Annotated in this window: 36 protein-coding genes and 1 pseudogene (2 of these 37 cut by a window edge); 4 read left to right on the top strand and 33 right to left on the bottom strand. The window is 75.3% G+C overall.

The window, feature by feature from the left end; genetic code table 11:
* From ACFXPX_RS03615 to ACFXPX_RS03605, 3 genes and pseudogenes are all read right to left on the bottom strand, one after another.
* On the bottom strand, positions 1 to 861 hold the 5' portion of the coding sequence (locus ACFXPX_RS03615; protein ID WP_380639485.1) for an acyl-CoA dehydrogenase family protein. Its footprint begins 318 nt before the window's first position; the window shows 861 of its 1,179 coding nt (coding positions 1–861); the start codon lies at positions 859 to 861; its stop codon lies beyond the left edge, outside the window.
* Positions 858 to 5,399: an amino acid adenylation domain-containing protein gene (locus tag ACFXPX_RS03610; RefSeq protein ID WP_380639500.1), complete on the bottom strand. Its 4,542-nt coding sequence runs from the start codon at positions 5,397 to 5,399 to the stop codon at positions 858 to 860. Before ACFXPX_RS03610 ends, ACFXPX_RS03615 begins: the two co-directional genes overlap by 4 nt.
* Positions 5,400 to 5,765: 366 nt before the next feature.
* A pseudogene (locus ACFXPX_RS03605) lies at positions 5,766 to 17,047 on the bottom strand (type I polyketide synthase); the annotation flags it as partial.
* Positions 17,048 to 17,453: 406 nt separating this feature from the next.
* Here ACFXPX_RS03605 and ACFXPX_RS03600 point away from each other — a divergent pair.
* Positions 17,454 to 18,419 carry a LysR family transcriptional regulator gene (locus ACFXPX_RS03600; protein WP_380639483.1) on the top strand — a complete coding sequence of 322 codons (966 nt, stop codon included), beginning with the start codon at positions 17,454 to 17,456 and terminating at the stop codon, positions 18,417 to 18,419.
* Here the strand turns inward: ACFXPX_RS03600 and ACFXPX_RS03595 are convergent.
* The 11 genes from ACFXPX_RS03595 to ACFXPX_RS03545 all read right to left on the bottom strand — a co-directional run bounded on the left by ACFXPX_RS03595 (position 18,380) and on the right by ACFXPX_RS03545 (position 32,085).
* Positions 18,380 to 19,747 carry an MFS transporter gene (locus ACFXPX_RS03595; RefSeq protein WP_380639481.1) on the bottom strand — a complete coding sequence of 456 codons (1,368 nt, stop codon included), beginning with the start codon at positions 19,745 to 19,747 and terminating at the stop codon, positions 18,380 to 18,382. The two genes, ACFXPX_RS03600 and ACFXPX_RS03595, sit on opposite strands and share 40 nt — an antisense overlap.
* The gene (locus tag ACFXPX_RS03590; RefSeq protein ID WP_380639479.1) at positions 19,744 to 20,457 is read right to left on the bottom strand and encodes a TIGR03086 family metal-binding protein; all 714 of its coding nucleotides are present in this window, start codon (positions 20,455 to 20,457) and stop codon (positions 19,744 to 19,746) included. The genes ACFXPX_RS03595 and ACFXPX_RS03590 overlap by 4 nt, the downstream gene beginning before the upstream one ends.
* On the bottom strand, positions 20,454 to 20,924 hold the full coding sequence (gene paaI, locus ACFXPX_RS03585; RefSeq protein WP_380396569.1) for a hydroxyphenylacetyl-CoA thioesterase PaaI: 471 nt from the start codon (positions 20,922 to 20,924) through the stop codon (positions 20,454 to 20,456). Before paaI ends, ACFXPX_RS03590 begins: the two co-directional genes overlap by 4 nt.
* A 110-nt stretch (positions 20,925 to 21,034) precedes the next feature.
* Entirely contained in the window at positions 21,035 to 22,354 is a 1,320-nt protein-coding gene (locus ACFXPX_RS03580; RefSeq protein WP_375887242.1) for a flavin monoamine oxidase family protein, read from the bottom strand.
* Entirely contained in the window at positions 22,351 to 22,584 is a 234-nt protein-coding gene (locus ACFXPX_RS03575; RefSeq protein ID WP_360237721.1) for a phosphopantetheine-binding protein, read from the bottom strand. Before ACFXPX_RS03575 ends, ACFXPX_RS03580 begins: the two co-directional genes overlap by 4 nt.
* Before the next feature lie 16 nt (positions 22,585 to 22,600).
* On the bottom strand, positions 22,601 to 24,148 hold the full coding sequence (locus ACFXPX_RS03570; RefSeq protein WP_380639477.1) for an amino acid adenylation domain-containing protein: 1,548 nt from the start codon (positions 24,146 to 24,148) through the stop codon (positions 22,601 to 22,603).
* A 68-nt stretch (positions 24,149 to 24,216) separates the two neighbouring features.
* Positions 24,217 to 25,485, bottom strand: a complete 1,269-nt coding sequence (locus ACFXPX_RS03565; protein WP_380639475.1) for an MFS transporter — start codon at positions 25,483 to 25,485, stop codon at positions 24,217 to 24,219.
* Positions 25,486 to 25,495: 10 nt separating this feature from the next.
* Complete coding sequence (locus ACFXPX_RS03560) at positions 25,496 to 26,887, bottom strand: adenylosuccinate lyase family protein (protein ID WP_380586676.1); 1,392 nt, start codon at positions 26,885 to 26,887, stop codon at positions 25,496 to 25,498.
* Positions 26,888 to 27,053: 166 nt separating this feature from the next.
* The gene (locus tag ACFXPX_RS03555) at positions 27,054 to 28,928 is read right to left on the bottom strand and encodes an FAD/NAD(P)-binding protein (protein WP_380523198.1); all 1,875 of its coding nucleotides are present in this window, start codon (positions 28,926 to 28,928) and stop codon (positions 27,054 to 27,056) included.
* A gap of 108 nt (positions 28,929 to 29,036) precedes the next feature.
* Positions 29,037 to 30,752 carry a class I adenylate-forming enzyme family protein gene (locus ACFXPX_RS03550; RefSeq protein ID WP_380523200.1) on the bottom strand — a complete coding sequence of 572 codons (1,716 nt, stop codon included), beginning with the start codon at positions 30,750 to 30,752 and terminating at the stop codon, positions 29,037 to 29,039.
* Positions 30,745 to 32,085, bottom strand: coding sequence for a KamA family radical SAM protein (locus ACFXPX_RS03545; protein ID WP_375887229.1), 1,341 nt, complete (start codon positions 32,083 to 32,085; stop codon positions 30,745 to 30,747). Before ACFXPX_RS03545 ends, ACFXPX_RS03550 begins: the two co-directional genes overlap by 8 nt.
* 566 nt (positions 32,086 to 32,651) lie before the next feature.
* On the opposite strand from ACFXPX_RS03545, the gene ACFXPX_RS03540 reads away from it, so the two are divergent.
* From ACFXPX_RS03540 to ACFXPX_RS03530, 3 genes are all read left to right on the top strand, one after another.
* On the top strand, positions 32,652 to 34,235 hold the full coding sequence (locus tag ACFXPX_RS03540) for a class I adenylate-forming enzyme family protein (protein WP_380523201.1): 1,584 nt from the start codon (positions 32,652 to 32,654) through the stop codon (positions 34,233 to 34,235).
* Between the two features lie 86 nt (positions 34,236 to 34,321).
* The gene (gene hemA / locus ACFXPX_RS03535) at positions 34,322 to 35,569 is read left to right on the top strand and encodes a 5-aminolevulinate synthase (RefSeq protein ID WP_380523202.1); all 1,248 of its coding nucleotides are present in this window, start codon (positions 34,322 to 34,324) and stop codon (positions 35,567 to 35,569) included.
* Positions 35,566 to 37,122 carry a long-chain fatty acid--CoA ligase gene (locus tag ACFXPX_RS03530; protein ID WP_380639473.1) on the top strand — a complete coding sequence of 519 codons (1,557 nt, stop codon included), beginning with the start codon at positions 35,566 to 35,568 and terminating at the stop codon, positions 37,120 to 37,122. The genes hemA and ACFXPX_RS03530 overlap by 4 nt, the downstream gene beginning before the upstream one ends.
* Here the strand turns inward: ACFXPX_RS03530 and ACFXPX_RS03525 are convergent.
* The 19 genes from ACFXPX_RS03525 to ACFXPX_RS03435 form a co-directional block, all read right to left on the bottom strand.
* On the bottom strand, positions 37,076 to 37,735 hold the full coding sequence (locus ACFXPX_RS03525) for a LuxR C-terminal-related transcriptional regulator (RefSeq protein ID WP_380639471.1): 660 nt from the start codon (positions 37,733 to 37,735) through the stop codon (positions 37,076 to 37,078). The genes ACFXPX_RS03530 and ACFXPX_RS03525 overlap by 47 nt on opposite strands.
* 88 nt (positions 37,736 to 37,823) lie before the next feature.
* A complete protein-coding gene (locus ACFXPX_RS03520) occupies positions 37,824 to 39,212 on the bottom strand; it encodes an MFS transporter (RefSeq protein ID WP_380639498.1) in 1,389 nt (462 codons plus the stop codon).
* Positions 39,213 to 39,393: 181 nt separating this feature from the next.
* Positions 39,394 to 41,220, bottom strand: coding sequence for an AMP-dependent synthetase/ligase (locus ACFXPX_RS03515; RefSeq protein WP_380639469.1), 1,827 nt, complete (start codon positions 41,218 to 41,220; stop codon positions 39,394 to 39,396).
* Positions 41,221 to 41,255: 35 nt separating this feature from the next.
* Positions 41,256 to 42,608: a cytochrome P450 gene (locus ACFXPX_RS03510; protein WP_380523206.1), complete on the bottom strand. Its 1,353-nt coding sequence runs from the start codon at positions 42,606 to 42,608 to the stop codon at positions 41,256 to 41,258.
* A 45-nt stretch (positions 42,609 to 42,653) separates the two neighbouring features.
* Positions 42,654 to 43,508, bottom strand: coding sequence for a class I SAM-dependent methyltransferase (locus ACFXPX_RS03505; protein ID WP_375887209.1), 855 nt, complete (start codon positions 43,506 to 43,508; stop codon positions 42,654 to 42,656).
* Complete coding sequence (locus ACFXPX_RS03500) at positions 43,502 to 44,332, bottom strand: alpha/beta fold hydrolase (RefSeq protein WP_375887207.1); 831 nt, start codon at positions 44,330 to 44,332, stop codon at positions 43,502 to 43,504. Before ACFXPX_RS03500 ends, ACFXPX_RS03505 begins: the two co-directional genes overlap by 7 nt.
* Positions 44,329 to 44,985 carry a LysR substrate-binding domain-containing protein gene (locus ACFXPX_RS03495; RefSeq protein WP_380639467.1) on the bottom strand — a complete coding sequence of 219 codons (657 nt, stop codon included), beginning with the start codon at positions 44,983 to 44,985 and terminating at the stop codon, positions 44,329 to 44,331. The genes ACFXPX_RS03500 and ACFXPX_RS03495 overlap by 4 nt, the downstream gene beginning before the upstream one ends.
* Complete coding sequence (locus tag ACFXPX_RS03490) at positions 44,978 to 45,697, bottom strand: DUF6182 family protein (RefSeq protein ID WP_375887202.1); 720 nt, start codon at positions 45,695 to 45,697, stop codon at positions 44,978 to 44,980. Before ACFXPX_RS03490 ends, ACFXPX_RS03495 begins: the two co-directional genes overlap by 8 nt.
* Positions 45,698 to 45,729: 32 nt before the next feature.
* Positions 45,730 to 46,887, bottom strand: coding sequence for a hypothetical protein (locus tag ACFXPX_RS03485; RefSeq protein ID WP_375887200.1), 1,158 nt, complete (start codon positions 46,885 to 46,887; stop codon positions 45,730 to 45,732).
* On the bottom strand, positions 46,884 to 48,329 hold the full coding sequence (locus ACFXPX_RS03480; protein ID WP_380523208.1) for an FAD-dependent oxidoreductase: 1,446 nt from the start codon (positions 48,327 to 48,329) through the stop codon (positions 46,884 to 46,886). Before ACFXPX_RS03480 ends, ACFXPX_RS03485 begins: the two co-directional genes overlap by 4 nt.
* Position 48,330: 1 nt before the next feature.
* A complete protein-coding gene (locus tag ACFXPX_RS03475) occupies positions 48,331 to 49,188 on the bottom strand; it encodes a class I SAM-dependent methyltransferase (protein WP_380586661.1) in 858 nt (285 codons plus the stop codon).
* A 51-nt stretch (positions 49,189 to 49,239) separates the two neighbouring features.
* On the bottom strand, positions 49,240 to 50,943 hold the full coding sequence (locus tag ACFXPX_RS03470; RefSeq protein WP_380639465.1) for a GH3 auxin-responsive promoter family protein: 1,704 nt from the start codon (positions 50,941 to 50,943) through the stop codon (positions 49,240 to 49,242).
* A complete protein-coding gene (locus tag ACFXPX_RS03465) occupies positions 50,930 to 51,460 on the bottom strand; it encodes a hypothetical protein (RefSeq protein WP_380639463.1) in 531 nt (176 codons plus the stop codon). Before ACFXPX_RS03465 ends, ACFXPX_RS03470 begins: the two co-directional genes overlap by 14 nt.
* Before the next feature lie 131 nt (positions 51,461 to 51,591).
* Positions 51,592 to 52,824, bottom strand: a complete 1,233-nt coding sequence (locus ACFXPX_RS03460) for a 3-deoxy-7-phosphoheptulonate synthase (protein WP_380523211.1) — start codon at positions 52,822 to 52,824, stop codon at positions 51,592 to 51,594.
* A 46-nt stretch (positions 52,825 to 52,870) separates the two neighbouring features.
* Positions 52,871 to 53,386, bottom strand: coding sequence for a hypothetical protein (locus ACFXPX_RS03455; protein WP_380586659.1), 516 nt, complete (start codon positions 53,384 to 53,386; stop codon positions 52,871 to 52,873).
* A 152-nt stretch (positions 53,387 to 53,538) separates the two neighbouring features.
* Entirely contained in the window at positions 53,539 to 54,741 is a 1,203-nt protein-coding gene (locus tag ACFXPX_RS03450; protein ID WP_380586656.1) for an acyltransferase family protein, read from the bottom strand.
* 41 nt (positions 54,742 to 54,782) lie between these two features.
* A complete protein-coding gene (locus tag ACFXPX_RS03445) occupies positions 54,783 to 56,135 on the bottom strand; it encodes an aldehyde dehydrogenase family protein (protein ID WP_380586653.1) in 1,353 nt (450 codons plus the stop codon).
* Positions 56,136 to 57,233: a phenazine biosynthesis protein gene (locus tag ACFXPX_RS03440; protein ID WP_380523215.1), complete on the bottom strand. Its 1,098-nt coding sequence runs from the start codon at positions 57,231 to 57,233 to the stop codon at positions 56,136 to 56,138.
* A 28-nt stretch (positions 57,234 to 57,261) separates the two neighbouring features.
* A protein-coding gene (locus ACFXPX_RS03435) for an FAD-dependent monooxygenase (protein WP_375887173.1) crosses the window boundary here: on the bottom strand, positions 57,262 to 57,671 show its end. 736 nt of this gene lie beyond the right edge of the window; only the last 410 of its 1,146 coding nucleotides appear in the window; its start codon lies off the right edge, out of view; its stop codon occupies positions 57,262 to 57,264.

The following is a 57,671-nucleotide window of genomic DNA, read 5'->3' as shown; positions in this document are numbered from 1 at the left end:
CGCGTGGGCCAGGTCGGCCGGGGCGGAGGCCCTGGGCAGGGCGGGGCCGCGGGCGGTGAGCAGCTCCCGGGCGCAGGCCAGCGCGGAGCGGGCGATGCCGAGCGGGATGCCGGCCATCTTGAGGGCGAGGTTGTCGGCGCGCAGGTGGAGCGGCTGCGGGGCGCCGGCCGCCGGGGGCGCGAAGGTGTGCCGGTCCGGGACGAACAGGTCGGCGACCTCGACGTCGTGGGAGCCGGTGCCGCGCAGCCCGGTGGTGTGCCAGGTGTCGAGCACCCGGACGTCCGCGGTGCGGAGGACGGCGACCCGCGGGGTGCCGTCGGGGGTCAGGAACCCGGCCAGCAGCCGGTCGGCGTGGGTGATCCCGCTGGCGTACGTCCACCGGCCGGACAGCAGGTACCCGCCGTCGTGCCGGACGGCCCGGCCGAGCGGCGGCAGCACCGTGGCGGTGATCAGGTCCGGGTCCGGGAACAGCTCGGCGAACACCTCGGCGGGCAGCGAGACCACCGCGAGCGAGGCGTTGAGCGCGACGGCGGCGCACCAGGCGACCGAGGCGTCGCCCTCGGCCAACAGGTCGACGGCCCGGGTGAGTTGCGGCGCGGTCAGCTCGACCCCGCCCAGGGCGGGCGGCAGGGCGGCGCGCAGCAGCCCGGTGGCCCTGAGGCCGTCGAGCAGGTCGGCCGGGATCCGCCCCCGCCGCTCCACCTCCGGCGCGCGGGCCGGCAGGGTCGCGGCGAAGGCCCGGACCCGGTCCAGTACGTCACCGGCGGTGGGCCCCGATCCGGGGGCCCGGGGCGGCAGTTCGACGACGGTCATCCGCTCGTCCTCCAAGCTCGGCCGGTCCGGCCGGCGGGTGTCGGTCACAGGTCGCCCAGCACCTTGTCGAGCTCGGCCGCCAGGGCGGGGAGGTGCGGCGGGCGCATGACGGTGTAGTGGTCGCCGGGCAGGTCGACGGCCTCGGCCGCGTCGCCGAGCAGGTCCAGCCACCGGCGGGTGGTGCCGGTGGTGGCGCCGTCCATGGCGCGCAGCAGCCGGACCCGGCCCCGGTACGGGGTGGGCCGGTGCCCGGCCAGGGCGCGGCTGAGGTGCAGGAAGCGGCCGGCGAGCCGGTCCAGGGTGGCGGGGTCGACGTCGTCCGGGAGGACGGCGGCCCGCCGGGCCCGGGTGAGCAGTTCCTCGGTCGGGGTGCGTTCGCCGGTGGGTTCGAAGGCCTCCGGGCCGGGGTTCCAGTCGCGTCCGGCCAGCCCGGCGAGGTCGCGGGCGAACCGGGCGAGCAGGTCGGCGTCGGACTGCGACCCGGCCGGGCCGGGCGGCTCCAACAGGTCGACGGCCGCGACGAGTTCGACGGTGGCGCCGCGGGCGGTGAGCAGCGCGGCGGCCTCCAGGGCGAGCACGCCGCCCATGGACCAGCCGCCGAGCCGGTACGGGCCGTCGGGGAAGCGCTCGGTGATCGCGTCGGCGTAGTGGGCGGCCAGCTCGGCCACGGTCGGAGCGGGTTCGGGGTCGGGGTACTGGAGCGCGTGCACGGGCTGGTCCGGGTCCAGCAGGGCGGCGAGCCCCGCGTAGCAGAGCACGTCGCCGCCGACCGGGTGGATCAGGAACAGCGGCGGCCGGCTGCCGGTGGCCCGGATCGGGACGAGCGCCGCCCGGCCCTCGTCGGCGGGCCGTTCGCGCAGCGCCTCGGCGAGCGACTCGACGGTCGGGCGGGCGAGCAGGGTGGCGACGGGGAGCGAGCGGCCGGTGTCCCGGTGGATCCGGGCCATCATCCGCACCGCGAGCATCGAGTCGCCGCCGAGGTCGAAGAAGTTCTCGGTGACGCCGAGCTCCCGGGTGGCCGCGCTCGGGAAGAACTCGGCCCAGATTCGGGTGAGTTGACGTTCGACCGCGTCGCGCGGCGGGACGGTCGCGGCGGTGCGCGGGGCCGTCCGCTCGGGCGCGGGCAGCCGGCGGCGGTCCACCTTGCCGTTGTCGGTCAGCGGTAGTTCGTCCAGCCGGACGATCCGGGCGGGCACCATGTAGCCGGGCAGTTCCCGGCCGAGCGCCGCCCGCAGTTCCTCCTCCGGGAGCTCGGCCGACGCGGCGTCGCCCACCACGTACCCGAGCAGCCGCCGGGGCCCGCCCGGCTCGCCCTCGGCCACCGCGGCGGCCGCCCGGACGCCCGGTCGGCGCAGCAGCGCGGCCTCGACCTCGCCGAGCTCGATCCGGTGCCCCTGGACCTTCACCTGGAAGTCCGCGCGGCCCAGGAACTCGATCTCGCCGTCCGGCAGGTAGCGGCCGAGGTCGCCGGTGCGGTAGAGCCGCTCGCCGGTGACCGGGTGGTGCGGGAAGGCGGCGCGGGTCCTGGCCTCGTCGCCGAGGTAGCCGCGGGCCAGGCCGGTGCCGGCGATGTACAGGTCGCCGGGGACGAGGGCCGGGCGCGGGCGCAGCGCCTCGTCCAGCACGTGGAAGCGCTGGTTGCGCATCGGCCGGCCGTACGGGATGCTCGCCCGCTCCCGGTCCGTCCGCTCGACCGGGTGCTGGATCGACCAGACGGACGCCTCGGTCGCGCCGCCCAGGGCGTGGACGCGGGCGCCGGGCAGCAGCTCGGCGACGCTCTCGGGGAGGGTGACGGGGATCCAGTCACCGCTCAGCAGCACCAGGCGCAGCGGGGGCGTGCCGCCGACGGCCCGCAGGTGGTCGGTGAACATCTCCATCAGCGCGGGGACGCTGTTCCAGAGCGTCACCCGGTGCCGTTCGGCCAGCTCCAGCCAGGCGGCCGGTTCGCGCCGCGCGGCCTCGTCGGGCAGGACGAGGGCGCCGCCGGCCGCGAGCAGGCCGAAGACGTCGTAGACGGAGAGGTCGAAGTTGAGCGCGGACAGGGCGAGGACGCGGTCCTCGGCGCTCACGCCGTACCGGTCGTTGACGTCCCGGAGGGTGTTGACGGCGCCGGTGTGCTCGATCATCACGCCCTTGGGCACGCCGGTGGAGCCCGAGGTGAAGATGACGTACGCGAGGTCCTCGGGCCGGGCCGGGGAGGGCGGCAGCGGCTCGCCGGAGCCGTCCCCCTCCGGCTCGGTGTCGACGTTCAACAGCTGGGTGCCGTCCGGCAGTTCGAGGGTCTCCGCGAGCGCCGAGCGGGTCAGGACCAGCCCGATGCCGGCGGTCTCGACGATCATCCGCAGCCGGCGGGCCGGCATCGCGGCGTCCACCGGCACGTAGGCGGCGCCGGCCTTGAGGACGCCCAGCGCGGCGACCACCTGCTCCCAGCCCTTGTCCGTCACGATGCCGACCGGCACGCCCGGGCCCGCGCCGTGCGCGATCAGCCGGCGGGCGATCCGGTCGGAGCGGCGGTCCAGCTCGCCGTAGCTCAGCGTCCGGTCGGCGGTGATGACGGCGGGGGCGGTGGGCCGGGCCGCGGCCTGCCGCAGGAAGCCGTCGTGCAGCAGCTCGGCCGGGACGGGGGCGTCGGTGGCGTTGGCGGCCCGTCGCAGGGCCAGGTCGGCGGCGGGCACGGGCACGGCCGCCGGTCGGCGCCACGCCCCCTCGCCGCACAGCTCCCGGACCAGTTCCCGGTAGGCCTCCCACATGCCGTCGACCACGCCGTCGGGGAACACCTCCTCGACCACGTCCCAGTTCAGGACCAGTTCGCCGGCCTCCTCCAGGGCCTGGTGGTCGAGCCAGACCTGCGGGGTGCGGACCGAGCTGGAGGCCAGCCGGCCGGAGCGGCCGAGCCCGGTCAGCGCCGTCAGGGCGCCGCCGCCCTCGCCGGAGGCGTCCTGCGCCGAGAAGCCGATGGTGCTGGTGAACACCACGGGCATGCTCGCCAGGCCCGTCCCGGCCCGGGTGCGGTTGAGTTCGCGCAGCACCTCGACGCCGCTGACGTAGCCGTGGTCGAGGTCGGTCAGCAACTGGCGCTGGAGCCGCAGGGCGCCGGTGGCGAAGGACTCGGCGGGGGCGGCGTCGACCTCCAGCAGGGTGGTCGCGCTGAGGTTGCCGAGGACCCGGGCGACGTCCTCGTGCAGCGGCCGCCGGTGGAACGCCAGCAGGTTGAGCGTGAAGCGCGGCGACTCGCTCCAGGCGCCCAGCACCTGCGCGTACGCGGCGCACAGGGCCGCCGAGGGCGAGACGCCCGCCGCGTCGGCGTTCGCCCGGAAGCGCTGCCAGGCCGCCGACTCGATCCGGGCCGTGCGGTGGGTGAACACCGGCCGGCGCGGTGCCGCCCCGGGGCGCAGCGGCAGCCGGGGCGCGGACGGCAGGGTGGCGAGGCGGGCCTGCCAGTAGGCGAGCGACTCGGCGCGCCGCTCGGCGTCCGTGCGGGCGGCGGCGAGCACGTAGTCGCGGTAGCTGACGCCGGGGGCGGGCGTCGCGGGGGCGCCGTCGCGGTAGGCCTGCGCCCACTCCCGGAACAGCACGCCGGAGCTGCGGCCGTCGACGATCAGCGCGTCGAAGGTGAGGTGCAGCCGGGTGGTGCGCTCGTCCAGCAGGGTCGCCCGGACGTCGAACAGCGGCCAGGCCTCGGTGTCGAACACCCGGTCGCGCAGCTCCCGGTGGGTCGCGGCGAGGCGCTCCGCCCGCTCGGCCCCGTCGAGGGTCCGCAGGTCGGCGGTGGCGATCCGGTACGCGGGGACCTCGGCGAGCACCCGCTGGTACCCGTCCCGGGAGACCACCGCGCGGAGCATGTCGTGGCGGTCGATCAGCTGCCGCAGGGCGGCGGCGAGCCGGTCGAGGTCGGTGTCGGTCAGGTCGAGCTCGACCAGGAAGGAGGTGGCGACGTTGCCCAGCTCGAAGGCGTCCGTCCGGCCGACCAGGTAGGCCTGCTGGAGGTCGGTGAGCGGGAACGGCTCGTACCGGGCCGCCGGGTCGGCGACCAGCGCCGCACCGGGCCGCTCCGCCAGGGCGGTGGCGGTGGCGGCGGCGCCGTACGAGGCCCGGACGCGCTGCGCGAGTTCGGCGACGCTCCGGCCGTCCAGCAGTTCGGGCAGCGGGAGGTCGACGCCGAGCCGCCGGGCGAGGGTCTGCCGGATGTCCATCGCGATCAGCGAGTCGGCGCCCAGGCTGCGCAGCGGTCGGTGCAGGTCCTCGCCGGTGACGGCCGCGCCACGCGCCCGGCCGACGATGCCGACCACCAGCGCGGCGACGTCGACGCCCTGGTCCCCGGGTACGGCCTCCCCCGCTACGGCCCGCTCCGCTACGGCCTGCCCCGGTGCGGCCTCCCCCGCTACGGCCTGTTCCGGCCGCGCGGCGCTCGGCACCGCCTCCAGTCGTACGCCCTCGGCCAGGGCCACCGGCGCGCCGTCGGCGCCGACCAGCCGCACCTGGGCGACCAGCGGCCCGCCGCCGTGTGCCGGTGCCCCCTCCGGCCGGGGGGCGCCGTTCCACAGCCAGTAGCGCTCGCGCTGGAACGGGTAGCCGGGCAGCGGCACGGGCGGGCCGACGGGCTCGCCGTGCACCCGCGCCCAGTCGATCCGGGCACCCCGGACGTACAGCGCGCCCAGACCGTCCAGCAGGGTGCGGCGGGCGTCCTCCCCCGCGCGCAGCGACGGCAGGAACCCGGCGTCCCCGGCGTCCCCGGCGTCCGCCCGGGCCCGGTCGAGGAGCGGGGAGGCGGGGCCGAGCACCACGAAGGCGCGGTGCCCCTCGCGCAGCAGCGCGGCGAGGCCCTCGGCGAACCGCCGGTCCGCCTCGGCGGCGGTGGCGGCGGTGCCGGTGGCGGCCGGGCTCGCCGTGCCCGCGACGCGGGCGGCCACCGCCTCGCCCTCGGCGCCGTGCCCGAGGACGGCGGCGGGCTGCACGCCCCAGGACCGCCACAGCTCGGCCAGCGCGTACTGGACGGCGGACGCCGAGGGCCGGTCGCCGGGCTGCTCGGCGCACCGCTCCAGGGCGCTGCGGAAGACCGGCTCGGTCGCGGCCAACTCGGCCGCCGCGTCGGCGAACCGCCCCGCCGGGCCGCCGGTGAACAGGAACACCGGTCCGCGCCCGCCCTCCGGGGTGCGGGCCCCGCGGCGGACCCCGGCGGGCCGTTCCCCGTCCGGGCCGGTCCGGGCGAGCAGCCCGCGCAGCTCGGCGGTGGAGGAGGCGACGGCGGTGAGCCGGTGCGGGAAGTGCGCCCGCCCGAGGCCGGTGGTCCGGCAGATCTCCGCGAGCGACCGGTCGGCGAGCCCGGAGTCGAGCGACTCGGCGTAGCGGACGGCGAGTTCGGCGAGGGCGGCCGGTGTCTTCGCCGACAGGGTGAGCAGCTCCGGACGGTCCGGCGCCGCCTCCGCGCCGTCGCCGGGGGCGGCCGCCGGGGCCTCCTCGATGATCACGTGGGCGTTGGTGCCGGTGATGCCCTGCGAGGACACCCCGGCCCGCCGGGGCCCCGCGCTCGGCGGCCAGTCGCTCGCCTCCGCGACCAGCTCGACCGCGCCCGCCGACCAGTCGACGTGCGGGGTGGGCTCGGTGACGTGCAGGGTGGCGGGGAGCCGGCCGTACCGCATCGACAGCACGGTCTTGATCACCCCGGCGACGCCCGCCGCCGCCTGGGTGTGCCCGATGTTGGGCTTGAGCGAGCCGAGCCGCAGCGGCTGCCCGGGGTCGCGGTCGCGCCCGTAGGCGGCCAGCAGGGCGCGGGCCTCGATCGGGTCGCCGAGCGGGGTGCCGGTGCTGCTCGCCTCCACCACCTGGACGTCGCCGGGCGAGAGCCGGGCGTCGGCCAACGCCTGCCGGACGACCCGCTGTTGGGCCGAGCCGCTGGGCGCGGTGAAGCCGTTGCTGGCGCCGTCCTGGTTCACCGCGCTGCCGCGCACCACGGCCAGCACGGGGTGGCCAAGCCGCCGGGCGTCCGACAGCCGCTCCACCAGCAGCACGCCCACGCCCTCGGCGAGCCCGCTGCCCGCGGCCTGCGCGGAGAACGGGCGACATCGGCCGTCCGGTGACAGCCCCTGCATCCGGGTGAACTCGGTGAACAGCTGCGGGGTGGCCATCACCGTCGCGCCGCCCGCCAGCGCCATCGCGCACTCGCCGCGGCGCAGCGACTGCACGGCCAGGTGCAGCGCCACCAGGGAGGACGAACAGGCCGTCTCCACGGTCAGCGAGGGGCCGCGCAGGCCCAGCGTGTACGAGATCCGGCCGGCGGCGGCGCCGCCCACCGAGCCGGTGGTCAGGAAGCCCTCCGCCTCCTCGGGCACCTCGCCGCGCCCCTGCCCGTAGTCCAGGCAGGACAGCCCGGTGAACACCCCGGTCTCGCTGTCGCGCACCGACTCCGGGTCGATCCCGGCGTCCTCGAAGGCCCGCCAGGCGGTCTCCAGCAGCAGCCGCTGCTGCGGGTCCATGGCGAGCGCCTCGCGCGGGCTGATGCCGAAGAAGGCCGCGTCGAAGTCGGCCGCGTCGGGCAGGAAGCCGCCGGAGCCGGTCAGGCTCGGGCCCCCGCCGGCGGGGTCGTGCAGGCCCTCCGCCCAGCCGCGGTCGCGGGGGAACGCGCCGACGGTCTCCCCCTCGGAGGCCAGCAGCCGCCACAGGGCCTCGGGCGAGTCGATGCCGCCCGGGTAGCGGCAGGCCATGCCGACGATCGCGATCGGCTCCTGCGGCCCCTCCTCCAGTTCGCGCAGGCGCTCGCGGGCCTGGTGCAGGTCGACGGTGAGGCGCTTGAGGTAGCCGAGCAGCTTCTCGTCGGCTGCCGGTGTCACTGCTGCTGATGCCATGACGGATCGGTCCTTGCGGGGAGGGTGGGGGTGGCCGGTGGGGGGTGGGGGCGGTGTCAGGTCAGCTGGGCGTCGATGAAGGCGAACAGCTCCTCGGCGGTGGCGGCCTCGATCAGCGCCGCCACGTCCTCCGCCGGGTCGGCCGGCTCCGCCGCCACCTGCGGTTCCGCCGGCGCCGTCACGGGTTCCGGTTCGGCGGCCTCGGCCGGTGCGAGCGCGGCGTCCAGCACCGCGACCAGCTCCGGCAGCGTCGGCGCCTCGAACAGCAGGGTGACGGGCAGCTTGACCTCCGTCGCCGCGCCGAGCCGGTTGCGGAACTCGACCGAGGTGAGCGAGTCGAAGCCGAGCTCGCCGAACGGCCGGTCGGCCGGGACGGCCTCGGGCCGGCAGCCCAGGACGGCGGCCGTCTGGGTGCGGATCAACTCGGCGAGCAGCTCCGCGCGTTCCTCGGCGCCCAGCCCGGCCAGCTCCTCCCGCAGCGGCCGGTCGCGCCGCCCGGGGGCGTTCCCGGGCCGCTGCGGCCCGGCGGCGGCCAGGACGGAGCGCAGCACCGGCGGCAGGTCGCCGCCGAGCTCGCGCAGCGCCGCGCGGTCCAGCCGGGCGGGCAGCAGGGCGGCGTGCGGGGAGAGCAGGGCCGCGTCCAGCAGGGCGAGGCCGAGCTCGGGCGCCATCGCGACCAGTCCGGCCCGGGCGAAGCGGGCGCGGTCGGCGGCGCCGAGCCCGCCGAGCATGCCGTCCGGGTCGTCCCACAGGCCCCAGCCGAGGGCGAGCCCGGGCAGGCCCTGGGTGCGGCGGTGCCGGGCGAGCGCGTCCAGGAAGGCGTTGGCGGCGGTGTAGCCGCCCTGCCCGGCGCCGCCGAGCGTCGCCATCACGGAGGAGATCAGCACGAAGGCGGTGAGCGGGTGGCCGACGGTCAACTCGTGCAGGTGCCAGGCGCCGTCGGCCTTGGTCCGCATCACCCGGTCGATCCGGTCGGGGGTGAGCGAGGTGATCGGCGCGTCGTCCACCACGCCCGCGGCGTGGACCACGGCGGTCAGCGGGTGCCGCTCGGGGACGGCGGCGATCATCGCGGCCACCGCGGCCCGGTCGGCGACGTCGACCGCGGCGAACCGCACCTCGGCGCCCGACTCCGCCAGTTCGGCGGCGAGTTCGGCCGCGCCGGGCGCGTCCGCGCCGCGCCGTCCGGCCAGCAGCAGCCGTCGGGCACCGTGGGCGGTGACCAGGTGCCGGGCGAGGGCCCGGCCGATGGCGCCCGTGCCGCCGGTGATCAGGACGGTCCCGTCCGGGTCGAGGACCGGCGGCACGGTCAGCACGACCTTGCCGACGTGCCCGCCCCGGCTCAGCAGCCCGAAGGCCTCGGGTGCGCGCCGCACGTCCAGGTCGGTCACCGGCGCCCGGCCGAACGCGCCCTCGGCGAACAGCTCGACCACCCGGCGCAGCAGCCGGCCGAGGTGCTCGGGCGGCAGCTCCAGCAGGTTCATCGCCCGGTAGCGGGCCCCGGGGTGGGCGGCGGCCACCTCGGCGGGGTCGCGCCGGTCGGCCCGGCCGAGTTCGACCAGCAGGCCGCCGGGGCGCAGCGACCGCAGGGACTCGTCGACGGCCGCACCGGTCAGCGAGTTCAGGACGAACGCCATCCCCCGGGCGCCGGAGGGGAGTTCGGCGAAGCGGGCGCCGAAGCCGGGCTCACGGGAGGAGGCCAGGTGGGCGTCGTCCAGCCCGAGGGCGCGCAGGGCGGGCCACTTGGCGGGGGCGGCGGTCGCGAAGACCTCCGCGCCCAGGTGCCGGGCGAGTTGGACGGCGGCCGTGCCGACACCGCCCGCCCCGGCGTGGATCAGCACGGCGTCGCCCGCGCGCACCCCGCCCAGTTCGACCAGGGCGTGCAGGGCGGCCAGGTGGGCGACCGGCACGGCGGCGGCCCGGGTGAAGGACCAGCCCTCGGGGATCCGCACCAGGGTGCGGTGGTCGGCGTGGGCGACGGTGCCGAGGGCGGCGGGGAACAGGCCCATCACCCGGTCGCCGACGGTCAGCCCGGTGACCCCGGGGCCGGTCGCGGTGACCACGCCCGCGCCCTCCAGACCGAGCGGGCCCGGGTCCCCGGCGTGCAGGTCCAGCGCGCCCAGGACGTCGTGGAAGGTGAGCCCGGCGGCGCGGACCGCGATCCGGACCAGGCCGGGGCCCGGGGCGGCGGCGGCCTCGGGGCAGGGGCGCAGCTCCAGGGCGTCGAGGGTGCCGGGCCCGGAGAGGTCCAGCCGCCAGTCCACCGCGTCCTTCGGGACCGTCAACGCGCGCTCCCCCGCCGCGGATCGCAGCCGGGGCACCAGGACGTCTCCGTCCCGGACGGCCAGCTGGTGCTCCTCCGGCGTCAGCGCCTCGGCCGGGACCCCGGCCGTCTCCGGCCCGAGGTCGACCAGGACGAACCGGCCCGGGTGCTCGACCTGGGCCGTCCGCACCAGCCCCCAGGCCGCCGCCTGGGCGAGGTCCCGGACGGTCTCGCCGCCTCGGACGGCGACCGCCCCGCGGGTCACCAGCACCAGCCGGGCCCCGGCGAGCCGCTCCTCGGCCAGCCAGCGGCCGAGCAGGTCGCGCGTCCGACGGGTCACGGTACGGGCCGCCGTCGCCGGATCGGTCCCGTCCGCGCCCGCCGGACAGTCCACCAGGACGTGTGCGGGCGGCCCGGCCGCCGTGCACAGCGCCTCCAGGTCAAGGGCGCCCCACGGAACGATTGCCTGACGGTTCGTCAGATCACGTTCTGTAGATCCCAGTTGCTCCCAGTCGAGCGCGAACAGCGAGTCCCGCGCGGCGGCTTCGGGATCGACCGAGCCGCCGGTCTCCGCGACCGGGCACAGCTCGACCGACTCGACCAGCCCCACCGCCGCCCCCGAGGCGTCCCGCAGGGTCAGCCGGAGGCCTCCGCCCGCGGCGGGCACCGCGTGCACCCGCAGGGCCGTCGGTCCGGCGCCGCCGGTCAGCGACACGCCGCGCCAGCGCAGCGGCTGGGTGCGCCGCCCGTGCTGCCCCAGCGCGTCGGCGATCATCCCGTGCAGGGCTGCGTCGAGCAGGGCGGGGTGCAGGCGGTGGGCCCCGGCGGCCCCGGCGGCCGGCTCGGGCAGGACGGCCTCGGCGAACCGTTCGCCGTCGCGCCGCCAGGCGGCCCGCAGTCCCTGGAACACCGGCCCGTACGCGTGGCCGTGCAGGGCGAGGTCCTGGTACGCGCGCTCCGGCGGCACCGGCACGGCGCCGGTCGGCGGCCACTCCCCGGCCTCCCCGGCCTCCCCGAACGGTACGGCTCCAGCGGCCCCGAGGGTGCCGGTGGCGTGCTCGGTCCACTCCCCGCCGGTCGCCCGGCCGGAGATCCGGCAGGTCCGCAGCCCGGCGCCGTTCTCGCCGGTGATCCGGACCCGCAGGTCGACGGCGCCGTCCACGGGCAGCACCAGCGGTGCGGTGACGGTCAGTTCCTCGATCCGGGCCACCCCGGACCGGGCACCCGCGTGCAGGGCCAGGTCCAGGAAGGCGCTGCCGGGCAGCACGACCGCACCGGCGAGGGCGTGGTCGGCCAGCCATGGGTGGCTGCGGGTCGCCAGCCGTCCGGTGAACACCGTTTCGCCGTCGCCGAGTTCGACGGCCGCGCCGAGCAGCGGGTGGTCGGCCGGGGCCTGGCCGAGGCCGGCGGTGCCGGTCGGTCCGGCGGTGGCGGCGAGCCAGTAGCGGCGCCCCTGGAAGGGGTAGGTGGGCAGCTCGGAGCGGTCGGCGGCGGTGCCGGTACCGGTGCCGGTGAGCCGGTCCCAGGCGATCGGCAGGCCCCGGACGTGGGCCTCGGCGGCGGAGGTGAGGAAGCGGCGCAGTCCGCCGTCCTCGCGGCGCAGCGAGCCCGTCACCGTCCCCTCGACCCCGGCCTCCTCCAGGATCCGGCCGATGCTGGCGACCAGCACCGGGTGCGGGCCGACCTCGACGAAGGTGGTGTGGCCGGCGGCGATCAGCGCCTCGACGGCCTCCTGGAAGCGCACGGTGTGCCGCAGGTTGGCGTACCAGTAGGAGGCGTCGAGCCCGGCGCCGTCCTGCCAGTCGGCGGTGACCGAGGACATCAGCGCCGTGCCGCCACCGCGCGGGGTCAGCGGCGCCAGCCCGGCCAGGATCCGTTCCCGGATCGGTTCGACCGCCGGGCAGTGCGAGGCGAAGGCCGCCGGGATCACCCGGGCCTCGACGCCCTCGGCCCGGTAGCCGTCGACCAGTGCGGCGATCGCCGCCGGCGGCCCGGCCACGGCCGTACTGCCGGGGCCGTTGACCGCGGCGACGGCCAGCGGCTCGACGAGCCGTTCCCGCACCCGCGCGGCGGGCAGCGGGACGACGGCCATCGCGCCCTTGCCCATCAGCTCGATCGCCACGCTGCTGCGCAGCGCGATGGCGCGGGCGCCGTCCTCCAGCGAGAGCGCCCCGGCCACCACGGCGGCGGCGATCTCGCCCTGGGAGTGGCCGACCACGGCGTCCGGGACGACCCCGGCGGCGCGCCACAGTTCGGCCAGCGACACCATCACGGCCCACAGCGCGGGCTGCACGACGTCGATCCGGTCCAGCAGCGGCGCCCCGGCCAGGACGTCCGCCAACGACCAGTCCACGTACGGCGCGAGCGCCCGCTCGCACTCGGCCAGCCGGGCCGCGAAGACCGGGCTCTCGGCGGCGAGCGCCGCCGCCATCCCCTGCCACTGGCCGCCCTGGCCGGGGAAGACCAGGACGGTCCGCCCGGGCTCGCCGGCCCGGCCGGTGACGACGGCGCGGTTCTCCTCGCCGCGGGCCAGGGCGTCCAGCGCCCGGTCGGCCTCGGCGCGGTCGGCGGCGATCACCACGGCGCGCTCGTCGAAGGCCGTACGGGCGGTCAGGGCCGGTGCGGCCGCGGTCGGGTCGAGCGGGGCGGCGGCCAGCCGCCGGGCCTGCTCGCGCAGCGCCTCGGGGGTGCGGGCGGACAGCACCACCGGCACCACCGGCGGGCGCTGCGGCTGCTCCGCGGTTCCGGCGTCGGTCCCGGCCTCGGTCCCGGCCTCGGTCCCGGCCTCGGTTCCGGCCGCGACGACGGGCGGCTCGGTCAGGATGACGTGCGCGTTGGTGCCGCTGATCCCGAAGGAGGAGACGCCGCCGCGCCGGGGCCCGCCGGTCCGCGGCCAGGGCCGGGCCCGGTCGAGCAGGGCCACCGCTCCGGCCGTCCAGTCCACGTGCGGGGACGGCCGGTCGACGTGCAGGGTCGCGGGCAGGGTGGCGTGCCGGATCGCCTGCACCATCTTGATCACGCCGCCGACGCCGGCCGCCGCCTGGGCGTGCCCGATGTTGGACTTGAGCGAGCCCAGCCACAGCGGCCGCCGCCCGTCCCGGTCCTGCCCGTAGGTGGCGAGCAGGGCGTTCGCCTCGATCGGGTCGCCCAGCGCGGTGCCGGTGCCGTGCGCCTCGACGGCGTCGACCTGGCGCGGGGTGAGTCCGGCGTCGGCGAGGGCGTCCTCGATGACGCGCTGCTGGGCGAGGCCGTTCGGCGCGGACAGCCCGTTGGAGGCGCCGTCGGAGTTGACGGCGCTGCCCGCGACGACCGCCAGCACCGGGTGGCCGTGGCGGCGGGCGGCGGAGAGCCGCTCGACCACCACCATCCCGGCGCCCTCGCCCCAGCCGGTGCCGTCCGCCTGCGCGGAGAACGCCTTGCAGCGGCCGTCGGCGGCCAGCACCCGCTGGCGGGAGAGCTCGACGAACATGCCGGGGGTGGCCATCACGGTGACGCCGCCGGCCAGGGCGAGCGTGCACTCCCCGGAGCGCACCGAGCGCACCGCCTGGTGCAGCGCCACCAGCGAGGCCGAGCAGGCGGTGTCGACGGTCAGCGCGGGGCCGTTCAGGCCGAGCAGGTAGGCGATCCGGCCGGAGACCACGCTCACGCTGGTGCCGGTCAGCAGGTGCCCGGCGACGCCGGGGCCGGCCGTCTCCATGCCGGGCCCGTAGTCGGCGTGCATCGCACCGGCGAACACGCCGGTCCGGCTGCCCGCCAGCGCCGTCGGGTCGATCCCGGCGCGCTCCAGGGCCTCCCAGGCGACCTCCAGCAGGAGCCGCTGCTGCGGGTCCATGGCGAGGGCCTCGCGGGGGCTGATCCCGAAGAACTCCGCGTCGAAGTCCGGCGCCTCCCGGACGAAGCCGCCCCGGCGGACGTACGAGGTCCCGGTCCGGTCCTGGTCCGGGTGGAAGAGCGCGGCCAGGTCCCAGCCGCGGTCGTCCGGGAAGTCCCCGGTGGCGTCCGTCCCGGTGTCGACCAGGCGCCACAGGTCCTCCGGCGAGCGCACCCCGCCGGGGTAGCGGCAGGCCATGCCGACGATGACCACCGGGTCGTCCACGTCCGGCTCCGGCGCCGCGTCGGTCCCCGGCGCAGCGGTCACGTCCGGCGACGGGGGCTGCGCCACCGGCTCCGGGCCGGCCCGGAGCGCCCCGATCGCGCCGGCCAGGGCGGCCGGGCTGGGGTGGTCGTACAGGACGGTGCTCTCCAGTGCCAGGCCCGTCGCGGCCGACAGCCGGTCGCGCAGTTCGAGCGCCATGGCGGAGTCCAGGCCCAGTTCCCGGAAGGTCCGGCCGGGCCGGACCTCGGCGGCCGAACCGGCGTCCAGCACCACGGCGGTGTGGCTCCGGACCAGCTCCAGCAGCGCCCGCTGGTCCACGGCGGGGGCCTGCGGTGCGACGGGGTCCTCCGGCGTGACGGGCGCCTGCGCTACGGGCGCGTCCGCCGTGCCCCCGCTCTCCTCCGGCGTCGCCCCCGGCAGCCCCGCCGGCCAGCAGGAGCGCCGCTGGAACGGGTACGTCGGCAGGTCGACCAGCGGCGCCGTGCCGGGCAGCAGCGCCGCCCAGTCCACCGCGACGCCCCGGACGAAGGCCTCGGCCGCCGCCGTGAGGAAGCGGCGGCGGTCCCCGCGCCCGCGCCGGAGCGTGCCGAGCACCGCGCCCGCGCCGCCGCGCGCGTCGACCGCCTGCCGGAGGCCCAGCGCCAGCACCGGGTGCGGGCTGATCTCCAGGAAGGCGGTGTGGCCCGCGTCCAGCAGCCGCTCGACGGCCGGCCCGAAGCGCACCGGCTCGCGCAGGTTGCGGTACCAGTAGTGGGCGTCCAGCTCCGCGGTGTCCACGGGCGCCGCCGTGACGGTGGAGTGGAACGGCACGTCGACGGCGCGCGGGGCGACCCCGGCGAAGGCGGCGAGCAGCTCCTCCCGCAGGACCTCGACGGCCGCGCTGTGCGAGGCGTAGTCGATCGGCACCCGGCGGGTGCGCACCCGCGGCCCGTAGTGGGCGGCCAGCGCGTCGAGCGCGTCGGCCGGGCCGGCCACCACGGTGTGCGCGGGGCCGTTGACGGCCGCGACCGACAGCGCCGGGTGCACCGCCGCGAGGTCCGACCCGACCTCCCCGGAGGGCAGTTCGACGGACAGCAGGCCGCCCCGGCCGGCGATCCGGTTCAGCGCCCGGCTGCGCAGCGCGACGATCCGCGCGCCGTCCGCCAGCGACAGCGCGCCCACGGCGGTGGCGGCGGCGATCTCGCCCTGGGAGTGGGCCACCACGGCGGCGGGCTCCACCCCGGCCGAGCGCCACAGCGCGGCCAGCGACACCATCACCGCCCACAGTGCGGGCTGGATCACCTCGTCGCCCGCCAGGGCCGGCGCTCCCTCGGCGCCGCGCAGCACGTCCGTCAACGACCAGTCCACGTACGGGCGGAGGGCGTGCGCGCAGGCGTCGATCCGTTCGGCGAAGACCGGCGATCCGTCGAGCAGTTCCGCCGCCATGCCGGCCCACTGCGAGCCCTGGCCGGGGAAGACGAAGACCGGACGGACCGGCGGCCCGTCGTGCCGGCCCTCGACCACGGCCGCCGACGGCTGCCCGGCCGCCCGTGCCGCCAGGGCGGCGAGGAAGGCGTCCCGGTCGTCCGCGACGACGACGCAGCGCTGTTCGAAGGTGCTGCGGGTGAGGGCCAGCGAGCGGCCCACCGCGGCCGGTCCGAGCTCCGGACGCTCCGTCACCCGGGCCCGAAGCCGCTCCGCCTGGTCCCGCAGCGCGGGTTCGTCCCGCCCCGAGAGCACCCAGGGCAGCGCCCCGGCCGCGCCCCCGCCGCCCGCCGGCGCGGGCTCGCCCGCGCGCCAGTCGGCCAGCAGCACGTGGCAGTTGGTGCCGCCGATGCCGAAGGAGCTGACCCCGGCGAGCAGCGGCCGCTCGGGCGCCGGCCAGTCCCGGAGCCCGGTGTTGACCGCCAGGTTGAGGTCGTCCAGCGGGATCCGCCCGCCGGGCCCGGTGTGGTTCAGGCTGGGCACGAGTTCGCGCGCGCCGACGCACAGCACGGCCTTGATGAGCCCGGCGATCCCGGCCGCGCCCTCCAGGTGGCCGATGTTGGTCTTGACCGAGCCGACCAGCAGCGGGTCGCCCGCCGCCCGGGCGGTGCCCAGCGCCGCGCCGAGCGCGGCGGCCTCGACCGGGTCCCCGGCCCGGGTGCCCGAGCCGTGCAGTTCGACGTACTGGACCTCGCCCGGCTCGACGCCCGCGTCGGCGCAGGCCGCGAGCAGCACCCGCCGCTGCGAGGCCCGGCCGGGGGTGGGCAGCGTCTCGGTGGCCCCGTCGTTGTTCAGGGCGCTGCCGCGGATGACGGCGTGGATCCGGTCGCCGTCCCGGACGGCGGCCTCCAGCGGTTTGAGGACGACGATCCCGCCGCCCTCGCCGCGGACGTAGCCGTCGGCGCGGGCGTCGAAGGTGTGGCAGCGCCCGGCGGGCGAGAGCGTCCCGGCGCGCTCCAGGGCCAGGGTGCTCTGCGGCGCCAGGATCAGGCTCACCCCGCCGGCCAGCGCGAGTTCGGACTCACCGCTGCGCAGGCTGGCGCAGGCCAGGTGCACGGCGGTCAGCGAGGAGGACTGCCCGGTGTCGACCACCAGGCTCGGCCCGTGCAGGCCCAGCGCGTAGGAGATCCGGTTGGCGGTCACCCCGCGTTGCAGTCCGGTCAGGGTGTGCCCGGTGACCGCCTCGGGGCCGAGGCCGTGCAGCAGCGCGGCGTAGTCGTCGGCGATCACGCCGAGGAACACGCCGGTCCGGCTGCCGGCGAGCCCGGCCGGTCCGGTCCTGGCGTCCTCCAGGGCCTCCCAGGCCAGTTCGAGCGCCAACCGCTGCTGCGGGTCCATCGCGACGGCCTCCCGGCGGGAGATGCCGAAGAACTCCGGGTCGAAGCCGTCCACCCGGTCGAGGAAGCCGCCGCGGGCCGGCCCCCGGTCGCCGGGGCGCCCGGTGACCGCGTCCCCGCCGGCGCGCAGCAGCCGCCAGAACGCCTCCGGCCCGTCCGCCTGCGGGAAGCGGCAGCCGATCCCGACCACCGCGACCGCCCGGGGTGGGAGACCGTCCGCTTCGCGCCCAGCCATGCCCTGCATCGATGCACCCCCGTGAACCCCGGACAGTCGGACCGCAGGCGACCGGGCACGGCACAACGGACCACTCCCTCAAGTGGCCTGATGCACCGTCACCCGGACCAGCCCCGGCCCCCGCCGACCCGTTCCCCGTAGTCGGCATGCACCCCTGAGCTGTCTGCGTGATCGACAGAGTATCAGCGTCCTTAGTCGCGTCAACACCTCATCGAGTATCGGAACCGTCAGGAATGGACGCGCCCGGGCCGTCGGGTCGGGGGCCGCCGGGCCGGAAGTCGGCCGCCACCGCACGAATCCGGCCACTGCGTGAACCGACGCTTCCGGGTCCGGGAGACTGGGGATTACCCGAACAGGCGGCTGGTCATGCGGCATTGTAAGGACCGTGCGATCTGTTGAGGCAGACATGTCTATTCGGGAGGGGGCGGTTCCGGTGCTGGATCTGCGCGAGGTACGGACACTGTTGACACTCGGGGAGGAACTGCACTTCGGGCAGGCCGCCAAGAGACTGCGCGTGTCGCAGTCCAGGGTCAGCCAGACGCTGCGGGACGTGGAGCAGCGCATCGGCGGCCAGCTGTTCGAGCGGACCAGCCGTCAGGTCAGGCTGACCAAGCTGGGGGTGGGCCTGGTCGACCGGTTGAAGCCGCTCTACCAGGAGATGACCGCCGCGTACTCCGAGACGGTGGCCCAGGCCTGCGGCGTCGACGGACAGCTGCGGCTGGGCTTCACCGGCGCGGCCGGCGGATCGTACGCGGCGGGCCTGATACGCGCCGGGCAGGCGTACGCGCCGGAGTGCGACATCACCCTGCACGAGGTGGCCTGCAGCGACCTGCTCGGCCCGCTGCGCCGGGGCGAGGTGGACGCCCTGGTGGTGCGGCTGCCGATCGAGGAGCCGGACATCACGGTCGGGCCGGTGATCGGCCTGGAGTCGCGGATGCTGGCGGTCGCCCTGGACCACCCGGTCGCCGGGCGGCAGTCGATCTCGATCGAGGAGATCGCGCGCGAGACGGTGTTCGCCCTGGCGAACACCGCGCCCGACTACTGGCGGGACTTCCACCTGCCGGTGGCGACGCCCGCCGGGCACGTGCTGCGCCGGGGGCAGGAGGTGCAGACCTGCCAGGAGATCCTGTCCCTGGTGGCCGCCGGGAAGGGGGTCGCGCCGCTGGCGGAGTCGGTGGCCCGCTACTACGCCCAGCCGGACGTGGCGTTCGTCGCGATCCACGACCTGCCACCGGCGCCGGTGGCGCTGATCTGGCGCACCGCCGAGGAGAACGCCCGGATCCGGGCGATCGCGGACTGCGCGGCCCGACTGGCGGACGCCACCGTTCCCGGTCAGGTCCGCCGACGGGTCCCGGTCCCCGCGTCGGCCTGACCGGGCTGCGAGGGGCCGGGCCGCGCGGGGCCGGGCTGCGAGGAGCCGGGCTGCGAGGAGCCGGGCTGCGAGGAGCCGGGCCGCGACTCCCCCAGCGGCACCCGACCCGACCGGGGCCGCCCGGGCCGCGCCCACGCCGCGGGCAGCACCGCGGCCACCGCGACGGCCGACAGCAGGAAGGCCCCACCCACCCCGACCAGCCGGGAGGCGACACCGACCAGCAGGGAGCCGGCCCCGGTGCCCACGTCGTACGCCATGTTCCAAGCGGTGCTGGCCATGCCGCGACGGGCCGGTCCGGTCCGGGCGAACACCAGCACCAGGGTCTCGTTCTGCAACGCCCCGAACCCCGCCCCGCAGACCGCGGCCGCCAGGGCCGCCGGGACCGTCGCCGCAGCGGTGAGCAGCACCGCCGCGGCGATGCCGCCCGTGCCGAGGGCCGCGGCGATCACCGCCGGGACCAGCGTGCGGCCCTCACCGAACCGGTCGGCGAGCCCGCCCGCCGCCAGCCGGCCCAGGATCATCGCGGCGGACAGCGCGAACAGCACCACCGCCGCCGCTCCCGGGGCCGGCAGCGCGAAGGCCACGAACGAGGTGACGCCGCCCACCGCGGCCGCACTCGCGGCCAGCAGCGCCAACAGGCCGACCAGCGGGGCGAATCCGCCGGCCGGCGGGTGCGGTGGAGCCGTCGGCGCCGGCCCGGACGCCGCCACCGCGGCGGGCTCCACCCCGGACGGCTCCACCGGAGCAGGCCCATCGGCAGGCGCCGCGGCCGGCACCGCGGCCGGCACCACCAGCGCCCACGCGAGCGGTACCGCGAGCCCGCCCAGCACCGTCGCCCCCAGGAACACCACCGGAAAGCCGAAGGTCTGCGCGCACCACACCCCCAGCGGCAGGCAGACCACCTGCGGGAGCCCCGCGGCGGCCCCGTACCAGCCGACCACCGCGGCCCGCCGGCCCGGCGGGGCCAGTTCGGCGGCCAGCGCGCTGCCCGCCACGGCGGCCATGCCGAACCCCGCGCCCCGGACGGCCGAGACGGCCAGCACCCACCCCAGCGCGGGCGACAGCAGGTAGGCCGCCGTCGGCAGGCTGAGCAGCAGGGAGCCGGTCACCAGCAGCCGGCGCAGGCCGAGCGCCGGGACCAGCCGGCCCATGCACAGCTGCACCAGGATGCCCGCGCCCATGGTCACCCCGGTGGCCGCCCCGGCGCCGACGCCCGAGGAGCCCCCGGTCGCGGACCAGAGCGGCACCACCGAGAGCAGCGGCGCGTAGTCGGAGAAGACGGCGAAGGTCGCGGCCAGCAGCAGGGGGAGGTTGCGCGCGCGGGTCACGCCCCGGCGCCCGGCTCCCCCGGCCCCGCGGAGCCGGACAGCGGTGCGGCCGCATCGGCCGGTTCGCCCGCTTCGGCCGGCCAGCGGGGCGAGCGTCCGAGCATCGCCAGGATCCGGTCCAGCCGGTCGGTGCTGCCGGTGGCCAGCCCCGGCCGGAAGGAGGACCCGGGCTGGAGCCGGTTGCTCCCGTCCGGCACCTCCTCGACGTACGGGAGCACCGCGTCGAGCAGTTCCGCCTCGTACGCGGCGGGCACCCCGATCGCGGCGGCCACGTCCCAGCCGTGCACCACGTAGTCGACGAAGTGGAAGCCGATCGCCGTACGGGCCGGGAACATCTGTCCGCCGCGCACCTCGGGCAGCCAGAACTCGGTGTCCAGCACGCCCTCGCGGGCGAAGGCCCGGGCGACCCGGGCCGAGGAGTCCCGGAAGGCACCGGCCCAGTCGTCGCCGAACTCGCGGTCCGCCCAGTCGGCGCGCTCGGTCCGCACGCCTTCGGCGGCGGCGGCGAAGCCGTGGTTCTGGCCGATCATGTGGGCCAGCAGCTTGTGCAGCGTCCACTCCGAGCAGGGGGTCGGCCGGTCGAGGTCGGTGGCCTCGACCCGGTCGACGATCTCCTCGGTGATCCGGAGCGCCCGCCGGTCCCAGGGCCGGATGTCGGGTGCGGTGGTGTCGGCCGCGGTGGTGTCGGGTGCGGTGTCGATGGGGATCACCTGTCCTTCGACTGCGGGCCGGACGACGTGACGCGCTGCCCCGGCAGCGACTGGCTCTGGCCGCGGAACTCGGCGATCACCTTGCCGTCCGCCCGGCGCACCGTGACGTCGTAGATCCCGCTGCGGCCGAACCGGGAGCGCTCCACCGCCTCGGCGGCCAGCTCGTCCCCGGCCGAGGCCGGGCGCAGGAAGGTCACCTGGGCCGCCTGGGCCACGGTGGCGACGTCATGGGTGTTGCAGGCGTAGGCGAAGGCCGCGTCGGCGAGCAGGAACAGGTACCCGCCGTGCGCCGTGCCGTGGCCGTTCACCATGGTGTCGGCGAGCTTGAGGTGCGCGGTGGCGCGGCCGGGGCCGACCTGGTCGATGGTGATGCCGAGCGACTGGCAGGTCCGGTCGTCGGCGTACATGGCCTCCGCGCAGCGCCGGGCGGTGGCCTCCGCCTCCGACGCCGCCGAATCACTGGTCATGGGTGGGCTCCTGGGGCTGTCGGGTCCTGGGCGCGGGTGGGTGCCGGTACCGCGATCGGTACCGGCACCCACCACAGCGATGTGACGATATATCAGTCGCTCGGGGCCGGTCAGCCGGCCGGAGCGATCTCCTCCGCCGCCCGCAGGCCCGAGCGGATCGCGCCCTCCATCAGGCCGAAGAACTCGGTGCTGGTCTCCGTGCCGGCCCAGTGCACCCGGCCGAACGGCTCGGTCAGCTGCGGGCCCTGGGCGAGCCAGTCGCCCGGCCCGAACAGCGCGGCGTAGCAGCCGCGGCTGTACTCCTCGTTGACCCAGTCGGTGACGTGGTAGCCGATCGGCTCGGGCAGCTGCGGGAAGAGCCGCCGGGCCTGGGCCAGGACGGCGCTGCGCTGCTCCTCGGCGGGCAGGGCCGCGAAGGTCTTGGCCTCGCTGCCGGTGACGAAGCCGGTCAGGATGCCGACGCCCTCGCCGGGGGGCGAGTCGTCCACGGTGGACAGCAGCGGCCCGTCGGAGCTGACCGACCAGCCGGACAGCCCGTGGTCGCGCCAGAGCGGCTTGGGGTGGATCAGGTGGACCTTGACGGCGCAGCCCCGCGCGGTGACCTCGCTCGACCGCGGCGCGGGCAGCTCCGGCCGGAACTCGACGGTGTCGGCCAGCAGCGGCGGCAGCGCGATGACCACGCTGTCGCCCTCGTGCACGCCCTGGTCGGTGTGCACCCGGACCCGGTCGCCGATCTGCTCGACCAGGCGCACCGGCCGGGAGAGCAGCACCCGGTCGCCGAGCTTGTCGGCCAGCAGCTCGCTCAGCCGGTGCGCGCCGCCGTCGACCCGCTCCTCCTGGGCGCCGCCCTGGAAGGCGTTGAGGTAGCGGATGCCGCCACCGGAGTTCAGGTAGAAGGCCATGTGCAGCACCGACACGTCGGCCGGGTCGGCGGCCATCATCTCGCCGAGGAACAGCGGGAAGAACAGCCGGGCGTCGGGGTGCTGGACGTTCTGCTCGATCCACTCGGCCACGGTGAGCCGGTCCAGCCGCTCCGCGTCCGGGGTGAGGTGCGGGGCGTCCGCGCGGACCGCCTTGGTGACCTCGTCCAGCAGGTCGAACATCTCGCCGAGGGCGATCGGGCTGAGCGGCGGGAAGCGGCCGTCGGTGCTCTCCGGGTCGCCGCCCAGGGAGAAGCGGCTCCGGCCGAGCATGGTGGTGGGCGCGGTGGCCAGGCCGAGGCGCTCGATCAGCGCCTTGAGCTCGGTGTGGCGCTCGCCGAGGTAGGCGGCGCCCGCGTCGGCCCACTGGCCGGGGGCGACCTCGAGGCCGTGGGTGCGGCCGCCGACCCGGTCGCGGGCCTCCAGGACGGTCACCTCGACGCCTCTGGCGGCCAGTTCGGTGGCGGCGGTGAGTCCGGCCAGGCCGGCTCCGACAACGATGACGCTCATCGGGCCGCACCTTCGATCAGCTTGGCCAGGGCGGCCGGGGTCGGGGCGTCGATGAACTCGGCGATGCCGAACTCCGCGCCGAACTCGCGGGCGACCCCGCTGAGCACCCGGGTGGCGAGCAGGGAGTCCCCGCCCAGGTCGAAGAAGTCCGAGTCGGCGGTCACCTGGTCGGATTCCAGGACCCGGCCGAAGATGCCGATCACGCTGTCGACGGTACCAACGGTGGACACGGTCATTCTCCTTGCGTCAGTTGCTGGTTGTGTACATCTGGTGGGTCCGGCGCCGGTCGACCTTGCCGCTCGCGGTGAGGACGAGTTCGGGCACGACGGTGATCCGGGACGGTACGAGGTGGCTCGGTCCCGACGTGCGCAGGTACCGGGCGAGCCCGGCCGCGAGGGTGTCGGCGTCGGCGTGCGGACGGGGTGTCACATAGGCGACCAGGACGGTGTGGTCGCCCAGCGCGGCGCCGGTGGCCGCGGCGGCCGCCACGTCCGGGTGGGCGCAGATCCGGGCCTCGACCTCGCCCGGGCTGACCCGGATGCCGCGGACCTTGAGCTCGTCGTCCAGGCGGCCCTGGTGGACGAGGACGCCGTCCGGCTCCCGGCGGACCCGGTCGCCGGTGCGGAAGTAGCGCCCCGGCGCGCCGGGCAGGTCGAGTTCGGCGAACCGCTCGGCGGTGACCTCCGGCAGGCCCCGGTAGCCGAGCGCCAGCCCGTCCCCGCCGATCAGCAGCTCGCCGTCCTCGCCGATCTGCTCCCGGACGTGCGGCAGCGCCCGGCCGATCGGGACGACCCGGGCGGCCCCCGCGGCCACGGCCGGGCCGGCGAGCGGTCCGTGCAGGTCGATCGCATGGGTGACCAGGGTGGTCTCGGTACAGCCGTAGGTGTTGACCAGGCGGACGGCGTCGGCGCCGGGCAGCGCGCACCAGTCGTCGATCCGGGCCGGCCGGGCCGCCTCGCCGCCGATGACGACGGTGCGCAGGCTCTCCGGCAGGGCGGCCCGCTCCTCGGTCAGGTGGTTGACGAACTCGTGCCAGAACGCCGTGGGCAGGTCCAGCAGGGTGATCCGGTGCCGGTCGACCATCCGCAGGAAGCGCGGGAAGGAGGCCGAGTAGGCGTCCGCGTCGAAGACCAGGGTCGCGCCGACGGTGAGCGCGGGCAGGATCTCCTCGAAGCAGGTGTCCCAGTTGAGCGAGGCGAACTGGAGCACCCGGTCGCCGGGGGCGACCGCGAACAGGGTGGCCAGCGAGGCCACCGAGGCGCCGATCGCCCGCCGCGGGGTGACCACCGGCTTGGGCTGCCCGGTGGAGCCCGAGGTGAACAGCAGGTAGGCGGGGGCGGCCGGGTCGGGCTCGGGCAGCCGGCCTTCCGGGAAGCCCTCGGGCTCCTCGCTGCCCGCGGCGTCGGACGGGTCCAGCACCGGCACCCCGGCGGGCAGCCGCCCGGGGTCCGCGGCGATCGCGACGCGGACCTCGGCGGCCGCCAGCAGCGCGGCCGTGCGCTCCGGCGGGAACGCCGGGTCGATCGGGCAGTAGGTGCCGCCGGCCGCGAGCACGCCGAGCAGCGCCGCCACGGTGTCCGCGGAGCGGGAGGTCAGCACGGCCACCGTGCCGCGCTCCGCGCCGAGCCGGGCGGCGATCCGCCGTACCCGGCGCTCCAGTTCGCCGTACGTCACGGTCGACGTGTCGTCGACGACGGCGACGGCGTCCGGGTCGCGCCGGGCGGTGAGCAGGAACCGGCGGAGGACGTCCACCTCGGCCGGGTCGTAGCCGGCCGGCCGGTTGTCGTCAGTCATGGGAAGCACCTCGGGTAGACGTGAACCTGGACGTGAACCTGGACGTGAGCGGGGGCGTGGACGGTCGGTCAACGGCGCGCCGACCCGGAGACGGGCACCGGCTCGCTCCCGTCGGGCTGCCGGCGCCGCTCCTTGCGCTGCTGCACCTGGAGACCGGCGGTGGCGGCCACCGCGAGCACCATCACGGCGATGCCGTACACCGTCGCGGTGGACTTCAACCCGATGTGGCCCACGGCCACCCCGGCGGCGACGGCCGGCAGGCTGAACCCCAGGTAGCAGACGACGTACATGCTGGCGATCAGTTCGGCGCGGACCTCCGGTCCGGCGAGCGGCCCGACGGTCTGGAAGGCGCTCAGGAAGCCCGTCCCGAAGCCGTACCCGGCGATCACCGTGCCGACGAAGAACAACGGGGTGGAGGCCGTGGCCAGGGCACCCAGGGTGGCGCCGACCCCGACGAAGAAGGCCACGAAGCCGAGGGTCATGGTCTGCCGCGGCGGGTGGTTGCGGCGCAGCAGCGAGCCGACCGCCCCCGTCCCGGTCAGCGCGAAGATGACCAGGCCGCCGATGACGTGGTTGGAGATGTGCAGGATGCCGGCCGCGATCGACGGGCCGAGCGACATGTAGAGGCCGCCCAGCGCCCAGACCGCGAACAGGCAGGGCACCACCACCAGGAACATCGGCCTGGCCTCGCGCGGGATGCCCGTCCGCGGCATCAGCGAGGCCACCGCGCCCGGCCGGCGCGGCGAGGTCTCGGCGAGTGCGGGGACGCCCAGCGCGCAGAGCACGAAGGCCGCGAGCAGCAGGGCGTACACCAGGGTCTGCGGGTGCGGCGCGTACTGGACCAGCAGGCCCGCGCCGAGCGCGCCCAGCGCCAGGCCGACGATCGGCGCGGCGCTGTTGACCAGCGGGCCGAGCCGGGGCCGGTGCTGCGGGGCGAGGTCCAGCATCGCGGCGCTGGTCGCCCCGGTCGCGGCGCCGGTGGCCAGGCCCTGCGCGATCCGGGCGGCCATCAGCCAGGCGACGCCGTCGGCGCGGATGAACAGCGCCATGCTGGCCACCTCGACGACGAGCGCGCCGAGCAGCACCGGCTTGCGGCCGATGTAGTCGGACAGTCCGCCGACCACGAGCAGCGCGACCAGCAGCGCGATCGCGTAGGCCGCGAACACCTCGGTCAGGGTGATCGAGGAGAAGCCCCACTTCGCCTGGTAGACCACGTAGAGCGGGGACGGCGCGCTGGAGGCGAACAGCAGCAGGCACTGGGTGGTGGCGATCAGCCAGAACGCCACCGGGCCGTGCAGCCCGCGGGGGCGCACCGCCGGGGAGAGGTGGTCACTCATGCTGGCTCCTTCACGCGTGGTTCTCCTGGTGGCGCCGCAGCACGCGGTCCACCAGCTGTTCGGCGGCACCCAGGTAGCCCTCGGGGGCCAGCAGGTCCTGGACGGTGACGCCGGCCGGCAGCTTGGCCACCAGGTCCGAACGGGCCTCCATCACCTCGGTGAACGAGGCGGTGCCGGAGGCGGACCGGCGGGCGCACTCGGCCAGCAGCTTCTTCGCCTCGGCCTTGCCCAGCAGTGGGGCGAGGGCGACGTTCAGCCGCTCGGAGACGATCGAGCCGCCGGTGAGCGCCAGGTTCTCCCGCATCCGCTCCGGGAAGACCTCCAGGCCCTCGGCGAGCTCCACGGCCGTGTACGCCGCGCCCGAGGCCAGCCGCAGCGCCTCGCGCAGCGGCTGCCACTCGGCGTGCCAGGCGCCGGGCGCCCGCTCGTCCTCGGCCACCATGCTCTGGGCCAGGATCAGCGCGTGGGCGGGCAGTTGACGCGCGGCCGCCATGATGAGGGTGGCCAGCACCGGGTTGCGCTTCTGGGGCATCGCCGAGGAGACGCCGCGGCCCGCGGCGGCCGGTTCGGCGACCTCGCCGACCTCGGTGCGGGACATCCCCTGGACGTCCAGGGCGAACTTCCCCAGCGTCCCGGTGACGGAACTGAGCACCCAGCCGAGGTCGTTCAGCGGGACGCGCAGGCTGTGCCAGGGGGCGGAGGGCTCGCGCAGGCCGAGTTCGGCGGCGAAGCGCGCCGCGAGCTCGATCCCGTGGCCGGGCCGGTCGGCCGGGGTGGCCCTGGCGTACTCCTGGTAGGCCGCCATCGTGCCGGCCGCGCCGCCCAGTTGGGCCGGCAGCAGGGCGGCGGTGCGGTCGACCCGCTCAAGGGTGTCCAGCACCGAGTCCAGCCAGCCGGCCGCCTTCAACCCGAAGGTGGTGGGCACGGCGTGCTGGGCCAGGGTGCGGGCGGCCATCGGGGTGGTGCGGTGCTCGTCGGCGAGCTTCGCCAGCGCCGCGGCCACCCGGGAGAGGTTCTGCCGGATGTCCGCCAGCACTCTCGCGCCGAGCAGCATCGCGGCCGAGTCCAGGATGTCCTGGCTGGTGCTGCCGAGGTGCACGTACCCGGCGGCGGCGGGGTCGACGGCGGCGACCGCCGCCGTCAGCTCCCGGACCAGGACGACGACCGGGTTGGCGGCGCCGCGGGCCTCGGCGGCCAGCTCGGCGACGTCGATCCGGGCTCTCGCGGCGCCCTCGGCGATCGCTCCCGCCGTGTCGGCGGGTATCACGCCGAGGGACGCCTGGGCACGGGCCAGCGCGACCTCGGTCTCCAGCATCGCGGCGACCCATGCCTCGTCGCCCAGGGTTCGGAGCGCGTCGGTGCCCGCCCAGACCGGTGAGAGCAGTCCGGCGTCGACGCTCACCGGTGCGCGGTCACTGCCGCTCGGTCGGCGTACGGTCGAATCGGACGCGGCCTGTTCGGGCACTGCGCGGTCCTCCTTCTGGATGGTTCAACTCAGGACTTTCTCAAGGGACTCGTCGGTACGACCGGCGGCCGGGGCCACCGGGTGGTGCGGTGGAGCCCGGCGCTCAGAGGGTGACCCGCACCCGCGCCGCCGACGGCGAGCGCTGGCCCGGTTCGGCCGACAGGCAGGCCCGGGCGATCGCGTCGGCGTCGCCGAGGATCACCGAGTCGACCCCGGGCCGGATCCCGGCCGCGGTCGCCCAGTGCACCGTCTCGGTCGGCACCCCGAAGGCGTAGCGGTACGGGTGCACCCGGCCCGCCGCGTCGACCAGCCGGTACGGGCGCTCGGTGACCGTCAGCCCGCCGGTCTCGACGTGCCCGTCGGTGCCGGTGGGGATCAGGTACGGCCGGCAGGCCCGGCGGTCCACCAGGTTGCGGACCAGCGGGTCCTCGGTGGTCCGGATGTCCACCTCGGGCAGCCGCGCCTCGATCAGCGCGGTCACCTCGACCTCCCCGCCCGGGACGGACGTGGAGTCGACGGTGAACCCGGCCCCCGCCGGTGCGGGCGTGACCCGCATGCCGGGGGCGAGCATGGTCACCACGCCCGCCTCGACCAGGGCGATCAGCTCCTCGATCCGTCTGGGCGGCGGACCGATCGAGACGTAGGCGTTGAGCGGGGTGTACCAGGACTGCAGCTCGTCGCGGTAGGACTCGCCGGTGATCCCGGCGTGGTCGACCAGCAGGCGGACCTCGTTGCGCAGGTCGCGCATGACGTCCAGGGCCGCTTTCAGCGCCCCGCCGACGTTGCCGCGCCGGGCCTCCACCAGGTCCTGCCGCAGGTGGCCGAGCAGCCAGTCCTGGAACTCGACCCGGCCGAGGAACTTGCGCTCCCCGTACGGCCGGGCGATCGCGTCCCAGTCCCAGCGGTCGGCCGGCCCGAGGCCGAACCGGCCGAGCAGCTCCTCGTCGTCCGCGCCCGGCGGCCGGTCGCCGTACTCCCGCAGGAAGGCGTCGGCCTGCTCGCCGCCGCGCCGCTCGGAGATCAGCGCGTGGTAGTAGACCCCGGTGACCTCGCGGTCGACCAGCGGCCAGATGTGCCGGGTGAACTCGACCTCCGCGCCCAGCCGGCGCTGCTCGCGCAGCACGTTGATCCGTTCCATGGTGCGGGAGCCCGGCCAGTGGCGGCCGAAGGCGCCCTTCTGGTTCTCGCCGCGCGCGTGGTACGGGATGCCGCGCCGGGAGCCGGCGTACATCAACGGCTCCCGGCCGGACGGGCGGTAGCGCAGCCGCTCGCCCTCCCGGACGAAGGTGCCGCCGCGGCCGGCGGTCAGCAGCGTCAGGTAGTCGAAGAAGTTGAGCCCCAGTCCCCGCAGCGCGACCGGCTGGCCGGGGGCGACGAAGTCCAGGTCCGCCTCGGCCGGGTTGGTCGGCGGCAGGTAGCCGAGGCCCTGGGCCCGGGCGTAGCCCTCCAGGCCCAGTTCGCCGGCGCTCGGCGGCATGTCCAGGTGCCCCTGGGCCAGGACGACGCTGTCCAGCAGCAGTCCGCTGCCGTCGTCCAGGGTGACGATCTGCGAACCGTCCTCGGCCTCGGTCAGGCTGACCGCGGTGTTGCGGTGCAGCCGGATCGAGACGTGGTCGGGGGCCGTGCTGATCAGGCGGTCGAGCACCCAGACCAGGTAGTGGCCGTAGAAGGCCCGGGAGGGGTAGGAGTCCGGGCCGAGCTCCGCGGCCTCCTCGCTCACCCACCCCGGGTACTCGAGGGGCGCCAGCTCGATGTCCAGCTTCGCCCACTCGTACAGGCTCGGTCCCGGACGTATCGGGCCTTCGCAGGTGACGCTCGGGTCGGTGAACATGGTGACCTGCGACGCCACCGTGTTCATCAGCAGTTCGGTCGGCTGCGTGATGTCCCAGACCCGACCGCCGCTGCCGACGAACGGATCCACCACGTGGATCACGACCGGGTGGCCGCCCTCCGTCGCGTTGACGGTTAACCGTTCCACGACGGAGAGCCCCCGGGGACCGGCACCGATGACGCCGATCACACGTGTCTGCTTCTCTCCTGACATAGCTCTTCCTGGTAGCCGTGAAGGAGTGGAGGTGGAGCCGGACTACTGCTGGGCGGCATCGGCCGTCAGCGCGGTGGCGTAGCGGGTGCGCAGCTCGCGCTTGAGCACCTTGCCGGTGGGGCCGGTCGGGAAGTCGCCCTCCTGCTCGGCCACGAAGACCGCGGCCAGTTCGGCCAGTCCGGCCGCCGCCATGGCCTTGTTCGCCGCGTCGAGGATCCTGGCCGGGTCGGTGCCGAGCGCGCCCTGCTGGAGCCGGACCACGGCGATCGGCTGCTGGCCGTCACCGAGCGCGCCGGGCACGCCGATGACCGAACAGTCCATCACCAGGTCCTCGCAGTCGGCGATCAGCACCTCCTCCAGCGGGAGGCTGTAGACCGGGCCCGCGGCGGTGTTGATCACGTCGACCGTGCGGTCCAGGTGGTAGAACCGGCCGTCCTCGGTGCGGCGGGCGATGTCGCCGGTCAGCCAGTAGCCGGCCAGCTCGAAGCTGCTGGTCAGCTCCGGGTCGTTCCAGTAACCGGGGGTGCGGGACGGGGTCTTGACCGCGAGGTAGCCGACCGTGCCGTCCGGCACCTCGTTGCCGTCGTCGTCCAGGACGGCGGCGTGCTCGACCACCTCGACCGGCAGGCCGACGCAGCGGTCGTCGCGGGGCGTCTCCGGGGTGGTGACCTGGCCGAACAGCGCCATGCCCATCTCGGAGGAGCCCAGGCCGTCGACGAACCGGGAGCCGGGCAGCACCGCCTGGCCGGCGGCGCCCTCGGGGAGCAGCCAGGGCTGGATCAGGCCGGAGGGCCGCTCACCGAGCCGCACCAGCCGGCGGATGTGGCCGAAGTGCGCCGAGTCGCCGGTGTTGAACCAGGTGTGCACCTTGGCGGCGGCCTCCACCGGGGCCTCGCCGGTGGCAAGTTCGACGAAGGTGCGGGCGAACGAGGCGACCATGGTGGGCTGGAAGGCCTTCATCACCGGCTCCACCGCGGTGCGCCGCCAGTCGCCCATGGTCAGGGTGGGCAGGCCCAGCAGGATCGTGGTGAGCAGGTAGCTGAGACCGCCGGCGTGGGTGTGCGGCATCAGCGACAGCAGCCGGTCGTACGGCTCGGCCGGGAAGCGCACCATGCGCGTCTCCTTGCCGACCCAGAACTGGCGGTGGGCCACCATGGTGGACTTGGGGGTGCCGGTGGTGCCGGAGGAGTGGATCAGCCCCACCACGTCCTCGGCGGCGTGCCGGAACGGGTAGACGTCCGGGAGCGTGCCCGACTCGGGGTCGTGCGCGCGGATCTCCGCGGACGGCACGATGAACCGGGGCCGCGGCTGCCCGGGCTTGTAGGCCGCCGAGATCAGCCGCGGGTCGTCCGCGACCAGGCCGACCACGCCGACGTGGTCCAGGTAGCGCTTGGCCGTCGCGATCGGCATCGCGTCGTTGACCAGCGCCGGGACGGCGCCGAGCGCGGTGAGCGCCAGGAAGTGCAGGATCGGCTGGAGGCCCTCGGCGATGTAGAGCGCGACCGGCTCGCCGGGCCGCACGCCGTTCGCCCAGTACCAGCGGGCGTACTGGTCGCGGATGGCCGCCAGCTCGTTCAGGCTGTACCCGCGCAGCGCGACCTGCCCGCGCTCGTCCGTCCGGTGGCTGTAGACCAGCGGCACGTCGGTGTTCGGGTTGTACTTGAGGGCGTACTCCAGGAAGTTGCCGGCCCCCAGGTCGGGATCGACCAGGAACTTCTGCCGCACCGGGAGCGGCGCGATGGGGCTGAGGTCACTCATGGGAGCTCCTGGTGCTCGGGACGGTTTCCGACACTGCGACGTGGGAGCGCCACCACTCGCGCCCCGCCTCGCCGAGGGTCTGGATCGGGTCGTAGTACTCGTACGACTTGGCGAGCGCGTACGGGTCGTCCTGTTCCAGTGAGGTCACGTAGTTCTTGGACCAGTACGAGATGCCGCGCTCACGGTCGTAGTGCTCGGTCTGGTGCACCCAGCGCTTGCCGACGAACGGCACGTCGCAGACCAGCCGGGGCGTGGCGAAGCCCGGCAGGTACCCCATGACCGCCTGCTGCAACGCCTGGGTCTCCCACAGGGCGAGGCGCCAGTGCTCGGCGTTCGGGATCATGTCGCAGAGGTAGAAGTAGTACGGCATCACCCCGGCGCCGTCGAGCAGCGCGAAGCACAGGTCGAGCAGCGACTCGGGGGTGTCGTTGACCCCGCGCAGCATGACGCCCTGGTTGCGCACGTCGCGCACGCCGAGGTCGAGCATGCTCCGGGCGGCCCGCGCGTTCAGCGGGGTCACCTGCTGCGCGGAGTTGGTGTGGGTGTGCACGGCCAGGCTGACGCCGCGCTCGCGCGCGGTGGCGGCCAGCCGGCCCATGGTGCGCTGGGCGTCGTCGCTGAGCCAGTGCTGCGGCAGGTCCATCAGCGCCTTGGAGGCCAGCCGGATGTCCCGGATGTGGTCCAGCTCCAGCAGCGCCGAGACGAAGGACTCCAGCCGGGGCCACGGCACGTTGGCCACGTCGCCGCCGGAGACCACCACGTCGCGGACGGACGGCGTCCGGCGCAGGTAGTCCAGCATGGCGTCGTGGCGGTCGGCCTGCTTGACCGTGAACTTCAACTTGAGGATCTGCGGCGTCGAGTTGCCGACCAGGTCCATCCGGGTGCAGTGCCCGCAGTACTGGGGGCAGGTGGAGACCAACTCGGCCAGCACCTTGGTCGGGTAACGGTGGGTCAGTCCCTCGACCACCCACATCTCCGCCTCGTGCAGCGAGTCCCGCGAGGCGTAGGGGTGCGAGGGCCACTCCGGGTCCCGGTCGGAGAACACCGGCAGCATGTGCCGGCGCACCGGGTCCGCGTACATGCTCTCGGCGTCCGGTTCGGCGTGCGGCACCATCATGCTGAGCACGTACGGCGGCAGCAGCAGCGACATGGTCGCCCGCTCCGCCTGGTCGCGCTCCACGTCGAGGTAGAACTCCTCGGACAGCAGGTCGCCGTAGGCCGCCCGGAGCTGGCGGACGTTCTTCACGCAGTGCACACGCTGCCACTGCGGATCGTGCCACTCCTGCTCGGTCACCTCGCGCCAACCGGGGATCCTCCGCCAGTCGGGCTCCACCAGGGCTCTGTACCGATATGAGTAAGGCTGTTGCAACACACTTCCCCCGCAACATCGGTGTAGTGGGAAAACCGGCGCGGTCGTGACATGGGAAGGAGCGGCCCGAAGCCGCCCGTCGGAAATCCCGTCAGGAAAGTGAGTGAAAGTCGCTCGGAGCCGAGGAGATACGGCTCGCTCAATCCCCCGTGTCACGGCACAGCTCGGTGCCTTGCCGGGATTGATCCTGCGCCGTCCGGGAGCGGCGATCAAGCACGATTCCCGAATCGATCCATCAGCCCACCAGATCGTTGCAGGTCAGCGGTTCTGCGCCGCTCCCCCCTCCGTGAGCGACAGCACATACTGTTCACATTCGCCCACTCCCGCCCTCCCGGGGAGCTCCTGACGGACAGTGCGGCCGCCGCCACCGGGTGGCCTACCCGTTCGGGTACCCCCGTAGTACAGCCCGCCCGGGCGCACCACCGACCTGCCCGAACACGCCTGTTCCGCGCCGTCGGCGACCAGAAGACTCCAGGTGTCAGGTCAACGGCTGGCCGCCGGGTTCGGCGGGGCGGTGAGGAGAGGGCGGCATGGTGACTGCGGGCGGGGCCTGGTGGTCGGACGCGGGCGGCTACGTGCCCGAGGTGCTGGAGGCGCTGGCGGCGCACCCCGACAAGGTGGTGCTGCGCTACCCGGGTACGGAACTGACCGCGGCGGACTACCTGCGGGCCGTCACCGGCACCTACCGCACCCTGCGGGCGAACGGCGTCGGGCGCGGCACCGTGGTCGCCGTGCTCACCGCGCCCAACAGCCCGGACATGCTCGGCGTGCGGCACGCCGCCCACCTGGCCGGCGCCGCGGTCTGCTACCTGCGCTCCACCAACCCGGGCACCAGCACGGCCATGCTGCCGCTCGCCGACCAGCTCGGCATCGTGCGGGACACGGGGGCGAGCGTGCTGTACGCCGACCGGACCAGCGCGGCGCGGGCCGCCGAACTGGCCGAGCGCTCCGGCGCGGTCCTGGTCGGCCCCGGACAGGACGGGTCCGCCGGGACGGCGCCCACCGACGACCCCGGGGCCGTCGCCCCGGCGTGCGGGGAGCCCGACGACCTGGCGGTCATCATGTTCACCAGCGGCAGCACCGGTCGCCCCAAGGGGATCCGCAAGTCGCTGCGGTCCTGGGAGGGCACCGTGCGGATCGCGGTCGACACCCCCGCGGAGGCCCCCGAGATCACGGCGCTGTTCAGCACCCCGCTGAGCCACAGCGCCGGGCTCCTGGTCGACGGCGCCCTGGCGGTGGGCGGCAGCGTCGTGCTGCTGCCGGAGTTCGACGCGCGGCAGGTGGTGCGCGCCGTCGTCGAGCACCGCGTCACCCGCACCTTCATGGCCACCACCCAGCTGTACCGGCTGCTCGACCACATCGACGACCTGGGCCACCGCGACGCCTGGTCGGCCGGACTGGCCGGCCTGCGGAGCCTGAGCTACAGCGGGACGTCGGCGGCGCCCAGCCGCCTCGCCGCCGCGCACGAGGTGTTCGGCCCGATCCTGCTGCAGCTCTACGGCACCACGGAGAGCGGCCGGATCAGCTACCTCGACCCGGCCGGGCACGCCGACGCCGGCCTGGCCGCCACGGTCGGCCGGGTCTTCCCCGAGGTCGAGCTGGAGGTGTGGGACCCGGACACCGGGGTGCGGCTGGCCGACGGCCAGGTCGGCGAGATCCGGATGCGCTCCCCGCAGCTCATGGACGGCTACCTCGACCCGGCCCTGGACGCCGGCGTGCTGCGCGACGGCTGGTACCGCACCGGCGACATCGGCTACCGCGACGACCGCGGCCACCTCCACCTGCTCGACCGGGTCTCCGACGTGGTCAAGGTCGACGGGGTGAAGATCTACCCGGCCGTGGTCGAACGCGAGTTGCTGACCGTCCCCGGCGTCGCCCTCGCGGCCGTCTACGGAGTGCGCGACGCCGACGGCACCGAGCACCTCCACGCCGCCCTGACCTGCCGCCCCGGCACGCCCGTCGACCCCGAGACGGTGCGCAAGCACATCAGCGCCGACCTCTCGCCGGCCCTGGCCCCCGAGCTGGTCCTGGTGCTCGACGAACTCCCCATGAACCCGACCGGCAAGCCCGACAAGGCGCGGCTGCGCGAGTACAGCGCCGCCGCCACCGCCTGAGGCACCGCGCCGGCCCGACTCCCGTACCGGTCAACCCCCGTACTGATCAAGCCACTTTCACGTCGTGTCGAACGAGAGGAACTCCCATGCCCCGGCACCTCGACTACTTCACCCAGCAGCTCACCGAGGAGCAGCGCCGCACCCGCACCTTCTTGGAGATCGGCCGCCGCGCCGGCAACTTCCCCAGCGCGATCGCCCGCACCGCGGACGAGGAGAACGAGATCACCGTCTGGTGCAGCAACGACTACCTCGGGATGGGACAGCACCCCTCCGTCCTGGCCGCCGTCCACGACGCCGTGGCCCGGTTCGGCGCCGGCTCCGGCGGCTCCCGCAACATCGGCGGCACCAACCACCGCCACGTGGAGCTGGAGCGCGAACTCGCGGACTGGCACCGCAAGGACGCGGCACTGCTCTTCGCCTCCGGCTACACCGCCAACGACGGCGCGCTCGCGGTGATCGCGGGCAACCCCAAGGGCACCGTCGTCTTCTCCGACGAGCTGAACCACGCGTCGATGATCGACGGCCTGCGGCGCAGCGGCGCCCAGAAGCGCATCTTCCGCCACAACGACGTCGCGCACCTGGCCGAACTCCTCGCGGAGACCGACCCGGAGGCGCCCAAGCTGATCGTGCTGGAGTCGGTGTACTCCATGTCCGGTGACGTGGCGCCGCTCGCCGAGATCGCCGACCTGGCCGAGCAGTACGGCGCGACCACCTTCCTCGACGAGGTGCACGCCATCGGCATGTACGGCCCCGAGGGCGCGGGCATCGCCGCCCGTGAGGGCATCGCCCACCGGTTCGACGTCATCATGGGCACCCTCGCCAAGGGCCTCGGCACCGCCGGCGGCTACATCGCCGGGCCGCAGGACCTGGTCGACGCGGTGCGCACGATGTCGCGGGCGTTCGTCTTCACCACCTCGCTGCCGCCCGCGACCGCGGCAGGCGCCCTGGCCGCGGTGCGCCACCTGCGCGGCTCCGACGCCGAGCGGGAGAGCCTGGCCCGCAACGCCCAGCTGCTGCACCGGCTGCTCCAGGAGGCCGACGTGCCGTTCCTGTCGCCCGACTCGCACATCGTCTCGGCGCTGGTCGGCGACGACGCCCTGTGCAAGGAGGCCTCGGCGCTCCTCCTGGACCGGCACAAGCTGTACGTCCAGGCCATCAACGCCCCCAGCGTCCGGGCGGGCGAGGAGCTCCTGCGGATCGCCCCGTCGGCGACCCACACGGAGGCCGACGTGGAGAAGTTCGCCGAGGCCCTGGCGGGCATCTGGCAGGAGCTGGGGATCGCCACCGCCTCCGACCGCGCGGCCGGGCACACCACCGCGAAGGAGCTTGTGTGACCCGCTCCCTGGCCGCCGTGCTCGCCGATACGGCGGCACGGCGGCCGGACCGTCCGGCCCTGGTCCAGGACGACACCGTCGTCACCTACGGGCAGCTGTGGGACCGGGCCCGCCAGTACGCCGCGGTGCTGCGCCACCACGGCGTCGGCCCCGGCGACCGGGTGGTCCTGCTCCTGCCCAACTCCCCCCGCTTCCCGGCCGCGTACTACGGGGTCCTGGCCCTGGGCGCGGTCGTGGTGCCGATGAACGCGCAGTCCCGCACCGCCGAGGTGGAGTTCGTCCTCAAGGACTGCGACGCGCGCGCCCTGGTCTGCGAGGGCACCGTCGTCGGGCAGGGCGGGCCGGCCGCCTCGGCCGCCGGGATCGCGCTGTTCACCGTGGCGGACGACCGCTCCGGCGGGATCGACCTGGACGCCCCCCACCCGGGGCAGCCGGTCGACGGGCACGTGGCGGTCGCCCCGGACGACCTGGCGGCGATCCTCTACACCTCGGGCACCACGGGCCGCCCCAAGGGCGCGATGCTCACCCACCGCAACGTCGTCACCAACATCGAGGTGACCGCCGTCTCCCCGTTCGGGGTCCAGGACGACGACGTGCTCTACGGGTGCCTGCCGCTGTCGCACACCTTCGGGCAGGTCTGCGTCATGGGCACCTGCTTCCTGGCCGGCGCCACCCTCGTCCTGGCGCCCCGGTTCGCCGCCGAGCAGGCCCTCCAGGAGATGGCACGCCACGGCTGCACCGTCTTCATGGGCGTGCCGACCATGTACCACGCGCTGCTGGAGGCGGTGGCCGCGGGCGCGCCCGCGCACCGGCTGCGGCGCGCCTACAGCGGCGGATCCGCCCTGGCCGTGCCCGTCCTCAACCAGGTGCGGACCGTCCTCGGCTGCGATGTGTACGAGGGGTACGGCCTGACCGAGACCTCGCCCTGCGTCTCGTACAACCACCCGGGGACGCCGCCGCGGCCCGGCACCGTCGGGCTGCCGGTCACCGGTGTGGAGGTGGCCGTCGCCCGCGCCGACCTGGAGGGCCGCGTCGAACTGCTGCCCGTGGGCGAGGTGGGCGAGGTCGTCGTCCGGGGCCACAACGTGATGGCCGGCTACCTCGGCCTGCCGAAGGCCACCGCCGAGGTGCTGGTGGACGGCTGGTTCCGGTCCGGGGACCTCGGGCGCCTGGCACCGGACGGCTACCTCACGCTGGTGGACCGGAAGAAGGACGTGATCATCCAGGGCGGCTACAACGTCTACCCGCGCGAGGTCGAGGACGTGCTGCTGCGCCACCCGGGCGTCGAGCAGATCGCGGTGGTGGGTGTCCCCGATCCGGCCCGCGGCGAGCAGGTCTGCGCCGTCGTGGTGCGCCGGGACGGCTTCGGCACCGACCCCGAACTCGTGGACGGGCTCGACGAGTTGGCCCGCCGGGAGTTGACCGGCTACAAGCGGCCGCGCCGGGTGGAGTTCGTCGAGCGGCTGCCGCTCGGCCCCAGCGGCAAGGTCCTCAAGCGCGAGCTGGTCACGCTGCTGCTGGCTTCGCCAGCAGGCCGAGTTCCATCGCCCTGACCACGGCGAGGGTGCGGTTGGGGCTGTTGAGCTTGGCGAGGATGTTCCCCATCAACCGCTTGACACCGTTCTCCGAGATGCCCAGTGCGCGGGCGGCCTGCTTGTTGCTCAGGCCGCCCGCGACCAGTTCCAGGACCTGGGTCTCCCGCGCCGTCAGCGCGACCGCGGGGCCGGGGTCGGCGGGCACCAGCAGGCGCCGCGCCAGGCTCGCCGACACGTGGAAGCGCCCGGCGGACACGTCGGCGACCGCCTCCCGCAGCAGGCTGAGGTGGAGGGCCGACCGGTCCACGAAGCCGTGCACGTGCGGGGCCCAGGCCGGGGTCATCCGCTCCTCGGGGCCGACCAGGACCACCAGCCGCACGTCGTGGTCGCGCAGCCGCCGGGCCGGCGCCGCGTCCGGGGCCTCCGCCAGCTCGGCCGCGGAGGTGAGCAGGAGGTCCGGCGACAGCTTCGGCGCCGCCTCCGCGGCGTCGGCGACGGTCGGGTAGCTGAAGATGCTCGCGATCGACTCCAGGGAGTGCAGCATCCCTTCGAGCCCGTAGCGGTGGATGTCCTTGCGGAGCGCCAGGGCCACGGTGAGGCCCGGCGAGGACGGAAGCGTCGGAAGGTGCATGATCTCCTTCTCCTGTGCGTACGAGGGTGGGGCCTCGGGTCGTGCGAGGGTGGCCGCCCCGGACGGGGCGGCCACCCCTCCTTGCTTGTCAGGACCGGTCGGTCAGGACCGGCTCGCCCTCGGGCCGGGGAGCGGCCGTCGGGACGCTCTGCGGGACGACGGCCGCGGGGGCCTGCTGCCGCACCAGCCAGAGGCCGGTGAACACGGCGCTCACCAGGGTGACGACCCCGGCGGTGAGGAACGCGGTGTTCAGACCGCTGCTGTAGGAGGCGCCGTGCTCCTGGCGCGTGCGCACGATGGCGCCGAGCACCGCGACCCCGAAGACCGCGCCGATCTGCCGCGTGGTGCTGCTGATCCCCGAGGCGAGCCCGCCCTCCTGGACACTGACCGAGGAGATGGCCGCCCCGGTCAGCGGGGACATGGTGAGGCCGAAGCCGACACCGGTGACCGCCAGGCGCCACCACACGTTCAGGTACGGCGTGTCCGTGTGCACGGCGGCCATCGTCACCAGCCCGGCCCCGGCCAGGACCAGGCCCACGGTGACGACGCTGCGGAAGCCGAACCGCGCGGCGATCCGGGCGGCGTACGGGCTGCACACCACCATCGCGAGCGTGCACGGCAGCGTCTCCATCGCCGAGCGCAGCACCGAGTGGCCCTGCACGGTGGCGAAGAACTGGGTGAAGAAGAAGCCCGAGCCCATCAGACCGAAGCCGACCACGATCATCGCCGCGTTGGAGACGGTGAACAGCCGCAGCCGGAACAGGCGCAGCGGCAGCATCGGCCTGGCCGAGCGGGCCTCGACGACCAGGAACAGCACCAGCAGGACGACCGACGCGGCGAAGCAGGACAGGATCAGCGGCGCCGTCCAGCCCTTGCCACCGGCCTCGGTGAGTCCGAAGGCCAGCGTGCCGACGACCAGGAGCGCCAGCACCTGGCCGGGCACGTCGAGCGGGGGCGCTTCGGGGTTGCGCCGGTCCGGAAGGATGCGCGCGCCCACGATCAGCGTCACCACGCCGATGGGGATGTTGATCAGGAAGATGGCACGCCAGTCGAAGGCCTGCACCAGCAGGCCGCCGGCCGCGGGCCCGACCGCGAGGCCGATCCCGCTGAACGTGGCCCACTGGCCGATCGCCTTCACCCGGTCCCCCGGTGCGGGGTAGCCGGAGGCGAGCAGCGCGAGGCTGGCGGGGCTGAGCGCCGCGGCCCCGATGCCCTGGAGGATGCGGGCGGCCAGCAGCCAGCCGACCGAGGCGGACAGGCAGCACGCCAGCGAGGCGAGCGTGAACACCGCCATGCCGCCCAGGAAGATGCGCTTGCCGCCGAAGCGGTCCGCGAAGACGCCGCCGGCCAGCAGCAGCATCGCCACCGCGAGCACGTAGGCGTTCACGATCCACTGCAGCCCGGTCAGGGTCGTGTCCAGGCGCTTCTGCATGTCCGGCAGCGCCGCGCTGGTGATGGTGTTGTTGAGGAGGACCATGAACTGCCCGATGCAGGTCACGGCGAGTAGGGCGACCCTGTTGTGGGGACGGATCCCGTCGGACACAGGGGTGGCTCCTTATCGAGAGTCGGGGTTCTGGGACGCGGGGAAGGAAGGGTCGGGGTCGGACGGGTGGTCAGGTGCTCGGGTGCTCGGCCGGTCGGGCGGGGGCGGAGCCGGGTCAGTCCGCGCCGTACATCGACTCGATGGCGTCCGCGTGCAGCTCGGCTATCGCCGTCCGGCGCAGGCTGAGCTTCGGCGTCAGCTCACCGCTCTCCGGCGTCCACGGGCCGGGCAGCAGGCGGTACTTCTTGATCTGTTCGACCCGGGCGAGGACGGCGTTGGCCTCGGCGACGGCCTGGTCGAGGGCGGCCCGGACGGCCGGGTGGCGGGCCGGGTCGGCCAGCTCCGCCGCGTCGACCCCGTTGGCCCGCGCCCAGGTGGGCAGGGCGTCCTCGTCCAGGACGAGCAGCGCGGTGACGTACCGTCGGCGGTCGCCGATGGCGGCGGCCTGGCCGATCAACGGGTGGGCGCGCAGCAGGGATTCCAGTCTGGTCGGGGCGATGTTCTTGCCCCCTGCGGTGATGATCAGCTCCTTCTTGCGGTCGGTGATGGTGACCAGGCCGCGGTCGTCCACGGCGCCGACGTCGCCCGTGGGCAGCCAGCCGTCGGCGTCGGTGGCGGGGTCGAGGCCGCCGTCGGCGCGCAGGTAGCCCGCGCACACCACGGGGCCGCGCAGGAACAGCTCGCCGTCGGCACCGGTCCGGATCTCGATACCGGGCCCCGGACGGCCGACCGCGCCGAGCGCGAAGACCTCCGGCGTACTGACGGTGGCGGCCCCAGTGGTTTCGCTGAGCCCCCACACCTCGTAGACGGAGAGCCCGAGCCCGGCCAGGAACTCGAGCACGGCGGTGGGAATGGGCGCCGCGCCGCTGAGGGCGCGGTGACAGTCGTCGAGCCCGATGGCGGCTCGCAGCGGCTGCAGCACGACATCGTCCAACTTTTCATACTGGGAAGCAAGTTCGTTCGGGACCGACCGCCCGGCCGACCGCAGCCGGTACACCTCGACGGCGGTCTCCCGCGCCTCGTCGACGGCCGCGGCCTCCGCGGGCGGCAGCGCCGCGAGCCGGGCGCGCGCCGCGACCGCCAGCTTCTCCCACACCCGCGGCACGCCGAAGAGCGCGTGCGGGCGCACCGCCCGCAGGGCGGAGGCCAGTTGGGCCGGGTCGTCGCAGATGGTGACGTGGCCCGCGTTACAGATCGGCATGTAGATGCCCAGCACCCGCTCGGCGATGTGCGCCAGCGGCAGGTGGGCGATCGTGCGCGGGTGCGCGGGCACGGGGACGAGGCGGTCCTGCATCATCGACTCGTGGATGACGTTGCGGTGCGAGAGCACCACGCCCTTGGGGTCGCCGGTGGTGCCCGAGGTGTAGACGACGGTCAGGGGCGTGTCGGGCGTCGCGGTGTCGGTCAGCTCGTCGAAGGCGCGCTCGTCGGGCAGTTCGCGGGTCAGCTCGGCGTACATGACGTACCGCGGGTCACCCGCGGGGACGGCCGCCGGCTCCACCAGCACGACCGCGCGCAGCCCCTGCATCTCCGTCAGCACCGGCTGCCAGCGCCGCAGTTGCTCGGCACCCTCCAGGACCACGACGGTGGCCGCGCTGTGCCGGGCCACGAAGCGCAGCTGTTCGGTGCTCAGCGTGTCGTAGGGGGTGCAGGCCAGCGCGCCGAGGTGGACGGCGGCCAGGTCGGTGATCCAGTGCTCGGGCCGCTTGGACATCGCGATCAGCACCCGCTCGCCGCGGGACAGGCCGAGCCCGGCCAGGCCGTGGGCGAGCGCGGCGGTCTCGGCGCGCAGCTGCGACCAGGTCCGGGTGGTGGCGTCGGGGCCGGTGCCGCCGGTGAGCGCGGGACGGCCGGGGAAGGCGCGGGCGTTGCGGCGCAGCAGCCGGGTGATCGTCAGGTTCCCGGTGTCGACGGACGGTCGGGGCGGTGTCGCCGATGCCACGGCGGGCTCCTTCGGTTGCGGGGGTCGTTCCTGGGTCACTCGGCACCGTCGCGGCCGCGCGGGCGCACCACCAGGGGGAGGCTGCGCGGGTACGGCAGGGAGCTCGTCGCCATCCGGATCCGGGCGCCGGGCGCGATGCGCAGCTGCCAGCGGGCGGCGAGGGTGGCCAGGGCGACGGTCATCGTGGTCGCGGCGAGGTGCTCCCCGATGCAGCGGTGCGCTCCGACGCCCCAGGGGACGTAGGCGCCGGGCGGCGGGGCCTGCTCGGGGTCGGCCGCGGCGCGCTCCGGGTCGAAGCGGTGCGGGTCCGGGTAGACGGCCGGGTTGCGGTGCACGGCGCGCGGGCTGTAGCCGACCTCCGCGCCGGCCGGGACGAGGGTTCCGGCGAGGACGACGTCGTGCCGGGCGCGCCGGGTGGAGAGCATCGGCGCGTGCAGCCGCAGCGTCTCGTCCACGACCTTGCGGGTGTACGAGAGCTCCCTGACCCGGTCGTAGCCGAGCGGCCGACCGTCCAGGACGCGGGCGGCCTCGTCGTGCAGCCGCTGCTGGACCTCGGGCCGGACGGCCGTCTCGAAGACCGCCCAGGTCAGCGTGGTGCTGGTGGTCTCCAGGCCGGCGAAGACCAGGATCAGGGCCTCGCCGCGGATCTCGTGGTCGGTGAAGGGGCGTCCGGTGTCCGGGTGGGTCGCCTTCAGCAGGATGTCGAGCACGTCGGGCACCGGGCCGGGGTTGGCCCGCCGGTCCCGGATCAGCGCGTCGATGACGGCGTGGAAGCGGCCCATGGCGGCCTGGAAGCGCCGGTTGGCTGGGGTCGGCAGGGTCGTCAGGGCCTCGGGGAAGACGGTCCCGGCGAGCAGCTTGCCCGAGATCAGGCTGAGGGTGTGCCGGATGTCGCGCACCACGGCCGGGGCGAGGTCCGCGCCGAACAGGGAGCGCAGCACCACGGCGGCGACGAAGTCGGAGACCTCCTCGTCCGCCCGGACCGGCGTGCCGGGCCGCCAGGCGCCGAAGCGCCGCTGCGCCTCCTCGACGATGGCCCCGGTGTGGTCGCGCACGCTGGTGCGGCTGAACGCGGGCTGGAGGGTGCGCCGCTGGTGCCGGTGGCCCGCGCCGTCGGAGGCGATCGGCGGGTTCCCGAAGTGCCCGGCCAGGACGTCGAAGAAGCGGCCGCGTTCGAAGGCCGCGGTGTCGACCTGGATGCGGTGCACCAGGGCCGGGTCGTTGGCCAGGTACAGGCCGACGGGCCCGAACCCGACCCGCACCAGCGGGTCCCCGGTCCTGGTGGACTCGAAGAAGGACAGCGGCCGGCGCAGCAGTGCGGGCACGTGGCCCAGGACGGGTACCCGGCCGGGGGCCGGCGGGCAGGGGGCGGTGGTGGTCGCTGGCATGGTGCTACGGGCTCCTCGTCGTTGCCTGGGCGGCGGGTTCCGCGGTCAGTGGGAAGCGCCGGGCACGGTGCCGACGGCGAGCACGTTGCCCTCGCTGACGTAGCCGTCGGGGTCGTCCAGCGGGTGGGCGGGGTCGGCCGGGTCGGCGAACCGCCGCCACCCGTCGTCGAGGCCGAGGGCCAGGGCCTGCCCGGCCAGTTGCGCGCACGCGGCCTTGTAGAAGTCCTGGGCGGCGGGGGCCAGGGGGGCGTGGTGCTCGATCAGGACGGTCCGCCCGCGCACCCCGGTGAGCCCGGCGCTCCTGAGGTGCCGCTGGAGCTCGCGGGTGCGCAGGAGTTGCCGGGCGTAGCCGGGGCGCGCGCCCGCGGCGCGGAAGAAGTCGGTGAACAGGTAGGGGTCGGCGGGCCGGGCGGTGATCAGGTGGGCGTCCAGGTCCTTGACCGCGACGGTGCCGCCGGGGCGGACGACCCGGATCAGCTCCGCGAGCGCCCGGTCGAGTTCGTCGTCGTCGAGGTACTGGACGGTGTTGGCGCACCAGACGGCGTCGAAGCCGTCGTCCGGGAAGGGCAGGTCCAGCAGGTCCGCCGTGCGGACCTCGGTGGGGCAGGGCAGCCGCCAGGCGGCCGCGCGCTCGGCGGCGAGCGCGGCGTTCTCCTCGGCCAGGTCGACGGCCGTGATCCGGCCGCCTGCGCCGACCAGCGCGGCGAGGTGCGGCAGGAAGTCGCCGGGGCCGCAGCCCGCGTCCAGGACGTGCTGTCCGGGGCGCAGGCCGGCCCGGCCGAGCAGGTCCAGATAGGTCTCCTCGCAGGCGCGGAAGTGCGCGTCGACGATGGCGTGGTGGGTGAAGCCGAGGCCGGTCGAGGAGGTGTGCCCCCAGGCCTCGTGGTCCTCGGTCAGCACGCCCGGGCCCCGCTCCGGGCGTCCGCCGTGGCGTCGACCTCGGCCAGCAGGCCGCGGAGGGCGTCGGTGACCGCCTCGGGGGCCTCCAGAGGCTGGAGGTGGCCCGTGCGGGTGAGGGTGATCAGGCGCCCCTGCGGCAGCGCGTCCGCGACGTACCGGGACTCCTCCGGGGCGACCAGGGCGTCCTGCGCGCCGGCGATCACCAGGGCGGGCACCCGGGCCGCCCGCAGGACGTCGGTGGAGTCGGGGCGGGCCGCGATCGCCCGCTGGGCCCAGGCCAGCGCGGCGGGGTCGGCGGCGCGCGCGTCGGCGAGGACCCGGGCGAGCAGGTCGGGGCGCTCGGCGCAGGTGGAGTCGGCGAGCAGCAGCGGGGTGACCCGCTCCACCAGCACGGGCCGGTGGGCCGGGTCCTGGACCAGTTCCGCGAAGCGGAGCCGCTGGGCGGCGTCCTCGGGGTCGTCGGCGGTGGCGCGGGCGGAGAGCAGGGCGAGCCCGGCGACCCGGTCGGGGTGGCGGCGCAGGAACGCCATCGCCGCGTAGCCGCCCATGGACGATCCGGCCAGGACGACCCGGTCCAGGCCGTGCCCGTCGAGCGTGCGGGCCAGGTCGTCGGCGACCACGTCGAGCGAGGGCGGGGCGTCGCCGAGCGGGGCCGATCCGAAACCGCGCTGGTCGACGGCCAGGACGGTGCGCCCCAGGGCGCGCAGGGCGCGCTCCTGGGCCGCCCACATCGAGGCGTGCAGGGAGAGCGCGTGCAGCAGGACGACGGGCGTGCGGGCGCCGGGCCTACGGGTGGCGGGTGTCCGGGGGGCGGTCACGGTCACCGGGAGGCCTCCGCCTCGGCCGTGGTGATGAACTCCCGCACGTGGGCGTGGACCTCGGCGCCGCGGACCCACGCCAGGGTGACCGGGGCGGGCGGCAGGTCGTGGATCGGCACCACCTCGATGCCGGGCGGCGCGAGGTCGGCGAGCGAGACCAGCGAGATGTGCACGGCGTCGCCGGCGGCGACCGTGCGCATCATCTCCGGGACGGTGCGCACCCGGCGCACCCGGCGGATGGGCCGCCCGGCGGGCGTGCGCGCCGGGACCACGTCGTCCCACACGTACGCGGGGAAGTCCCCGGGCGGGGCGAAGGCGTCGTAGTCGGCGAGCTCCTCGATGGAGACCGACGCCCGGCCGGCCAGCGGGTGCCCGGAGCCGACGACCACCGCGCGGGCGTCCTCGGTGAGCACCCGGCTGGTGACCAGGTCGGGTTCGTGGATGCCGAACTTCACGATCATCACGTCCAGTTCGCCCGCCCGGACGCCGCGGAACGGGTCGGCGATGTCGTACTCGACCAGCCGCACGTCGGCCCGCTCACAGCCGGCGAGCCGGACGATGCGGTCCACCACCTCGGTGGAGCCGTGGTAGCCGAAGCGGACGGTCGGGGGGTTCCCGGCCGTCGGGATCCGCTCGGGGGTGGGGGTCTGCTCAGGCAACGCGTGCCTCCTCGGTCAGTCCGGCGGCCGCCTTGAGCCGTCCGGGAAGGTGCTTCTCGGTGGTCACGCGCACGGTGACCAGGTGCGCGGGGGCCCCGACGATCCGGGGCACCTGGTGCACCACCAGGTGGTCGCCGGGCGCGATGTGGCCGTCCAGGACGGCTTCCGCCAGCACGTGGTTGACGTGCACCAGGGCCTCCGAGATGGTGCACTCCGCGGTGGCGACGTACAGGTCGCGGCGGGCCCGCGGCCGGCCCGGCGGGTGGGGCCCGCCGGGGATCTCGACCAGGGTGTCCGGCCGGTCCGGCAGCCGGGCGGGCGCGTCGAAGGCCTTGAGCAGCCTGCGCAGCGCGGAGGTCCGGGCGGCGGGCCCGGGCGCGGTCCAGGCCGCGGAGCCGTCGGCGGCGGTGTGCGCGAAGCGGAACCGCTCGCGCAGCTGCTCCGGGTTGCCGGCGAGGAAGACGGTGCGGGTGAAGGAGGTCCGCCAGTCCGCCGCCTGCCGGGGTTCGACGCCGAGGGCGAAGACGCAGGTGTCGCGCACCCACCGGGCCAGGTCGAAGGCCTTGAGCACCACCACGACCGAACTGCCCGTGTCGCCCTCCGCGGTGATGTCGCCGCGGGCGGCGGTCAGGCCGTCGTACGAGGTCAGGTCGTGCCGGGCGGCGAGGTCGGGACGGGCCGCGCGGATCCGCATCGCCTCCTGTTCGCGCAAGCAGTCCTGCGTGGTGGAGGCGGCCCCGGCGCTCACAGGAACACCGCCCGCAGCAGGTCCTCGGCGGGCGCGGCGCGGCGCCTGCCGAGGAGGTGGGAGGTCAGCCGGTAGGGGTTGACGTACACGTGGTCCTTCCGGTGCTGCGCCAGCTGCTCCCGGAGCGCCGCGGCGTCCGCCTCCGGACCGGCCTCCTCCAGCAGGCGTTCGGCCCGCCGGAGGCACTGCGCCAGCAGGTCGGAGCGGAACGACTGCTGCCGGCCGGGGCCGAGCACGGCGATGAAGTACAGCCGCATGCCCAGGCGTACGGCGTCCTCGTGGTGCTCGGCGCGGGCGGCGTCGATCAGCGTCCCGGCGTGCAGCCCCCGCCAGCCGCCCTGCCGCGCGGAGCGGATCCGGCCCTCGATGGGCACCCGGCCGACCGGCACCCGCCGCACGCGCGGGCCGAACTCGCTCAGCACCCGCTCCAACTGCTGGTAGTCGGAGTCGAGTTCGTGGTCGTAGAGGAGCACCAGCTCGTCGAAGTCCGGGGCGAGCGGGATGAGTTCCCGCAGGGCGCAGGCCAGGTAGTTCGGCCGCCCGTCCGCGGTGACCAGCCGGCGCAGCGGCAGTCCGAAGCGGGTGAGGTCCAGGTAGACGGGGCCGCCGACCTCGCGCTGGTCCAGGCACATGCCGAGCGCGGTGAGCCGGTCGAGGACGGCGTCCAGGCCCAGGCCGGGCGGCTGGTGCCGCAGCAGTCCCGGGTCGTGCAGGCCGAGGGCCGCGTAGTGCCCGGACCACAGCTGGAGGACGCGGGTGCCCACCGGGTGCACCCAGCCGCGTTCGACCGCCTCGGCGTACGGGAGCAGGGCCTGCGCGGGGGCGCGCTCGGCCGCGCGGAAGGCGACGTACAGCTCGCCGATCCGCTCCTCGGTGAGGTCGCCGTAGTCGGTGGCGCCCCGGCTGCGGTCGAGGAACTCCCAGAAGCCCAGGGTCTGTTCGGTGGCGTGGTAGGTGGTGTGGCTGTAGCGGTAGGCGACGTCCGCGAGGGGGCGGGTGGCCCGGTACATCACGTCCGTCCACAGCAGCCCCTTGAGGTGGCTCGGCGTGAGCGGCTTGGACGGGGTGATGGTGACGGGCGCGAGGAGCACCCGGGGGCGGTCCGCCGCGTCCGGTCGCGGGCGGGGGCCCGCCACCGGGAGGGTCGTCGTCATGCGCGAGTCCCTTCTGTCGCGGTGACCCGGCGCAGGAGCTCGTCCCGGCCGGGCGGCGGGGTCGGCGCGGGGCCGGCGGGGGCCGCCTGCCGGACCCGGGCCAGGAACTTGTCGTCGGCGAACAGCTGCGCGGGCGTGCGCAGGGTCATCAGCATCCGGGTGAGCCCCCGCCAGACCGTGCCGTCGGTGCGGGCCGCGGCGGCGATCTCCGCGCCGGAGGGCAGCCCGCCGGTGGGCGGCACCGGCACGGCGGGGCGGCCGTCGACGGCGGCCTGCCAGCGGGCGCTGCGCAGCCGGTCGGCCCCGGCGGCCTGCTCGTACCAGGGCAGGAACAGCTCGTGGGTCATCCGGGCGACGGCCAGGCGCTGCGCGGCGTCGACGTCGGGCTGCTCGGCCAGCAGGTCGGCGAGCCGGAAGGCGTGGTCGAGGGCGAGCGACATGCCGCGGCCGAAGAGCGGGTTGGTGATGCAGGCGGCGTCGCCGACCTGGAAGAGGCCCGGGACGGGGACCTGCCGCGGGCCGGCCGCCCCGCGCAGGGTGTTGGGCGGGCTGGAGATGACCCGTACCGGCGAGATCGGGGAGCTGACGCCCTCCTCCAGCCAGGGGGCGAGGCCCGGGGTGGCGCGGGCGGCCGCGGTGAACCCGGTGCGGGTGCGCAGGCCGGCCTGGAGGACGCGGTCGCCCGGCAGGGAGCCGAGGGCGATGGAGAAGGTGCCGTCGTCGCCGGGGTGCAGCACGCCCGCGTAGTGGTCGTAGACGTCCCCGACGCCGTGGCCGCGGTTGAGCGGCCCCGGCAGGGCACGGCCCCGCAGCCGGTAGAAGCGGGTGTGGCCGACCAGCCCGGACGCGCTGGTGCGGTCGGCGGTCACCGGGATGCCGGCGTCGTGCAGCCAGCGGCGGGACAGCGCCCGGCGCCCGGTCGCGTCCACCACGATGTCGGCGCGCACCCGCTCGCCCGCGCCGGTGACGACGGCCGCCACGCCCCGGTGCCCGGGGTGGAGTTCGAGGCCGGTGACGGTGGTGTCGTGCCGGACGGTGACGTCGGGCGTGTCGCTGACCGTCCGGTGCAGCAGCAGCTCCAGGGTGGAGCGGCGGCAGCCGAGCGCGACCAGGTCGCCGTCGCCGGGCTCCGGGGCGCTGTCGGCGGCGTCGGCGGGCAGCGCCCGGGTGAGGTCGAGGACCGTCGCGCCCGCGGCCCCGGCGTCGGCCAGCAGCCGCGGTGCGCGTTCGCGCAGGACGCGGACGCCGAGCGAGGTGAGGGTGTGCGACTGGAGGCCCTGGGGCGCGGTCGGGCGCCGCCACCCGGAGCCGGGATCCGCGGTGGACCACTGCGGCGGTCCCGGGGCGCGCTCCAGGACCAGCACGCGGTACCCGGTCCCGGACAGGGCGAGCGCGCTCGCCAGCCCGGCGACGCTTCCGCCGACGATCACTGCGGTCGGCATGTCAGCGCCGCCGCCCGTGGACGAAGAAGACCCGCCGCACGTCGCGCTCGCTGCGCGGCGGCACCGGGTCCGGCCAGCGCCCGAAGTCGGCGCCCGCCTCGCCGGGCTGGGTCGCCCGCACGTCGAAGCCGTGCCGGTCGAAGAGCTCCTCCGGCTCGTCCGTGCCGAACAGCCAGGGGCAGCCCCAGCCGCTGAACACGTCGAGCAGGCCGCGCATGTGGGGCAGGGTCAGGGCGGCCGCGTTGACGATGTCGGCGGCGATCCGGCTGCCGGGGGCCGAGATCGCGGCCACCCGCTCCAGGACGCGGTGGGCGTCGGGCGCGGGGACGTAGTAGAGGAGCCCTTCGAGCAGCCAGGTGGAGGGGACGGCGGGGTCGTACCCGGCGGCCTCCAGACGGGCCTCCCAGTCGGGCTCGGTGAGGTCGACGGCGACCGTCCGGTGGTCGGTGCGCGGCTCGGTCGCCCCGAGCCGCTCGGCCTTGTGGGCGAGCACGGCCGGCCGGTCGACCTCGAACCAGCGCACCCGCTCGGGCCAGTCCAGCCGGTAGGCGCGGGAGTCCATGCCGGCCGGGGCCAGCACGATCTGGGTGGTGTCCTGGTCCTCGGCCGCCGCCCGGAGGTAGTCGTCGAAGAACCGGGTGCGGATCGCGTTGTAGTCGGGGGTGCTCGGGACGGTGCGCTCGCGGCCCGGCGGGAAGGTCGCGCGGATCACCTCGGCGAGCAGTTCGGGACCGATGTCCCCGGCGAGGGCGGCGGCGTACGGGTCCTCGTACAGCCGGTCCGGGCGCTTGCTCTCGGCGGCGCGCAGGGCGGCGGTGAGGAGCGCGGTGCGTTCGACGGCGTCCAGTGAAGCGGTCATGTCGGTCCTCCGGTTGGTGGGTGCGCAGGCCCGCGGCGGCTCGTCGCCGGCTCAGGGGGCTGCTGTGCCGTGTCCTTCGGGGCCCTGTCCGGTCAGCCGGGCCCACTCCTGCGGGTCCTGTCTGAACAGCCGGTCCTTGACCTGGGTGGGGCGGATGCCGCTCTCGACCCGGGCCTGCCAGTCGCGCAGGAAGGCGTCGGGGTCGAGCCGCAGGAGGGTCGGGGCGGCCAGCCGGCCCCGGCCGCGCGCCGTGCGGTAGTCGGCCGACTGCCGCTGGAGGGCCCGGTCGAGGAGGTCGGTGAAGCGCTCGGACTCCTCCGGGCACCACGGGGTGCGCGGGGCGACGGCGAACTCGTAGCCCGGGGAGCGGTGCGGGGCTCCGGCGACCCGGCAGGCGACGTTGCGCAGTTCGAGGCCGGTGGCGTCCAGCGCGCCGTGCAGCGCCCTGGTCACCTGGGCGTCGCGCAGCCGCTCACCGGCGTGGTCGGAGCGGTTCGCCCGGCCGGCGTACTCCAGGCGCGGCACGCCGTCCTGGTGGTCGACGACGCGGACGACGTCGCCCACCGCGTACCGGTAGAGCCCGCCGACGTGGCTGAACACCACGTGGTAGTCGCGGTCCGGCTCCAGTTCGTGCGGCCGGAGGGTGGCGGTGTCGGGGCCGAGGTCCCGGTCGGCGTCGGCGAACTCGTACACCGCGGCGTTCGCCACCAGGCTGCCCGCCCGGCCGTGCCGGTCGAGGGCGACGCCCACCGGGCCCTCGGAGGCGGCCACGGGGGCGGGCAGGGCCACCACGCCGGGGCCGTACTCCTCGCGCAGCCGCGGGAGGTACAGCGAGGCCACCCCGGTGGTCCAGCAGAACAGGGCGCGCATCCGGGGCCAGACGTGGCACGGGCGCACGGTGCCGTGCCGCTCGGCGAGGCGCTCCAGTTCGGCGGCCCGGGCGGGGTCGGGGGCGCGGTGCGGCAGGCCGCCGAGGGTGCCGTCCCGGACCTCCCGGACGATCCGGGGCCACCACAGGTTCAGCTGGTACGGCAGGGCGGCGACCATCGCCGGGTTGATGCCGATGACGCAGCGGACGTCGCTCTCCACCGCGAGGCGCAGCCGCAGGTACATCTTCTCCGCGTGCCGGTCCGCCGCGACGGGCACCGGGAGGGTCGCCCAGGGGGCGCCGGTGCCGGGCTCCGCGGACAGCGGCTCCCCGAAGGCGGACCCGAAGTCGACCTGGCTGGCGCCGACGTGGGGGCGCCCGGAGGCCGTGGTGGGCGGGGCCGCGACGGGGTCGTGCTTGAGGTTCAGCACCGCCCCGGGGGACTCCAGGACCTCCGGGAAGTGCTCGATGAGCGGCGCCCACGCGGCGTAGTAGAAGGGGAAGAAGGTGGTGCGCATGAAGCGGGGGGTGACCGGGATCTTCTTGTGGGCGCCGGTGCTGCCGCTGCTGGTGAAGAACACGGCGGGGTGGTCGGCGGTCAGGACGTTCCGCTCGCCGGCCGCGGCCCGTTCGATCCACGGTTCGAGGTCGGCGTAGGTCTGCACCGGGACGGCCCCGCGGTACTCGTCGAGGGTGCGGATCCGGGCGAAGCCGTGCCGCTTCCCGTACTCCGTGCCCGCGTTGAACTCCAGCAGGTCGGTCAGCACCTGCCGCTGGCTCCCGGCCGGGTCGGTGAACGCGGCCCGCAGGCCCCGCCGTTCGGCGAACACCCGCTCGCGGTAGCGCCGCAGCCGGACGGGGTCGGACCAGGCCTCAGCAGAACTCATAGGTGACCACCTCCCGGATCGCGGCCGCGGTGAGCTCCGGGCGGTCCAGTTCCTCGATGACGGTGACCGGCAGGTCCTGGATCTCGTCCCGCATGACCTTGGCCAGGTCGCTCTGGTACCGCCGGAAGCCGGCCGGGTCCGGCTGCGGGCCGTAGTACTCCAGGACGTTGAGGTCGGCGCCCTGCCGGCTGCGCTCCCAGGTCGTCCCGGGCGGCACGTCGAGGTAGACCACCCGGATCGGCCGGGGGAAGGTGCGCCACCAGTCGAGCAGGGGGCTGTCCCCCGCTCCGGCGAGGCGGCACTTGGCCAGCAGCTTGTAGTAGTAGGAGTCGACGACGACGGGGGTCCCGGCGTCGGCGCGCAGCAGTTGGTCGCGCAGGTGGACGACGGCGGTCTGCACGAGCGTGGCGAAGAAGTCCGGGGACCAGACGCCCGGGTGCGGCGCCACGTCCTTGACGACGTTGCGGCGCAGCCGGCCGATGAGCTCGTGCTCGGGGGCGAGCCGGGTGTCGTCCACGGAGAGGAACTGCCACCGGGGCTCGGTCCGGGCGAGTCGGTCGAGGGCCGAGGACTTGCCGGAGTAGTCGGGGCCGAGGAGGACGCAGAAGGGCGGGTGCCCGCCGTCGAAGTCGATGGGAGTCCTCCTCGCTACAGGGCCGACAGGAAGGCGTCGACGGCCAGGGAGGCCTGCACCGGGTTGAGCCGGGGGTCGCAGAGGCTGGTGTAGCGCGCCGTCAGGGCCGCCTCGTCCGGCACGTTCGCGCCCACGCACTCGGTGACGTCGTCGGCGGCGGTCTCCAGGTGCAGGCCGCCGGGGCGGATCCCGACGCCGCGCAGGGCGGAGACGAAGCCCCGGATCTCGTCGCAGACGTCGTCCAGGCGCCGGGTCTTGATGCCGTTCGAGGCCTTGTAGGTGTTGCCGTGCATCGGGTCGCAGAGCCAGACGACGGGGTGTCCGGCGTTCTTGACGGCCTGGGCGAGGGCCGGCAGGCGGGTGCGCACGTCGTCCTTGCCGAACCGGGAGATCAGCGTCAGCCGGCCGGGCTCGCGCTCGGGGTCGAGGCGCCCGACCACGTCGAGCAGGTCCTGCACCTCGGCCTTGCCGCTCACCTTGCAGGCCACCGGGTTCATCACGTCGGCCAGCAGGCGCACGTGCGCGCCCTCGCTGTGCCGGGTGCGCTCGCCGATCCACGGGAGGTGGGTGGAGCCCAGGAACCAGCCGCCCGCGGACTCGTCGAACCGCACCAGGGCCGTCTCGTAGTCCATCACCAGGGCTTCGTGGCTGATCCAGGTGCGCCGTCCGATCGCCGGACTGCGGTCGTGCCGCCCCTCGATGGCGTCGGCCACCGTCTTGGCGGCCCGGTAGGCGCGCAGCATGCGCTCGGGGTCGTGTCTGCGGGCCGCCGCGTCCGGGGCCTCGGAGTTGACGATGTGGCCGCGGAAGGCCGGCAGCGGGCGGCCGTCGACGTCCTCGGTGGGCGCGGACCGGGGCTTGGCGAACTGGCCCGCGATCCGGCCGATCCGGACGACCGGGATCCCGGTCGAGACCGCGACGGTGTCGGCGAGGCGCACGAGGGCGCGCTCCTTGCGGACCGCGTGCTCGGCCGTGCACTCCGCGAAGTCCTCCGCGCAGTCGCCGGCCTGGAGCACGTGGGCGTCGCCGGCCGCGACGCCGGCCAGCTCGCGGCGCAGCTGGAGCAGGTCGGGCAGCCGGGTGAGGACGGGACGGCCGGAGAGGTCGGCGCAGACCTCGTCGCGCCGGGCCGGATCGGCCCAGGACGGCTGCTGGGCCGCCCGGTAGAAGCGCCAGCCGGTCTGGTCTCCGGCGTGCGAGTGCGGGGTGCGGGCCGCCTGTTCGGCGGTCGCGAGAGCCTGGGGCATGACAGTTCCTTCGCTGTGGTGAAGGGCGATCAGGCGGTGACGGGTCTCAGTCGTTCGCGAGCTGGACCATGTGCGGGTTGAACTGCTCGTGCACGTAGGCCTGTCCGCCGGCGGCGTAGTGGATGACGTACTCCTTGAAGGCGGAGTCCACCCACTGCTCGGTGAGGCTGTCCCGCCAGCGCATGAGTCCGGTGGACAGCTGTTCGCGGTGCTGGTGCACCTGCTGGTCGCGGAGCTGGAGGCCGATCGGGGTGAGCGCGTCGGGCACGCCCATCCGGCTGCGGGCGGCCCCGTCGAACACCACCCGGTTGATGCTGACCACCTCCTGCTCGGGGGTCACCAGGCAGGAGCGGCGCTCCAGGACGACGGCGGAGTCCGCGAGTCCGAGCGCGGAGCGGATGCCGTCCGGGAGGCGGCCGGCCGGGGTGTCGCCCTGGGCGTCGACCCGGATCGACAGGTCGTGGCCGGTGAGGGCTTGCAGGAGCAGGGTGGTGGAACCGTCGCAGGCCAGCAGCATCCGGGTGCTGGCGCTCAGTTCGGCGGTCGGCTGGAGGGGGCTCATCATCGGTCTCCTGGGCTGTTGTCGGTCTGCCGGAGGGGGGAGCGTCCTGCGGTCGCGCCGGGGCGAGGGGAAGGGAAGGGCGGGGAAGGGAGGGGGTGGCCGCGCCGGGGGGCGTGGCGCGACCACCCCGGTTCAGGGGGGTGGCGCGGGCGTCAGTGCGTCCGCACCGCTTCGGCCGGCCGGCCGTCGGGCTCGGCGCTGCCGGCACCGCCTGCGGCGCCGCTCGGCTGCGCCGGACGGCCGCGCGCGAAGCGCTTCATCAGCGGCTGCTCGACGCCGATGAACAGCAGCCAGGAGAAGAAGACGCTGATCAGCACTTCACTGGCGAGGATCCCGGCCGCGACCGGGGCGCTGTGCGACGCGCTGAGGCCGAAGCGGTCGACGAAGACGTGCACGGTGATGTCGTGGACCAGGTAGAAGGCGAACGAGACCTCACCGAGCCAGACGAAGACCCGCTTGCGCAGGAACGAGGGCCGGCCCGCGATGTCGGTGCTGGCCATCGCGGCGATCAGCAGGGCGACCGGGATCAGCGTCACCGCGCTCATCGCGTACAGCCACGGCACCCACTTCAGCTCGACCACGTAGGCGACGGCGACCAGCGCCAGCGCCGGCAGGACCGGGAACTTGATCCAGCGGCCGGTCATGACGATCCGGGCCATCAGGATGCCCACCGCGAACTCCAGGATCCGGAACGGCGGCAGCTGCCACACGAACCAGTACTGCCACACCGAGGCCTCGAACTTCAGCGGCATGGCCGGGGAGTCCGGCAGGACCGCGTACGCGACGGCGGGGACGGCGACCACGGCGGCGGCCAGGATGCCCACCCACAGCCACAGCCGCTCCGGCCGGATCCGCTGGATCGCCCGGTGCAGCAGCGGGAAGCACAGGTAGAAGACGGCCTCGACGGAGAGCGACCAGGCGGGCGGGTTGATGCTCTGGAAGACCTTGGCGTCCGGGATCCAGGTGTGCAGCAGGAAGAGGTTGGAGATCCCCGCCGTCCAGGTGGCCTTCATGTAGGCGAACAGCGCCAGCGCGATGAAGAAGGTCACCACGTGGTTCGGGTAGATCTTCATGAACCGGCGCCGCCAGAACTGCCGGGGCCTGTCCCCCGGGCGGGCCGACCAGGTCAGCACGAAGCCGCTGAGGACGAAGAAGAACCCGACGCCCAGCCAGCCCGCCTTGCTGACGGCGTGCGTGACGGATACGGCGGTGCCGCCCGTGAACGGCGTGTACGGCGGCAGGGTCGAGTGGAAGAGGAAGACCATGAACGCGGCGAAGAACCGCATGCCGGTCAGGGAGGGCAGCCGTGCGAAGCGCGCGGACGCGGGCACGGGTGTCCCGGTCGGACTGGACATGGTGAAGACTCCCGACGGTGGGGTGGGGGACGGCGGCCGGGTCACCCGGCCGGTGTGACTACGCCCTTGGCGTCCAGCAGGAACTCGGTGTAGTTGCCGTCGTGCGGCATGCCCGGCACCAGCTCCCAGGGGAGGACGGCGCCGTCGGTGATCTTCCGGACGGCCGGGTCGAGCAGCGCCTGTCCGGTGATCGCGGCGTTCTCGGTCAGCAGGTTGAGCACCAGCGAGGGCCGCAGCGGGGCGATGCCGTCGGCCGGGCTCCAGGGGGCGACCACGACGAACGGGAAGGCCAGCTCGGTGCCGACGGCCGGGTGGTCCGCGCGGTCGGCGGCGAGGACCACGGGGCGCGGCAGGAAGGAGCCGTCGCCGAGGTCGACCAGGAAGTCCTCACCGTACAACGGCGTGCTGTGGTCGGTGAGTTCGGTGGCCAGCTTGGCCATCTGGCGGCGCAGCCCGTCGGCGCGCTCGCGCCCGACGACGAGCAGCACGCTCTCCGGGTCGGCGGCGGGCAGCACCGGCAGGTGCGCCAGCCGTCCGGCCAGGGCGGCCGCGGTGTCGTGGACGTCGTTGCTGGTCAGGACGGCCGAGAGGTTGGTGCAGCGGGTCCCGCCGTCGAAGGCCGCACTGGTGGCCAGGTGGTCCAGCAGGGCGTCGGTCAGCGGCAGGTCCAGCAGGGCCCGGGAGCGCCCCGGGCCGCGGGTGGCGACCCGGGCGCGGTCGCTCCAGTCGCTCACCGCCTGCTCGTTGCCGTAGATGATGCCGCGGTCGGCGGCGTTCAGCAGGAACGAGCCGACGGCGTGCGGGCTGGGCAGCAGGGCCAGCTTCTCCGGCGCCAGCCCGGCCGCCAGCAGGGCGGCCGCCAGCCGGCGCGGGGTGAACGGGTCGCGGCTGCCGGGCCGCACGACGACGCTGTAGCCGTGGTGCAGCGGCTGCACCCAAGTGGCGTGCGGCAGCGGGTGGTTGCTGGCCATCACGGCGGTGAAGAGCCGGCCCGCCGGCGCCCGGTGGACGCGGTGGGTCGGCGTCAGCCGGGCGGCGGGCAGCTCCGCCGCGGTGGTGGCGGGCAGTTCCTCGATCTCGGCGGCCATGTCCGCCAGGCCGCGCCGGACGGTGGTGGAGGCGAGGCCGGTGCCGCGCACGGTGTGGCGCACGTACGCGTCGGCGCTCTCGCCGTCCAGTTCGGCGGTGGCGAACAGCCGCGCGGCCGTGCGGAACACCTCCGGCTCGGGGGGCAGGCCGTCGGCGTCGCGGCGCAGCCGGTTGACGGCGGCCTGGGCGGCGAGCCGGGGGGCGAGGCCGACGTCCGCGAGCGGTTCGCCGTGCACGTCGGTCAGGACGGTGCGGTCGGCGCTCGGCCGGTGCTCACCGGCGACCAGCGGGTCGATGACGAGCACTCAGTACACCCCCTCGACGACGTCGGCGTCCTCGAAGGTCGCCACGCTGGTCACCTCCGCGAGGCCGTCGACGCCGCCGTCCGAGGTCGGCCGGACCCGCACGGCGGTGTCCCGCTCCAGCACGTTGGGCAGGAACATCTCCTCGCTGACCAGGTGCAGTCTGACCCGGCCGCGCTCGCCGTAGCCGACCGGCTCGCCGTCCTCGTCCACCAGGTCCAGGCGGGTGGTCTCGGCGAAGGGCTCGAAGACGCAGGCGTGGACGTCCTCGGGCGTCCGGACCCGCTGCGGGGCCACGCCCATCAGGCTGTTCCCGTAGATCCCCACCAGGCGGGCGTCGGGGAAGAAGTCCTCCCGCACCACGCGCAGGCTCTCCGGGCTGAACGAGGTGCCGGCCCAGATGATCGCCCCGACCCGGGAGGCCACCAGTTCGTGCAGCTCCGGCCGGGCGCAGATGGCCTCGATCAGCGGGGGCGTGGTGCTCAGCACCCGCACCGGCTGGCTCAGCAGGACCTCGCGGGCCTGGTCGAGGAGGTGGTCGATGTAGTCGTCGGCCTCCTGCTGCCGGCCGGAGCCGAGCAGGCGCTTGACCCAGCGCGGGTCGAGGTCGACGGTGTAGCACAGGCCGCCGGCGGGCTCGGCGTAGCGGGAGGTGTCGAAGGCCACCACGTGCGGGCCGGTGGGGCCCAGGTGCAGCCAGTCGCCGGTCGCGGGCACGCCGTGCTCGGTCAGCAGCCGCCTGGTCCAGGCGCCCATCCGGGAGCGGTAGTTGCCGTCGACGATCCGCTTGGGGGCGCCGGTGGTGCCGCCGGACTCGTAGACCCGGAAGACCTGGCCCGGTGCGGCGCCCCGGGGTATCAGGTCGGCCGCCGGGACGGTGCGCAGTTCGCGGCTGACGTCGGGGAAGCGGAGCAGGTCGGCCGCGCCGGCGACATCGGTGCGCGGGTCGAAGCCCAGGTCCGCGCGGCGGGCGAGCCAGAACGGCGAGCCGGTGCGGTCGTCGAAGTGCCAGGCCATCAGGGCGCGGACGTGGGCGTCGAAGTCGGCCGCCCCGAGGGGTGGGCGGTGCGGGTCGGGCAGGGGGGCGGGGGTGCTGGTCACGCGTTCGTCCCTTCGGAGCGGTGCGGCGTCAGATCGGCTGGTTGAGCGCGTCGTCCACCTGGTGGGCGACGGCTTCCAGGCCGTTCCGGATGAAGTCGAGCTGCCGGTCCAGGGACGCCTGGTCGGTGGTGTTCATCTCGGACAGGAGGATGTTGCGGGAGGCGTCCTGGGCGATCTTGGCGCGGACGAAGCGGCGGTCCTGGAACTCGGCCAGCAGCTCGCGCAGGTCGCCGTCCCGGCCGAGCGTCTCGCCGAGCACGGCGGCGTCCTCGATGGCCATGGCCGCGCCCTGGGTGCGGTGCGGCGCCATCGCGTGGGCGGCGTCGCCGAGCAGCAGCAGCCCGTCCTGGTACCAGGGCAGCGGGAGGAGCACCTCCTCGATCGGCGCGTACACGATGTCGTCGTCCGGCTTGATGCGGTCGCGCAGTTCGCCGATCA

It is taken from the genome of Kitasatospora sp. NPDC059146 (assembly GCF_042786665.1).
Lineage (GTDB): Bacteria > Actinomycetota > Actinomycetes > Streptomycetales > Streptomycetaceae > Kitasatospora.
The sequence above is the reverse complement of the archived record's forward strand: the minus strand, read 5'-3'. Positions and strand labels throughout refer to the sequence as shown.

Bases quoted from the DNA above. Each gene is read 5' to 3' on its own strand.
- ACFXPX_RS03580 (WP_375887242.1), bottom strand. From the start codon at position 22,354: ATGAGCGTCATCGTTGTCGGAGCCGGCCTGGCCGGACTCACCGCCGCC.
- paaI (WP_380396569.1), bottom strand. From the start codon at position 20,924: ATGACCAGTGATTCGGCGGCGTCGGAGGCGGAGGCCACCGCCCGGCGC.
- ACFXPX_RS03565 (WP_380639475.1), bottom strand. From the start codon at position 25,485: ATGAGTGACCACCTCTCCCCGGCGGTGCGCCCCCGCGGGCTGCACGGC.
- hemA (WP_380523202.1), top strand. From the start codon at position 34,322: ATGCCCCGGCACCTCGACTACTTCACCCAGCAGCTCACCGAGGAGCAG.
- ACFXPX_RS03540 (WP_380523201.1), top strand. From the start codon at position 32,652: ATGGTGACTGCGGGCGGGGCCTGGTGGTCGGACGCGGGCGGCTACGTG.
- ACFXPX_RS03450 (WP_380586656.1), bottom strand. From the start codon at position 54,741: ATGTCCAGTCCGACCGGGACACCCGTGCCCGCGTCCGCGCGCTTCGCA.
- ACFXPX_RS03510 (WP_380523206.1), bottom strand. From the start codon at position 42,608: ATGCCAGCGACCACCACCGCCCCCTGCCCGCCGGCCCCCGGCCGGGTA.
- ACFXPX_RS03525 (WP_380639471.1), bottom strand. From the start codon at position 37,735: ATGCACCTTCCGACGCTTCCGTCCTCGCCGGGCCTCACCGTGGCCCTG.
- ACFXPX_RS03470 (WP_380639465.1), bottom strand. From the start codon at position 50,943: ATGAGTTCTGCTGAGGCCTGGTCCGACCCCGTCCGGCTGCGGCGCTAC.
- ACFXPX_RS03460 (WP_380523211.1), bottom strand. From the start codon at position 52,824: ATGCCCCAGGCTCTCGCGACCGCCGAACAGGCGGCCCGCACCCCGCAC.
- ACFXPX_RS03550 (WP_380523200.1), bottom strand. From the start codon at position 30,752: ATGAGTGACCTCAGCCCCATCGCGCCGCTCCCGGTGCGGCAGAAGTTC.
- ACFXPX_RS03480 (WP_380523208.1), bottom strand. From the start codon at position 48,329: ATGCCGACCGCAGTGATCGTCGGCGGAAGCGTCGCCGGGCTGGCGAGC.
- ACFXPX_RS03600 (WP_380639483.1), top strand. From the start codon at position 17,454: ATGTCTATTCGGGAGGGGGCGGTTCCGGTGCTGGATCTGCGCGAGGTA.
- ACFXPX_RS03475 (WP_380586661.1), bottom strand. From the start codon at position 49,188: ATGACCGCTTCACTGGACGCCGTCGAACGCACCGCGCTCCTCACCGCC.
- ACFXPX_RS03485 (WP_375887200.1), bottom strand. From the start codon at position 46,887: ATGACGACGACCCTCCCGGTGGCGGGCCCCCGCCCGCGACCGGACGCG.
- ACFXPX_RS03455 (WP_380586659.1), bottom strand. From the start codon at position 53,386: ATGAGCCCCCTCCAGCCGACCGCCGAACTGAGCGCCAGCACCCGGATG.
- ACFXPX_RS03520 (WP_380639498.1), bottom strand. From the start codon at position 39,212: ATGGTCCTCCTCAACAACACCATCACCAGCGCGGCGCTGCCGGACATG.
- ACFXPX_RS03570 (WP_380639477.1), bottom strand. From the start codon at position 24,148: ATGACTGACGACAACCGGCCGGCCGGCTACGACCCGGCCGAGGTGGAC.